Origin of the sequence: Streptosporangium sp. NPDC048047, from assembly GCF_040653115.1 — a bacterium.
Classification (GTDB): Bacteria; Actinomycetota; Actinomycetes; order Streptosporangiales; family Streptosporangiaceae; genus Streptosporangium.
On record NZ_JBEZNH010000002.1, the window covers coordinates 170,417 to 228,087 of the forward strand.

Here is a 57,671-nt window from a genome sequence, read left to right on the forward strand (position 1 = left end):
CGCCGAGATGGCGCCGCACCTGCCGCGGGGACTCCGCGAGAGCGGACACGTCGAGGGCGTCTCGAACCGGCTGCTGTTCTTCGGCCTGGTCCGGCCGTACAAGGGGCTCGACCTGCTGATCCGCGCGCTGCCCGAGGGCGTGTCGCTGCGGGTGGCCGGGGAGTTCTGGGGGGTCCGCGAGAAGATCGAGGCGCTCGTCAGCGAGCTGGGGCTGACCACCCGGGTGGAGCTGCGGCCCGGTTACGTCGCCGACGAGGACCTCCCGGCGCTGTTCGCCGACGTGGACGCGCTGGTCCTGCCCTACCGCGGCGGTACGGCCAGCCAGCAGGTGTGGCTCGGCCACGAGCTGGGGGTGCCGGTGATCGCCACCCGGGTCGGCACGCTCGCCGACCACGTCACCGACGGCGTGGACGGCCTGCTCGTCGAGCCGGGGTCGGTGGAGGCGCTGCGCGCGTCGCTGGAGAGGTTCTACCGGCCGGGCGAGCCCGAGCGGCTGCGCGCCGGGGTCAAGGCCGTCGACCCCGACCCCTACTGGGCGGCGTACGCCGACGCGCTGGTCTCCGCCGGGGCCTGAGCCCGCGCCCGGCGGCCGAGCAGCCAGCCGATCCCGGCCCAGGCCAGGTCGGTGAGGGTGAAGGCCAGCCGGGAGACGAGGGCGACGACGGCGACGACCGCGACCGTCCGCGCCGAGGTCAGGCCGCCCTCCTCCTGGCTCAGCCCCGACATGAGGGCCGCGGCCATCGCGGCCTCGCGCACGCCCACCCCCGCCGGGACGACCGCGATCAGCAGTCCGGTGGCCCAGGCGGCGGCGTAGGCCCCGGCGCCGAGCGCGTAGAGGGAGAAGTCGCCGGTCAGGTCGCCCAGGACGAGCCAGGCGTGCAGGCCGTACAGCAGCCAGCCGAGGAGGGTCCAGCCGAGGGCGGAGAGCAGGGCGCGGCCGGGCAGGACCCGCTCGACCGGCTCCCGGCGGGCGATCCGCAGCGCGAGGTTCAGCCCCCAGGTGAGGACCTTCGGGTGCAGGCAGACCGCGATCACCGGGATGATCAGGACGAGATACCACGTCCGCCCGGCCATCGACCGGGCGGTGAACGGCAGCGTGGCGGCGGCGAGGCCGACCGCGCAGCCCAGCGAGACCAGCAGGGCCATCGAGGTGGCGCTGAAGGTGCGCCGGGGCGGGCAGCCGTGGTCGCGGCCCAGCTCCATCATCGCCGCGTAGGCCCAGACGGACCCGGGGACGTACTTGCCGAGCTGCCCCACGAACAGCACGCGCGCGGCCACGCGCATCGGCAGCGGCGAGCCGAGCCCGGCGACCACCCGCTGCCAGGCGACGAGCATGCAGGCCGCCCCGGCCATCACCGACGCCCAGGCCCCGGCGACCGACCACCACGACAGCTCCGTCAGCGCGCGGCGGGTGTCGTCCCAGTTCCGGGCCAGGCCGTAGCCGAGGAAACCGACGGCGACGAGGGCGAGAAGGACCCGCAGCAGGCGGCTTGCCCGGATTCGGTGGAGCATGCGCACACAGTACGGCCGGGACCGTACCGGGCGGTAGGCAGCGGGCGCGCCGGTACGCTTGGGCGGCATGGCGGCGCGGACGAGAACGCGCCGCCGGGCGACCGACGACGGACGACGGGCCGGACGCGCCGGGTGACGGCGCGGGGCGAGTGGGAAGCGGTGGACGACTCTGTGAGCGGAGAGGCGAGCGGGAGGCCAGGAGGCGGGGCGAGCGGGGAGCGTCAGGCCCAGCTCGAGTACTCCGAGTTCCAGGCGGCGATGCTGGACGAGGAGAAGCGCCGCCGCAAGGCCGCGAAGATCGTGGCGGTGCTGGGCCACTTCCTCGGCCGCGACAAGGACGTCCTCGAAGGGCTGACCGTCGCCGACATCGGCTGCTCCGCCGGGTTCATCGCCGACGAGCTGGCCTCCGCGGGCGCGCGCCGCACCTTCGGCGTCGACATCGACGTGCCCGGCCTGCGCCGGGCGGCGCAGCGGTTCGGCGACCGGGTCCGGTTCGTGTGCGCCGACGGCACCGCGCTGCCGTTCCCCGACTCCTCGGTCGACGTGCTGGTGTTCAACCACATCTACGAGCACGTCGTCGACCCCGACGCGATCATGGCCGAGATGCACCGGGTGCTGGCCGACGGCGGCGTCCTGTACCTCGGGCTGGGCAACCGGCTCGGGGTGATGGAGCCGCACTACAAGCTGCCGTTCCTGTCCTACCTGCCGCCCGCGCTGGCCGACCGCTACGTGCGTCTCTCCGGCCGGGCCGACAGCTACTACGAGCGCTACCGCACCCGCCGCGGCCTGCGGAGGATGGTCCGGGGGTTCACGGTGTGGGACTACACCTTCCCGGTGCTCGCCACCCCCGCCGCCTTCGCCGGGTCGGAGCTGTTCCCGGGCGTCGCGGGCCGCGCGGCCACCGCCGTGCTGTCCCGGCTGCCCCGCCCCGTCCTGCGGGCGCTGCTGCCGGTGGTGCCGACCTACCTGTGGGTGGCGACCAAGGGCGGCCGCCGCCCGGCCGGGCCGCCGCTGCCCCAGCCGCCCGAACCGGTGGCCACCCGGTGAGCCCCATGGGAGATCCCGTGAGTCCCGTGGCCGGGCCGTGACGGCCGGGGGAGGCCGCATGCCGACGGAGAGGCCCGAGGGCCGCGGGGAAGAGGACGCCGTCAGGCCCGCCGGGCGGGCCAGGCCGCTGCGCAGGCTGGTCCGCGTCGCGTTCCTGCTCGTCGCCCTGGGGTTCGGGGCGTGGGCGGTGGCGAAGCAGTGGACGGAGATCAGCGCCGGCTTCGCCCGCCTGTCCTGGCCGTCGCTCGTGCTGTCGCTGGTCGCGGTGGTCGCGGCGCTGGGCGGCGGCATGATGACGTGGCGGGCGCTGCTGGCCGACCTCGGCTCGCCGCTGCCGGTGCGCGCCGGGGCGAAGGTCTTCTTCGTCGGTCAGCTCGGCAAGTACATCCCCGGCTCGCTGTGGCCGGTGCTCGCGCAGATGGAGATGGGCCGGGAGCTGGGCGTGCCCCGGCCGCGCAGCGCGGCGGCGTTCTTCCTGACGCTGCCGGTGCAGCTGGCCAGCGGGCTGGTCGTCTCGGCGGTGACGCTGCTGGTCGCCCTGCCGGGGGCGGCGATGCCGTACGCCTGGGTGTTCCTGCTGGTACCGGTGCTGGCGGTGGCGTTCGAGCCGCGCGTGGTCAACGCGGTCCTCGGGTTCGGGCTGCGCAAGCTGGGCCGCGGGCCGCTGGAGCGCCCGCTCACCCGCCGGGGCATGCTCACCGCGCTGGGCTGGGCGACGATCGGCTGGATCGCCTACGGCCTGCACCTGGCGGTGCTCGTGACGCAGCTCGGCCCCTCCGGGATGTCGGCGGTGCTGTTCTCCATCGGGGCGTTCGCGCTGTCGTGGTGCCTGGGCATCATGACGTTCGTGGTCCCGGCCGGCGCGGGGGTGCGCGAGGTGGCGATGGTGGCAGTCATGGCGCCGGTCCTGGACCGGGGGTCGGCCATCGCGGTGGCGCTCTGCTCCCGGGTCGTGATCATCATCGGCGACCTCGTCTGCGCGGGGGCGGCGGGGCTGGCGGCGCGGCGCGAGGTGCCCTCCCCGCACGACGCCGCCCGGGAAGAACCCGCCTGAGCCGTATGGGACCCGGGTGGCCGGCGGGCCGGGCCTGCGGGGCCGGGAGTAGCCGCGGACCCGCCTGAGCCGTATGGGACCCGGGTGGGCCGTGCAGGGAGGACCCGTCCGAGCCGGGTGAGCGCGGGTGGGCCGTACGGGAGGATCCGGGTGAGCCGCACGGGGAGGACTCGTGTGATTCGTCGCACGTTTCCTGAGGCTCTGGCAATAGAGTGAGGGACTGGAGAGGGGCGGCCCTTCCGCGCGCATCCCACCGAACCCTTTGGGGGGAGTGATCCTCGGTGACGTTCCGGGTGCTTGTGGACGCGGCCGCGGTCCCTGCGGATCGCGGCGCACTGATCAGATACGTCGACGGGCTGGTCGCGGCCCTCGACCGGGGCGGCGCGGACCTCGCGATAGTCTGCCAGCGCGCCGACGGCGAGCGGTACGCCGCGCTCGCCCCGTCGGCGCGGATCCTCACCGGCCCGCTGCGGATCGCCAACCGCGCGGCCAGGCTGGCGTGGGAGCAGACCGGGCTGCCGGTCCTGGCCCGGCAGGTCGGCGCCACGGTGATCCACGCTCCTTACTACTCGATGCCGCTGCGCTCGGGCCTGCCGACCGTGGTGACCGTCCACGACGTCACCTGCTTCACCGAGCCCGCCCAGCACGACCCGTTCAAGGCGTCCTTCTTCCGCTCGGCGACCCGCACGGCCGTACGGCACGCCGCGCGGGTGATCGTGCCCTCCAAGGCGACGAGGGACGAGCTGGTCCGGGTGCTGGCGGCCGACCCGACCCGGATCGACGTCGCCTACCACGGCGTGGACCCCGCCCTCTTCCACCCGCCGTCCGCGCGGGAGGTCAGGCACGCCGCCGACCGGCTCGGCCTGCACGGCACCCCCTACGTGGCCTTCCTCGGCCCGCTGGAGCCGCGCAAGAACGTCCCGAACCTCGTCCGCGGCTTCGTCCGCGCCGTCGGCGACCTGCCCTCGCCCCCCGCGCTGGTGCTGGCCGGGGGCGCGGCCGGCGCCCGCGACTCCGGCGTGGAGGACGCGGTGCGCGAGGCGCCGTCGCGCCTGCGGGTGCTGATGCCGGGGTATCTCGCCTTCACCGACCTGTGCGGCTTCTTCGGCGGGGCGGCGGTGGCGGCCTTCCCCTCCCGGGGCGAGGGCTTCGGCCTGCCGGTGCTGGAGGCGATGGCCTGCGGCGCCCCGGTGCTCACCACGCACCGCACCTCGCTGCCGGAGGTGGGAGGCGACGCGGTAGCCTACACGGAGCCGGACGACGTCAGCATCGGCGAGGCGCTGCGCGCGCTGCTGGCCTCCGGGGAGCGCCGCCGGGCGCTCTCGGCGGCCGGACCGGCCCGTGCCAGGGAGTTCACCTGGGAGGCCTCCGCCGAGGCGCACGTCGTGTCGTATCGGCGCGCGGCCGAATAGTGAGCTAACCTCGCGGGATGATGGAAACCCCTTTGCCGGATCTTGAGGCGATCCTCCTTGTCGGTGGACAGGGCACGCGCCTCCGTCCGCTGACCCTCGGCACGCCCAAGCCGCTGCTGCCCACGGCGGGGGTTCCCTTTCTCGCGCACCAGCTCTCGCGGGCCCGGTCGTTCGGCGTGCGGCGCATCGTGTTCGCCACCTCCTACCGGGCGGAGATGTTCTCCGAGGCGTTCGGGGACGGCTCGGCGTTCGGTCTCTCGCTGGAGTACATGACCGAGGAGACGCCGCTCGGCACCGGCGGCGCGATCCGCAACGCCGCCGAGGCGCTGACCTGCGGCCCCGACGCGCCGGTGCTGGTGCTCAACGGCGACATCCTGTCCGGTCACGACATCGGCGCGCAGGTCGCCCTGCACGTCGAGCGGCGGGCCGCCGTCACCCTGCACCTGACCGAGGTGGACGACCCGACGCGCTTCGGGTGCGTGCCGACCGACGACGAGGGCCGGGTGACCGCCTTCCTGGAGAAGACCCCCAATCCGGTCACCAACCGGATCAACGCCGGCTGCTACGTCTTCACCCGCTCGGTGATCGACACGATCCCGGCCGGCGAGGTCGTCTCGGTCGAGCGGGAGACCTTCCCCTCGATGATCGAGTCGGGCGCCCCGGTGCTCGGGTACGCCGACGCCTCCTACTGGCTCGACGTGGGCACGCCCGCCGCGTTCGTCAAGGGCTCACGCGACCTGGTCCTCGGCCGCCTCCACTCGCCGGCCCTGCCCGGTCCCACCGGTGAGTTCCTCGCCCTGCCCGGCGCGGTGATCTCGCCCGAGGCGAAGGTCGAGGGCGGCTCGACGGTGGGCGCCCGCGCGGTCGTGGAGTCCGGCGCGCAGGTCTCCGGCAGCGTGCTGAGCGACGAGTGCGTGGTCCACGAGGGGGCTACGGTGGTCGACTCGGTGATCGGGGTCGGCGCCGAGATCTTCCCGGGCGCGGTCCTGCGGGGAGCGGTGATCGGCGACGGCGCGGTGGTCGGCCCCGGCAACGAGCTTCTGGCGGGCAGCCGCCTCTGGCCGGGCGTGGTGCTGCCGGAGTGCGCCGTCCGCTTCTCCAGCGACGTCTGACCCGGGCCACGGGCAGCGGCGGGAAGCGGCATGGGAGGGCGTTTCCGCAGGGGTCCCGGCTCGGCCTGGCCGCCGCGCGGCGCGGGCGGCTCCGGGGCGGTCACGCGGCCGGTCGGGACGCCCGGCGAGGCGCTCGGACCAGCCGGTGACGCGCTCCGTCCGTCCGGGACCGGGACGGCTCCGGTCCGGACCGGCCCGGCGGCGGGCGGCGGGCCGAAGCGGCGTGAGTGGCCGCTGGACCGGCCGCTGGAGCTGGAGCTGACCCTGGCGCCGCACCGGCGGGGCGTCGGTGATCCCGCCTGGCGGATGACCCCCGACGGGGCGGTCTGGCGGACGTCCCGCACCCCCGACGGGCCCGGCACCCTCCGGGTCTCGCTGCGGCACGGCCGGGTCAGCGGCGCCGCGTGGGGAGCGGGGGCCGGATGGCTGCTGGAGACCCTGCCGGCGCTGCTCGGCGACGGCGACGACCCCGAGGGGCTCGTCCCGGCGCACGAGGTGGTCCGCGTCGCCGCCGGACGGCACGCGGGACTGCGGATCGGGCGCACGTTCCGGGTGCTGGAGGCGCTGGTGCCCGCCGTACTGGAGCAGAAGGTCGTGACGGCCGAGGCGTGGCGGGCGTGGCGGTGGCTGCTGCACCGGTACGGCGAGCCCGCCCCGGGCCCCGCACCCGAGGGGATGCGGGTCTTCCCCGCCCCCGAGGTGTGGCGGTCGATCCCCTCGTGGGACTGGCACCGGGCGGGGGCCGAGGCCGTACGGGCGCGGACGATCGCGAACGCCGCGTGGCACGCCGCCAAGCTGGAGGCGGTCTCGGACAGCGCCGGGGCCGACCGGCTGCTGCGGGCGCTGCCCGGGGTGGGGGTGTGGACGTCCGCGGAGGTGCGGCAGCGCTCGCACGGTGACGCGGACGCGGTGTCGGTGGGCGACTTCCACCTGCCGTCGCTGGTCGGCTGGTCGCTGGCGCGGGAGCGGACCGACGACGCGGGGATGCTGCGGCTGCTGGCCCCCTACCGGGGCCACCGGCACCGGGTCAGCCGGCTGCTGGCGCTGTGCGGTGAGCGGCCGCCCGCTCGCGGGCCGCGGCTCGCCGCGCGCGACTTCCGCTCGTTCTGAGCGTTCTGGCCGGGAGGCGGTCCGCGAAGGCCGGGGTGGGCTGCCAGTCACGGCCGTCGCGCGAGTCGGCTCCGGCCAGCGGGCCGAGGACGGCGACGAGGCCGAGGGCGAGAAGAAACCAGATCATCATCGACTCCTGTGAGGGATCTCCGGGGGGAACTCCTCCAATATATGTTTACGCATGCATTTACGTCTATCGAGATTTCCTTGGCTTGACGATTCAGCTTTGCTGAAGAGTCGAGGGGGTGATCCGGACCCGCGGCGGGCGGGCCGGGGGCCGGGCCGTAATGTGCCCCCATGAGCGTGAACCCCACCGACACCGCGATGCGGCGAGCCCTGGCCCGTGCCCGGGACGGCAAGACCCTCGACGTCACCGAGGCCACCGTCCTGCTGCACGCGACCGGAGAGCACCTCGACGCCCTGCTGGAGCACGCCGGGCGGGTCCGCGACGCGGGCCTCGCCGCCGCCGGACGGCCGGGGGTCGTCACCTACAGCCGCAAGGTCTTCATCCCGCTGACCCGGCTCTGCCGCGACCGGTGCGGCTACTGCACGTTCGCCGTCGCCCCGCACCGGCTGGAGAGCATGTACCTCGGCCCCGACGAGGTGCTGGACATCGCCCGGCGAGGCGCGGAGCTGGGCTGCAAGGAGGCGCTGTTCACCCTCGGCGACCGGCCCGAGGACCGCTGGCCCCAGGCCCGCGAGTGGCTGCACGCCCACGGCTACGACGACACCCTCTCCTACGTCCGCGCCATGGCGATCCGGGTCCTGGAGGAGACCGGGCTGCTGCCGCACCTGAACCCGGGCGTGCTGTCCTGGCGCGACCTGCAGCGGCTCAAGCCGGTCGCGCCGTCGATGGGCATGATGCTGGAGACCGTCTCGCGGCGGCTGTTCGAGGAGAAGGGCGGCCCCCACTACGGCTCGCCCGACAAGGACCCCGCGGTACGGCTGCGCGTCCTGGAGGACGCCGGGCGCACGAACGTGCCGTTCACCAGCGGCGTCCTCATCGGCATCGGCGAGACCGTCGCCGAGCGCGCCGAGTCGCTGTTCGCGCTGCGCGCCGTGGCCCGCGAGTACGGCGGGCTCCAGGAGGTCATCGTCCAGAACTTCCGCGCCAAGCCCGACACGGCGATGCGCGGCATGCCCGACGCCGACCTGCGGGAACTCGCCGCCACGATCGCGGTGGCCCGGCTGGTGCTCGGGCCGCGCGTGCGGCTGCAGGCCCCGCCCAACCTGGTGGACGGCGAGCACGCCCTGATGATCCGGGCCGGCATCGACGACTGGGGCGGCGTCTCCCCGCTGACGCCCGACCACGTCAACCCCGAACGCCCCTGGCCGCAGATCGACGACCTCGCCGCCCGCACCGCCGCCGCCGGGTTCGCCCTGCGCGAGCGGCTGACGATCTACCCCGAGTACGTGCTGGCCGGCGAGCCGTGGCTCGACCCCCGGCTGCGCGGGCACGTGGCCGCCCTCGCCGACCCGGAGACCGGCCTGGCCCGCGAGGGCGTGACGCCGGCGGGCCGCCCCTGGCAGGAGCCGGACGGCGGATTCGCCGCGGCGGGCCGTACCGACCTGCACACGGCCGTGGACACCGAGGGGCGCAGCCGCGACCGCCGCGACGACTTCGACCACGTCTACGGCGACTGGGACGCCCTGAGGGACCGCCTGCCCGCGGGCCCGCCGTCCGGGGACCGCGCCGGGCGGGCGCCCGCGGCGCTGCTGGGGGAGGTGTCGGAGGCGCTGCGGCGGGCCGCGTCCGACCCGGCCGGGCTGACCGAGGAGCAGGCGCTCGTCCTCCTCGACACCGCCGGCGACGCCGACGGCGCGGGCGCGGACGACGCCGCTCTCGACGAGCTGTGCCGGATCGCCGACGACCTGCGCCGCCAGGCCGCCGGGGACGACGTGACCTACGTCGTCAACCGGAACGTCAACTTCACCAACGTCTGCTACACCGGCTGCCGGTTCTGCGCCTTCGCGCAGCGCCGTACCGACGCCGACGCCTACACGCTCAGCCTGGAGCAGGTCGCCGACCGCGCCTGGGAGGGCTGGGAGGCCGGGGCGACCGAGGTGTGCATGCAGGGCGGCATCCACCCCGACCTGCCGGGCGACGCCTACTTCGACCTCGCCCGCGCGGTCAAGGCCCGGGTGCCCGGTATGCACCTGCACGCCTTCTCGCCGATGGAGGTCGTCAACGGCGCGAGCCGGCTCAACGTGTCCGTCGAGGAGTGGCTCGCCGGGGCCAGGGCGGCGGGCGTGGACTCCCTGCCGGGGACCGCCGCCGAGATCCTCGACGACGACGTGCGGTGGGTGCTGACCAAGGGCAAGTTGCCCGCCGCGGAGTGGGTCGAGGTGATCACCACCGCCCACCGGCTCGGGATCCCGACGACGGCCACGATGATGTACGGCCACGTGGACACCCACGCCCACTGGGTGCGGCACATCCGGCTGATCCGCCGCATCCAGGAGGAGACCGGCGGCTTCACCGAGTTCGTGCCGCTGCCGTTCGTCCACACCAGCGCCCCCATCTACCTCGCCGGGATCGCCAGGCCCGGCCCGACGGCGCGGGAGAACCGGGCCGTGCACGCGCTGGCCCGCGTCCTGCTGCACGGCGCGATCGCCAACGTCCAGTGCTCCTGGGTCAAGCTCCGCGACGACCTGTGCCGCCAGGTGCTCCAGGGCGGCGTCAACGACCTCGGCGGCACGCTGATGGAGGAGACGATCAGCCGCATGGCCGGCTCCGAGAACGGCTCCTTCAAGACGATCACCGAGATCGCGGCGATGGTCGCCCCCACCGGCCGCCCGGTCCGCCAGCGCACCACCTCCTACGGCGTGCCGGACGCGGAACGGCTGGCCGCCGCCGCGGCGAGCGACGGCGTCTGCCGCAGCGTACGGTCCCCGCTCCCGCTGGAGACGCGCTGATCCGGGCGGCCGGTTCGGTGCCGGACGCCCGGCTCGGCACCGGGCGTCCGGCCCGGCCGGCTCGGCCGGTTCAGTCCCCGCGGCGAAGATCGCGTAGGAACGGGTTGGAGTCCGGGCCGGCGTGCAGCTCCACGGTGTCGGAGCTGTACGGCGTGGCCATCGCGACGATGTAGTCGTCCTTGATCCGGTCCGGGCCGACGGGGGAGCTGACGCCGCTGCCGTCGGCGTTGTTCTCCATCAGGAAGTACCGGATCTTCAGTCCGCGCCGGGCCAGTTCGGCCCTGACCTCCGCGACCGTCCTGCCCCGCACCGGATAGCCGTCCACGGACGCGGTGTCGACGGCCTCGTTGACGGTGGACAGGCCCGCGTAGGGCTCGCCGGGCGCGGCCGGTCGGCCGATGCGCACGGAGATCTTCCCCGTGTAGTCGGCGGGGAAGGTCACCTTTCCGCACCACGCGGATCCGCAGGGCCCCTCCGGCTCGTAGGTCACCCCCGTGCCCGGCGGGAGGTCCCCGACCAGGTGGGGGCCGAACATCTTGCCCACCATCCGGGGCGGCACCGGGATCTTCTCCACGGTGGCGTCCAGCCCGACGGCCTTGAACGCCTCCGCGAAGGCCGCCGCGTCGGCGTCGGGGTCGGTGACGGAGACGGTGAGATACCTGTCGGTCCGCTTCAGTGAGACGGCCGCGTTGGCGTACTCCGTGGCGGGGCCGCCCCAGGGCAGCCCGACTCCGACGACCAGCGCGGCCGCCAGCCCGGCGGCGGCGCCCAGCGTCAGGCCGCGCCGGATCGGCGGGCTCCGGCGTGGCCGCCCGGCCGGCGCCCGCTCCTCCGACATGATCGATCCCATCAGCGCGCGTGCCCCGGCGCCCGTGGCCTGCCCGGCCGGATCCCGGGCCAGGTCGTCGTTCCGTACCCGTGCGAGGTCGGCGATGTTCACAGCGGTCTCCCTTCGACGGCGATGAGGCCCGGGTGGTCGATCCCGGCCTTGGCCAGGTCGCGTGCGAAGCGCCTGCGGGCGCGGTAGAGCCTGACGGCCGCGGCGTTGCGGGAGACGCCGAGGACGCGGGCGATCTCCCGCGTGTCGAGGTTCTCCCACGCGACGAGGGTCAGCAGCTCCCTGTCGCCGTCCGACAGGCCGCGCAGGACCTTCCCGACCCGCGAGTAGTCCTCGACGGACGGCTCATCGAGCACCGGTGAGGCGGCGAGCTGCCCGCGCAGCACCGCCGTCCGCTGCTCGTGCCGCCGTTCACCGCGCCGGTGGTTGGCCAGCACCCGCCGGGCCACGCCGAACAACCACAGCCTGGCCTCCTCCCCCTGGGGCACCTCGTCGATCCGCCGCCACGCGACCGTGAACGTCTCGGCCACCACGTCGGCGGCGTCGTCGGGGTCGGGGCAACGGCGCAGGGCGTATCCGAGGATGGAGGCGTAGGCGGACTCGTAGATCTCCACGAACCGGTGCTCGGGATCCCTTCCCATCCGGTCTCCTCACTTGAGTGGTCAACACCCACCCATGTCCGGATTTCCGGATCTATTACAGGGTTGGGAGTGATGAGGAGGAGATCCCCGGCCGATCAGGAGAACAGGGCGGTGAGCCAGTCCTGCCAGGCGCGTTCGGCATTGGCGGCGTCGGCGCCGGGGGCGAACAGGTGGTGGCCCAGGACCATCACGTCGCCCCGCTCCGGGCCGGAGTGGATGAACCGGTAGGAGCTCGGCACCGGATGATGGTACGGCGCCACGGGACCTTAGCGACCGCGAGTCATTCGCTGACATCCGAGAAGTAGCTGCCATATGATTTTCTGTGCAGGTTTTCTGCGTCAGAGGATAGATGACGGGACGGAATTCCCTGTTCTGGTAGGGAGGTTCAACGGTGCTGATCCGCTTCAGGCTGGCTAACCACCGGTCCGTCCGCGACGAGCACGAACTGTCCTTGATCGCCACGGAGTTCGATGAGGGCTCGGCTCGGAAGACCGGTCTCAAGCACCGGGGGCGGGACGTCTCGGTGCAGCCGGTGGTAGGCGTGTTCGGGGCCAACGCGTCGGGAAAGTCCAACCTGCTCAGCGGCTTCCAGCTCATGCGTGACGCTGTGCGCGACTCTTTCGCCGACTGGGCCAAGATCCCGGAGGCGGTTCCCCGCCAGCCTTTCAAGCTCGATCCCGCCTCCCGCAGGGAGACGACGCTGTTCGAGATCGATCTCGTGATGGGCCGGGACCCCGTCCGTTACACCTACGGCTTCGAACTGTCGGACGAGCGGGTGGAGGCGGAATGGTTGCACGCGTACCCGCACGGTCGCCGCAATGTCTGGTTCGACCGGGAGGCGGGCCGCCCGGAGGCGGAGGGCGGGGAGTTCGTCTTCCGGGGAGAGGGCTTCAGGGGAGAGCGGGACGCCTTGGTCCGGCTGACCCGTCCGAACGCCCTGTTCCTGTCGGTTGGCGCGACTCTCAACGATCCCCAGCTGTCGGCGGTGCACGGGTGGTTTCTGAGCCATCTGTGGCCGGTGTCTCCGGGCAGAGACATCGAGACCCGGCTGCGCTGGACCAGATGGCGCCTGGCTCACCCGAGCCAGGAGGGAGACCACCGTCAACGGATCGCGGAGCTGCTGCAAGCGGCAGATCTGGGAATCACCCGCCTCGATACGGACCCCGAGACCGGCGAGGTCAGGTTGTGGCACCGTACTCCGGACGGTGGGGAGACGCCGTTGGACTTCCACGCGGAGGAGTCCATGGGAACCCATGCCTGGTTCGCCTTCCTGGGGCCCATGCTCACCGCGCTCGACCAGGGATCGGTCCTGCTGGTGGACGAACTGGACTCCAGCCTTCACCCGGCGCTCGTGGCCGAGGTCGTGCGGGTCTTCCAGGATCCCGCATCCAACCCGCACGGAGCCCAGCTCATCTTCACGACGCATGACGCGACCCTGCTAGGCAGTGAGGTGCTCGACCGGCCGCTCAACCGTGACCAGGTGTGGATCACGGCGAAGCGGGGCTCGGGGGAGACGGAGATCTACCCGCTTACGGAGGTCAAGCCCCGCAAGGAGGAAAACCTGGAGCGAGGTTATCTGCGCGGTCGTTACGGCGGAGTACCCCGGGTCACCGCCGGGAAGATCGTCCGTGGGCTGTCCGGACGTGAGACGAAGGCCACGGCGTGAGCGGACCGATAGGCAAGGGCGAGAGTCGGACGGCACGGAGAAGGCGTGGACGCCTGGAGGACGAGCGGTCACTGGCTCCGAGATCCGGTTCGCGCTCGCGCGGGGTACGAGTGCTGTATGTGGCCTGCGAGGGTGCGTCCACGGAGCCGGACTACCTGGAGTACCTGAACGAGCGGTTCGGAGAGGGCGACGACCGGAAGAGGCGGTCTTTCAAGATCCAGCCGGTCTTCCGTAAGAACGGGATGACCCCTTCCGGGGTCGTCGAGGCCGCCCGGAAGGTCGCCCGTGAGGACGAGGCATGGGCGCTTTTCGACCGCGATCAGTGGGATGACATCCCACAGGCGATCAGAGTCGCGGCCGAGTCGAAAGTCGAGGTCGCGTTCTCGCATCCGTCGTTCGATCTGTGGCTTCTGCTTCACTTCCAGCCGTTCGCCGGGGCACAGAGCGGCAGCAGCGGACTCGTGGTCGAGAAGCTACGGCGGGCGAAGGGCGCCGACGCCTTCAAGGACTACGACAGGAGAGGCGACAAGAACGTCAGGGGAGCCCGGCGTGACGCTCTGAATTCGAAGGAGGGGAGAGCGGTGAAACACGCCCGGAGCCTGGTCGGCTCCTGTGCCCGGGGAGACTGTGATCCCGATGGCGCGCGGTTTGAGCCGGTCGGCCGCGATGCCGGGCCGTGGTCACCACGGACGTGGACGGCCCGTTCCGGGCACGCCCCGGACTGCCCGATCCTCCAGCGTGATCCGTCCACCGACGTGTGGCGTCTACTGGTCGCGCTGGGCATCGATGGGCGGGAAGCGGACGCGTCCAGGGACGAAAACGGGTGACTCCACGCCCGTCCAGATCGCGACACGGATAGGCGACCGTGGTACGCATCCGCCGCGAGCCCTCTCGCGGGAGAGGACCCAGCGGCGGATGGGCCGGCTTCCGGGTGGGACAGGCCGGTGATCAGGAGAACAGGGCGGTGAGCCAGTCCTGCCAGGCGCGTTCGGCCTTGGCGGCGTCGGCGCCGGGGGCGAACAGGTGGTGGCCCAGGACCATCACGTCGCCCCGCGTCGGGCCGGAGTGGATGAAGCGGTAGAGGCCGTCGGCGGTGCGCACGCCCAGCAGGGACGGTCCGGCGGCGTAGTCGACCACGCCCTCGACCGGGGCGAGCCCGTCCACCGTGACGCGGGCCGGGTCGCCGGCGGCGGGGTCGCCGGGCAGGCCGAGCGCGCCGGTGAGCAGCGACCAGGCGCGGTCCTGGTCGGCGGAGCCCGGGCGGAAGGCGGAGACGACGGCCGTGGCGGTGCGGCCGGGGAAGTGGAGCAGGTAGGCGGCCAGGGTGTGGAGGTACATGTCCCACCCCTCCTGCATGGCCTCGTACTCGGCCTCCCAGTCGTCGCCGAGGAAGCCGCTCTGCGCCAGGCGCAGCACGGTGCTGCCGCCGTCGCGTCCCTCGATGAGGTACTCGAAGGCCATGAACCTGCCGTCGGGGGCCTCCTCGCCGCGGTGGGCGAACCGCTTGCCCGGCTCCCAGGCGGTGATGGTCGAGCCCTCGGTCATGCCGCCGACGGTCAGCCGTGTACTGCCGCCCTCACCCCCGAGGACCTCGTTGCGTCCCATGAACCACGAGTCGATGCCGGGACCGGTCGCGATGGCCTCCCAGACCTCCTCGGGGGTGGCGGGAAGGGTGATCTCCTTGTGCAGATCGAACTCGTGCAGCATCAACTCTCCTCGGTGCCGTCGGACCCGGTGGTCCGAGTCTGCACCGATTCTGGGTCGACGCGCGGATGAATCGCGACGATGAGGCGGTGGGGCCGCCCGCCCTCGGCGGTCTCGTCGTGGTATTTGGCGACCAGCGCGGTGACCGCGCCGGACAGTTCCTCGGCGAAGGCGGCGCGGTCGGCCGCGGAGGCGAAGCGCACCTCGCCGTCGATGGCGAACGTCGCCACCCGCTTGTTCGCCCTGGTCGCGCCACTGATCAGCTCGCCCACGTCGCGCACCAGCCGGGAGGCGACGGCCAGCAGCCAGCGGGCCGACAGCCGGTCGGGCGCGCGCGACGGGTCGGGCGCCACCGAGGCCAGCGCGACCGGGGAGATGACGTAGGAGGAGGCGGTGGCGCGCATCACCCGTTCGGTGACGTTGCCCTTCCTGCGCTCCTCGACGAGCTCCACCAGGCCGTGCTGCTCCAGGGTCTTCAGGTGGTAGTTGACCTTCTGGCGGGGCAGGCCGACCTTGGCGGCCAGCATGGTGGCCGAGGCCGGCTCGGCCAGCTCGGCCAGCAGCCGGACCCGGATCGGGTCCAGGGAGACCTCGGCCGCGGCCGGGTCGTCGATCACCGCCACATCAAGCATGCCACCACTGTATCCGACAATCTTTCTTGTCGGAAGGGCGGGATTCCCGGCTCCGGGTTCCGGGTTCCGGGTTCCGGGTTCCGGGTCCGGGTCCGGAGTACGGGCTCCGCTGGCCGGTCCGTGTCCCGTGCCCCGGCTCCGGGCTCCCGGCCCGGGCTCCCGGCCCGGGGCCCCGTGCCACGGGCCCTGCCGCGGCGCGTCGTCAGCGCTGGTGGCCGCGTTCCTCGGCGAGGCGGTGCGGCACCCGCGCCAGCCGCAGGAAGGTCACCAGCCCGACGCCGCCGACGAGGTTGCCCAGGATGGCCCAGCCCAACGCCGCCAGCCAGTCCAGGTAGCCGAACGGAGCCCGGCCGGTGATCAGGGCGGCGAACATCAGGATCGAGTCCAGCACGCTGTGGAACAGCTGACCGCCGGCCAGCAGGGCGCCGAACAGCACGGCGGGCACCAGCCGGACCCCGATGTCGTCGGTGGCGTGCTGCATCCGGGTCATCAGCGTGATCACCATGCCGGCCAGCACCGCGAGCGAGAACGAACGCAGGTTCACCCCAAGCTCCGCGAAGTGGGTGCCGGCCTTCACGGCGGTCGGATGCAGCCGGGGAAAGGCCTGCATGATCAACCAGGCGATTCCCCACCCACCGGCCAGGTTGGCCACCAGCGACACCGCCCACAATCTGGCCAGTCCGCCCAGAGATCCGTGCCGGGCCGCGACCGCGGCCACCGGTACCAGGAAGTTCTCGGTGAACAACTCGCTACGGGCCAGCACCAGCGCGACGAACCCGATGCTGAACGCCAGCCCGGCCAGAATCGTGGACCCGGTCGCCTCCTCGACCAGCAGGTACGCCAATACCCCGGTGCCGATGTCGATCCCGCCGAGCAGGCCGGTCACCACCAGCGTCGACCACGGCCGCGCCAGCCGCCCCGAACCCTCGTCGACCAGGCGGTCGAAGGCATCCTCAAGCTCGGGCTCCGGCTCCACCGGGGGCTGCGTCAGCCCGTCACCATGGCGGTAGCCGGACTCCGGGGACTCACTCACCGAGACGTCATGCCCCCTGCGGCGGCCGCTACTCCTCGTGTGCGACGAGTGGCGCACGGTGCGCCGTCCAGGCGGGTGGATCCGAGTCCGTGCAGGCCGCGGGCGCGACGAGGGGCGCCGGGCCTGCTCGTCCAGGTTCTGTTCCGCGGACCTTCTCGCCGTGGCGAGATTCACGGAACCTAGCGGACCGCGATGAAGTCGTCCGCCTTCCTCGGGGCCCGCTCGCGCGGCGGCGCGGCCGGGCGGCCGATCGCCACGGCGCCCATCGGGTCCCACGTCGCGGGCAGGTCCAGCACCTCGCGGACCACGTCGCGGCAGAACATGGTGGACGACACCCAGGCCGACCCGAGGCCCTCCACCGCGAGCTGGACCAGGAAGTTCTGCACCCCCGCGCCCGCCGCGACCACGAACATCTCCCGCTCGGCCGCCGCGCGGCGCGGGTCGGGGTAGGTGTGCGAGCCGTCCATGACCAAGCAGGGCACCGCGAGGTACGGCGCGGCCCGCAGGACGTCCCCGCGCCTGATCCGCCGCTCGATCGACGCCTCGGAGAAGCCGTCGCCCCGCAGGTCGGAGATCCACGCCTCCCGCATGGCGTCGAGCAGCCGCAGGCGGGTCCCGGCCGACTCCAGCAGCACGAACCGCCAGGGCGTCGTGTGGTGCGGCGCCGGGGCGGCGATCGCCGCCTCCACCGCCCGGCGGACCTTGGCGCCGTCCACCGGCTCGGCCGCGAACCCGCGGACGGTACGGCGGGCGAAGACCACGTCGCGTGAGCCGTACCGGAACATGTCGTCCTCGGACTGGCGGACCAGCTCCCGCACGCCCGGCCCGTCCTCCTCGGTGGTGTACTCCGCCATGCCGCGGATCACCGCCACCGGGGTCTGCGCGATCTTGCCCTTGACCAGGTCGCCGGCGGCGGCGAACTCGTCGGCGATCGCGGTCAGGGTCACCTCCAGCGGGTTGCCGTAGTCGTCGGACAGGCCCCGGTAGTCGAGTACGGCGGGCATCCCGGCCACGCCCACGGCCATGTCGGTCTGGCCGTTGCGCCAGGGGCGGCCGAAGGTGTCGGAGACGATCACCGCGACCGACACGCCGAGCCGCTCCCGGACGCTCCTGCGGACGGCCACGGCGGAGGCGTCGGGGTCGACCGGGAGGAGCACGACGGTGCCGGGCTCGGAGTTGGAGGCGTCCACCCCGGCGGCGGCCATCACGAACCCGTGCGAGGTCTCGGCGATCACCGTCTCGCCCCGCCGGGCGACGACCCGCCGGGTCTCGTCGGCGATGGCCTCCGACCGGCCGACACCGCGGCGGACCCGGCCCTCGGCCTTGCTGGAGATCTTGGAGGTGACCACGAGGATGTCGCCGTCACGGAGGTCGGGCATGGCCGCGGCGATCAGTGCGCCGACGTCGTCTCCCTCCCGCACCTCGGGCAGCCCGGGGACGGGGAAGACCTCCAACCTGGTCTCGACGGGCTGTTCGTCCTGCTTGCGGCGGGTCCTGCTCATCTTTCCTCTTCGTCTCGCGTCCCGGCGGCCTCACTCCGTGCCCCGGCGTCGTCCGGTGCTCCGGCGACTTCGTCTCGTGTCCCGGCGTCGTCCGGTGCTCCGGCGGCCCGGCCGCGGGAGGCCGCGAGGCCGGTGGCCATGTCGAGCGCGGCGCGGGCGATCGCGGCCGCCGCCTCGACGTCGTGCATGATCAGGGGACGGGCCTCGACGCGGACGCCGTCGAGCCGGACCCCGGCGTCCTCCTCGGCGACCAGCCAGCCGTCCAGCAGCGGCGAGCCGTACAGTTCCAGGACGGCCTGGGCGGTGGTCTCCACGCCGATCGCGGTGAGGCAGGCGTCGGCCATGCCGCGGACCGGGGCGCCGCCGACGATGGGGGAGACCCCGACCACCGTCTTGCCCTCAAGAGCCTCCCGGATGCCCTTGATCTGCAGGATCGTGCCGATGCTGACCACCGGGTTGGACGGCGGCAGGATCACCGCGTCGGCCTCGGCGACGGCCTCCAGCACGCCGGGGGCGGGCCGGGCCTCGTCGGCGCCGACCAGGACGATCCGCTCGGCCGGGACGGACGCGCGCATCCGCACCCACCACTCCTGGAAGTGGATCGCCCGGCGGCCCTGCTCGTCGGAGACGACCACGTGGGTCTCGACGCGGTCGTCGGTCATCGGGATCAGCCGCACGCCCGGCTCCCAGCGGGCGCACAGGGCCTCGGTGACCGCGGACAGCGGATACCCGGTCCGCAGCATCTGGGTGCGCACGATGTGGGTGGCGAAGTCGCGGTCGCCCAGACCGAACCACTGGGGCTCGACGCCGTAGGCGGCCAGCTCCTCCTTGACGGCGTGCGACTCGTCACGCCGGCCCCAGCCCTGCTCCTCGTCGATGCCGTCGCCGAGGGTGTACATCACGGTGTCCAGGTCGGGGCAGACCTGGAGGCCGTACAGGACGATGTCGTCACCGGTGTTGCCGATGACCGTTATCTCCGAGTCGGGGGCCGCGGCGCGCAGGCCGCGCAGGAAGCGGGCGCCGCCGATACCGCCGGCGAGGGACACGATGCGCATGACGTCCAGTCTTCCACTGCCTCGTGGCCGCCGGTCCGGCAGAATCTGCGCGGGGCGGCGGCCGCCTTGTCGTGATCGTTGCGGAGGGCCGTCCGCGCAGGCGGGAGCGCCGATACGGCTGTCCGAAATATATGGCAGCGTCCTTAATGGTTGGCTTGTGGGGCTGGCGAGGTTGCGGAGAGTTCCGACACGTAAGTCGGCCATGTGCAAAACTGGCTCGGATTTACCTGACGACCCGGTGGGGGTAGTTGTGAACAACGTCGAGGCTGACCGGCTCCGCGGACCGGCCGCGTGGCTCATGGTCGCCACGGCGGCCCTGAGCGTCCTTTTCGGCGTCACGCGGCTGTTGTTCGGATTCTCCGGCTACAGCGAGGCGACCTTCGCCGTCCGTGCGCAGGCGGTCCTGAGCGGCCTCACCTCCCCGGTGCTCGTCGCGCTCCTCGTCGGCGGCGTCCTGCTCGGAAGCCACTTCGGCCCGCCGGCCGCGCGGCTGAAGCTCATGACCCAGGTGGCCGTGGCCGCCCTGGGCCTGATGACGCTGTTCGGCGCGATCGGCCTGATCGGCGGGCTGTTCGCCGGTGACAGCGTGATGGGCCTGCTGGAGTTCCTCCTCCTCAACGTTCCGGCGCTGGCGCTCGCCGCCGTCGGGCTGCTCCACCTGCTGCCCCGGATGGCCGCCGCCGCTCCCAGGGCCCGGCCCGCGGCCGGGTTCACCGAGGGGAACGGCCTCGGCGCCGTCGGCGGCCTGGGCGGCATGCAGGAGCAGCGCCCGCAGGAGCAGTCCTTCCCGGCGCCTCCGCAGGCCGGGCACGCGGGGGTCCAGCAGGACCAGCCGTTCCCGCAGGGCTTCCCGCAGAACCCGGCCCCCCAGCAGCCCGGCTTCCCGCAGGCCCCCCAGCAGGGTTTCCAGCCGCAGGAGGCCGCCTTCCACCAGGGCCAGCAGGGGCACCAGGGTCAGCAGGGCTTCCCCCAGGGCCGGCAGGGCTTCCAGGGGCCGGGGGTTCCGCAGGGGCCCGCCGAGCAGATGTCCGCCGCCCAGCACGGCCTCCCGGACCAGGGCTTCCCGGACCAGGGCGCGCAGCAGGGCTTCCGGCCGCAGGAGGCCCAGCCCGGCCCCCACGTCCAGCCCCAGCATCCCCGGGGCCTGCCGGCGCTCCCGCCCGCGCAGAGCACCCAGGGCTCCCAGGACGCCCAGAACCCGATGGCCCCCGAGGGGCACGGCGGCGGTAACGGGTCCGAGGAGCACCTCCGGTCCGCCTCGACCACCGCCTACCCGGCGCAGCCGGGCGAGGGACACGCGCCGGCCTATCCGCAGGCCGGTGAGGGACACGCTCCCTCCTACGCGTCGCCGTCCGGCGACGGGCACGCCCCGGCCTACGCGCCGCAGGGCGGTGAGGGTTACGTCTCCTCCTACGGGGCCCCGTCCGGCGACGGCCACGCCCCGGCCGCCTACGCGCCGCCGTCCGGCGACCAGGGGTACGGCGCGCAGCCTCCGGTCTACAACCCGGCCCCGACGCAGCCCTCCCTGCCCCCGCAGGCGCCCGCGGCCCCGGCCGAGCAGCCGTACGCGCCCGGCCCGTACGTGGCGGCCGACGTCCAGCACGCGGCCACGCCGTACGAGCAGCCCGCCCCCTACGCCGTCCAGGCCGACCACGGCCGGCTCCCGGCCCACGGCGAGCAGCGGTTCCCCGGCTACGACCGTCCGGCCGACGGCGGGCTGCCCGGCTACGACCGCCCGGCCGACGGCGGGCTGCCCGGCTACGACCGGCAGCAGGCCGAGGGCGGGACGGGCGGCGGTCACGCTCCGCAGGCCGAGCAGCAGACGCCGTTCTACACGCCCCCGCAGGAGACCTACTCCCCGCAGGAGGGTTACTCCCCGCCGGCCGAGACCGGGGCGCACACCGCCTTCGACGGCCGGCCGCAGCAGTCCTTCCCGCAGCCGCCGGAGAACTACGGCCAGCCGCTCACCGGATACTCCGGCGGCGAGTTCGCCCGGCAGGCCGAGCAGCAGGGCGCGCCCTACCAGGCGCCCGCCCCGGTGGACCCCCGTTCCCAGCAGATCGCCCAGGCATACCAGCAGGCGGAGAGCTACGCCCAGCAGGCGCAGGGGACCGAGCCGCAGCTGCGCGTCCCGGAGTACACCTCCTCCCCGGGCCCGCAGACCGGCGGCTACGACGACCCCTTCGGGCACCCGCAGACCCACCAGACGCCGCCCGCGGCGCAGCCGTACCAGCAGCAGGGGCAGCAGCCGTACCAGCAGCAGGGCGGCGAGCAATGGGACGCGCAGGAGGAGTCGACGATGCGCCTCGGCTCCGGTGCCTACCGGGGGGACCCGCTGAACGATCCCGACCCCGGGATCAGGCCGTGGGACTCCCGCCCGACCATCGACCCGACCGCGATCTACAAGCCGGAGCGCTCGGGGCAGGTCACGGGGGAGGAAAGCACGGATAGAGAAAGGGTGGGCCCCGGTCAGGAGCAGAACATGTCCTGGTACGGTTCCGACCGCCGGGAGCACTGAACGACCAGGCGATCGTCATGATCGCCTGCCGCTCGCCCTCGTGGCGAGGAGCCGTGACACACCGACCGGGGAGAGCGGGTCTTTCCCCGGACTTCGGCATGCCGCTTGACGTCACACAGGCCACGCGCGTGTAATTACACACGTGTTGTTACGCCTTCCGCCTGCTGGGTAGGAGGGAGGCGTTCATAGGGGGGCTCGGATTCGCGGGCGGGCGGCAGGGAGGTGTGCAGTGGCCGACCTGGTCATCGCACAAGACGGCATCGCCGAGGAGCAGCTCGGCTGGCAGGAACGCGCGCTGTGCGCGCAGACCGACCCGGAGGCGTTCTTCCCGGAGAAGGGGGGCTCCACCCGGGAGGCCAAGAAGGTCTGCCGCTCATGTGAGGTGCGTGCCGAGTGCCTGGAGTACGCGCTGGAGCATGACGAGCGGTTCGGCATCTGGGGAGGGCTCTCGGAGCGCGAGCGCCGCCGGATCAAGCGTGAGGCGGTCTGAGCGCGAGGCGGTCTGAGGGTTCCGGCAGACGACGAGGGCGTCCGGAAAGGGCGTCCGGTGACATGACGAGGGGTCACGTGACCGTGGGGGGCGCGTGGCCCTTTTTCGCGCCCGCGTCCTGCCCGCCCATGCGGCGCTCCGCCGTCCGCGGGCCCCCTGACCGTCCGCCGTACGGCCCGCCGTCGTGTGCGGGAGGCCGGTGTTCCTTTCCGGGCACATGATCCTTCCCCGGCGGACATGACCTTTTCTCCGCCCCTGACATGCCTGACGGCCGTGTCGTATCGTTGTCGCCGATCATCACCCCCTCATGGACGCGAGACGCATGTCCGTCACCGACGCACCCTCGCCCCCCGACACCGTGACCGCGATCATCGTCTGCCACGACGGCGCCCGATGGCTGGGGGAGACCCTCGACGCGCTGCTCGGGCAGACCCGCGCGGTGGACCGCGTCGTCGGGGTGGACACCGGCAGCCGCGACGGCGCCGCCGAGCTGATGAGGGGCGTCCTCGGCCCGAACGCCGTGCTTCCCCTGCCCCGCCGGACCGGTTTCGGCGAGGCCGTCGCCGCGGTGCTCGACCGGCTCGGCCCGGCGGACGGGCGGGAGTGGCTCTGGCTGCTGCACGACGACTGCGCACCCGACCCCGGCGCGCTGCGGGCCCTGCTGCGGGCGGCTGGCGACGACCCGGAGATCGCGGTGCTCGGCCCCAAGCTCCTCGACTGGGCGGACCGGAGGGTCCTGCTGGAGATCGGCGTCACCGTGGACCTGACGGGACGCAGGGACACCGGGCTGGACCCCCGCGAGTACGACCAGGGCCAGCACGACGCCGACCGCGACGTGCTGTCGGTCTCCACCGCCGGGATGCTCGTCCGCCGCGACGTCTGGGAGGAGGTGGGCGGGCTCGACCCCTTCCTGCCGTTGTTCCGCGACGACCTCGACCTGTGCTGGCGGGTATGGTCCGCCGGGTACCGGGTCCGGAACGTCGCCGGCGCCGTCGCCTGGCACGCCGAGGCGGCCACCCGGCGCCTTCGCCGCGTCAGCGTCGGTTCCGGTTCCGGCTCCGGTTCCGGCTCCGGTTCCGGTTCCGGCGTCGGTTCCGGGTTCGGGTTCGGCGGAGACACCGGAGGAGGCATCGGCTTCGGTTCCGTCTTCACCAGAGGCTCCGGCACCGGTCCGGGCCGGGGCGGCCGACTCCGCCGCCTGGACCGGCGCAACGCCGTGTTCGTGGTCATGGCGAACCTGCCGTCCCGGTCGCTGCCGTGGGCGCTGGCCCGCAACCTCGCCGGCTCCGTCTGCCGCGCCCTGCTGCTCCTGCTGGGCAAGCGGCCCGCCGCCGCGCTGGACGAGATCGCCGCGCTCGGCTCGGTGCTCGCCCGCCCCGCCCGGCTGGCGGAGGCCCGGCGGGCCCGCGCCGCGGGGCGGCGGCGGTCCCACCGGGCCGTCGCCCGGCTGCTCACCCCGCCGGGGGCGGGCTACCGGCGGATGGCCGAGAGGCTGGAGAGCCGCCTGTCGGGAGCCGGGATCCCGGAGTCCGCGGGCCGCCACCACGCGGTGTCCACACCCGAGGAGGGCGACGAGCTGCTCGCCGACGCCGGGGGGATGCAGCGGTTCCTCGGCAACCCCGGCGTTCTGCTCTTCCTGGCGCTGACCGCGGTCACGCTGGCCGCCGAGCGCTCCCTGCTCGGCGGCGCCCGGCTGGGCGGGGGCGCGCTCGTCCCGGTGATCGGCGGGGCGTCCGACCTGTGGGACCTCTACACCGGCGGGCCCCGTCCGGCGGCACTGGGCGGCGACGCGTGGGCCCCGCCGTACGTCGCGGTGCTGGCCGCGGTCTCCACGGTGCTGCTGGGCAAGACCTGGCTCGCGGTCTGGCTGCTGCTCCTCGGCTGCGTGCCGCTCGCCGGGGTGTGCGCCTACGCGGCGGCCCGCCCGTTCGTCCCCGGCCGGTGGGCCCGGGCCCTGCCGGCCGCCTGCTACGCGCTCCTGCCGGTGGCCACCGGCGCGATCGCCGCGGGACGGTTCGGCACCGCCGTGGTCTTCGTGCTGCTGCCCGCCTGCGCGGCGCTGGCCGTCACCGTGCTCGCGGGCGAGCACGGCCGCGCCCGCCGGGCCGCGTGGGCGCTCGGCCTCCTGCTGGCCATCGGCACGGCCTTCGCCCCGCTGCTCTACCCCCTCGTGCTGGTCCTCGGCGCGCTGGCCGCGCTGGCCTTCCCTCGCCGGGGCATCGCGGCCTCGGTCGCGATCGTGTCCGGCGTCCCCGTGGCGCTGCTGCTTCCCTGGCTGGCCGGGATCGCCGCGAATCCGGGGCGGCTGCTGCTGGAAGCCGGTCTGTACCGGTCCGACCTCGCCGATCCCGCGCTGCCCGCCGGGACGCTGCTGGCGCTCGGCCCCGGCGGGCCGGGCGTGCCGCCGGCCTGGGTGACCTGCGGCCTCGTCGCCGCCTGCGTCGTCGTGACGGCCACGACGGCCATGCGCCGTGACCGCCCGGTCGCCGCGATCGGCTGGGGGGTCGCGCTGTTCGGCCTGCTGGTCGCGGTCCTGGTCAGCCGTACCACCGTCGCCTCCCCGAACGGCGACGTCCAGGGCCCCGCCTGGCCCGGCGTGCCGCTCGCCTTCACCGCCGTCGGGATGCTGACGGTGGCGGTCCTCGCCGCGCGCCGGGCCGCGAGGTTCCTGACGGCGGGCACGGCGGGCCGGACGGGTACGGCGAGCGCGGCGGACCGGATGGGTACGGCGGGTACGGCGGGCCGGGCGCGCCGGGTCGCCGCGCTCGCCGTCGTGGCGGCCGCCTGCTCCGCGCCCCTGCTCGCCGCCGTCACCTGGGTCGCCCGGGGCGCGGACGGACCGATCAACGGGAACGTTCCGGACGCGATGCCGGCGCTGGCCGCGGTCAACTCCGGCGACCGCGACCTGACCCTGCTGCTGCGCGCCCGGGGCGGCGGCTTCACCTTCACCGTGCTGCACCGCCGTACCCCGCTGGTCGGCGAGGCCGACGTCCCCGTGCCCGCGGGGCCGCGCGACCGCGTCGCCGTCGCCGCGGCCGGGCTGGTCTCGGGCAGGGGCGGCGACGACGTCCGGGTGCTGGCCGCCCACGGGGTGCGGTTCGTCGCGGTGGCCTCGCCGGTGGACCCGCGGGTCAGCCGCGCGCTGGACTCCCAGCCCGAGCTGGCCAGGATGAGCCTGTCGCGCAGGGTGGGCGTGTGGCAGGTGACGATCCCGGTCACCCCCCTTCCGGCGGCCCCGGACGACCCGTGGCACGGTCCCTGGCTCTGGGTCCAGGCGGTGATGGCCGCGGCCGTCGCGATCATGGCCGCGCCCGGGGCGCGTGACGAGCCCGCCGCGGGCGAGCCTCCGGGGGATCCCGGGGGCGCCGCCCGGGGAGGCTCACGGGACGTCTCCCGGGGCGTCTCCCGGGCCGGCGGGGAGGCGGTGGCCCGTTGAGAACCTCAGCCGAACGCCGCTCCGGCCCGCCCCGGCTCGTGCTGATCGTCCTTTCGGGCCTGGCCGTCCTGTACGGCTTCGCCGCCGCGACCCGGCCAGGGACCGCCGCCGCGCCCGCCCCCGCACCGCGGAAGGTGCCGGTGGCCTCCGTGACGGTCGTCTGCCCCGACCCCGGCGGCTCCGACGTCGGCGTCGTCACCCCGCCGGGCGGCGGCGGACAGGGCGCCGCCGCGCTGGTCGCGGGGGAGAGGACGCTGGCCACCCTGACCGTTCCCGGCGGCCTGTGGCAGGAGAGACAGAAGGCGGGATCGCCGCCGATCGTCGCGACGGCCTCCGGGAACATGGCGGCCGGGCTGGAGGCGGCGCAGACCCGCCGGGAGACCTCGGGCGAGCAGCGGGGGCTGGCCGGGGTCCGGTGCGTGGAACCGGGCGCGAGCGCCTGGCTGGTCGGACCGGGCCCGGCCGCGGCCGACGTCACGCTCCACCTCGCCAACGCCGACCTCGCCCCGGCCGGCGTGGAGATCACGGTCTATTCCGGCGAGGGCCCGGTGGCCGGCGGCTCCGGCGACACGATCATGATCGAGCCGGGTGAGAGCCGCGCGATCAGGCTGCGTGACATCGCCCCCTCCCCGCTGGTCATGGCCGTCGAGGTGAGCACCGCCTTCGGCCGGGTCACCGCGGCGGCCCACGCGGTCATGAGCGGCGGGCGGGGCGTCGACTGGCTGCCGCTCTCCGCCGGTCCGGCCACCCGGGTCGTGGTGCCCGGCGTCCCCGGCGGCGGGGGCCGGCGCGACCTGCTGGTCGCCTCGCCCGCCGGGACCGACGTGATCGTCGAGGTCCGGGTCGTCACGCCCGACGGCACCTACGCCCTGGACGGTCACGACGCGATCGAGGTGCCCGCCGGGTCGGTCGCCGTCATGGACCTGTCCGCCGGCCTGGACGGCAGGCCCGCCGCGGTCCTGCTCACCTCCCCGGTGCCGGTCGTGGCCGCGGTGGCGGCCACCGGGACGGGCAGGCGGGTCGATGTGGGCTTCACCGCCGGGGCCGCCCCGATCGACCTGGGCAGCGTGGTCGCCGGCAACCGTACGGGCGGCAAGAAGAGCTCCCGGCTGGTGTTCAGCGCGCCGGAGGCGGCCGGGAGGGTGAGCGTCACGATGCTGCCGCGCAAGGGGAAGGCGCCGGAGCCGATCGAGGTGGAGATCCCCGCCGCGCGCACCAAGGAGGTCGAGCTGCCCGACGTGGACGGCGCCTTCGCGGTGGTCGCGGAGCCGCTGCCGGGGTCGGGGCCGGTGTACGGCGCGCGGGTGATGGACGAGCGCCTGTCGGACGGGCGGGCGCTGACCGTGCAGCCACTGGCCGCGGCCCGGGTCTGGGCGCTGGTGCCGCCGATGGCCGAGTCCGCGGCGGCCGTGCTGCCCTGAGGCGCTGAGGCCCTGAGACGCTGAAGCTGGGAGGCCCTGAGGCGCTGAGGCGCTGAGGCTGGGAGGCCCGCCCCGGGGCCCGCCGGCGGCGGGACCCCTCAGTCCTCGCCCTCGTAGCCCGGGTCCACCGTCTCCGGCGACAGCCCCAGCAGCCCGGCGACCTGCTCGACCACCGTGTCGTGCACCAGCGCGCCGAGCTGCTCGCGGTCGCGGGCCCGGGCCTCCAGGGGGCGCCGGTAGACGACGACGACGGCGGGCCGCTTCCCCGAGGCCGGCTCGGACCGGCCGAACGGGATGGGCTCGCCGTCGAGCAGCCCGGGGCCGTCGCTCAGATCGGCCGCCGGGGGCACCTCCTCGACCGCGAACTGCACGGCGGCCAGCTGCTTGCCCCAGCGGGGCTTGAGCCGGTCCACGGCGTCGAGGACGAGGTCGTCGAAGCGCTCGCCGCGGGACTTGGCGATCGGCACGTGAGAGGGCGCCAGCGGGCCGCGCATGCCGCGTCCGTGCCGGTCGCGGCGGCGGGGAGGGCGGGGTCTACCGGGTGCCGAGCTCACGGGCCAAGCTTAGGCCGTGTTCCTCCGGCGTTCCCCCGGTGTTCCCCCCGATGTCCGCTCCGGCCCCTGTCCCGCTCCCGCCGTGCCATCCCGCCTCCGGTGTTCCCCCTGATGTCCGCTCCGGCCCCTGTCCCGCTCCCGCCGTGCCATCCCGTCCCCGGTATCCCCCGAGGTCCGCTTCGCCCCCTGTCCCGCTCCCGCCGTGACGCCCCGGTCCCGCCGCGGCCGGGGGCAAGCCGTACAGGCGGGTGAAAGCCGGGACACGTGTCCGAATTGTGGCGACACGCTCGTTAAGAGCGCTCAGGTAGTGGCGCCCCGGACGCTTACCGGATACGGTCCCACCGTGAGCCCCGTCCGCCGCTGTTCCCGCACCGCGTGCAGTCAGCCTGCCGTATTCACGCTCACGTACGTCTACGCCGACTCGACCGCCGTCCTCGGGCCCTTGGCGACGTACGCCGAGCCGCACTGTTACGACCTGTGCGCCGAGCACGCCGAGCGGCTGACAGCGCCCCGCGGCTGGGAGGTCGTCCGCCTGCCCAGCGAGGGCGCTCCGCCGAGCACGGACGACCTGGAGGCCCTGGCCAACGCGGTGCGCGAGGCCGCCAGGCCCGCCCCGGGCGGCGGCACCGAGCCGGTCGGCCAGGGGGTCGAGGTCGGGCGGCGCGGTCATCTCAGGGTGCTCCGATCGGCTCAGCCCCAGCGTGACCGCTGACCCTACTAGGCTGGGGTCGGCAGACACGACATAAAGGGGCGGAGCTGGAGTGGGCGACCTCGCCAGGATCTTCAAGGCGTACGACGTTCGCGGCGTCGTGCCGGACGAGTTCGACGAGGAGACCGCCGAGGCGGTCGGCGCGGCGTTCGCGGAGGTGACCGGGGCCCGCACCGCCGTGGTCGGCCGCGACATGCGCGACTCCTCCGAGCCGCTGGCCGCGGCGTTCGCCCGCGGGGCCGCCTCGCGGGGGACCGACGTGGTCGACATCGGCCTCGCCTCCACCGACATGCTGTACTACGCCAGCGGCAGCCTCGGCCTGCCCGGTGTGATGTTCACCGCCAGCCACAACCCGGCCCGCTACAACGGCATGAAGATGTGCCGGGCCGGAGCCGTGCCGATCGGCGGCGACACCGGGCTCACCGTGATCCGCGACCGGGCGGCCGAGCTGCTGGCCGAAGGGATCGGCGGGCCCGGCGGCGGGAGCGTGTCCCGGCGCGACCTGCTGCGGGGGTACGCCGACCATCTGCGCACGCTGGTCGACCTGTCGGGCATCCGGCCGCTGCGGGTCGTGGTGGACGCCGGCAACGGCATGGGCGGCCACACCGTCCCCACGGTGTTCGACGGGCTGCCGCTGGAGCTGACCGCCCTCTACTTCGAGCTGGACGGCGCCTTCCCCAACCACGAGGCCAATCCCCTGGAGCCGGAGAACCTCCGCGACCTGCAGAAGGCCGTCCTCGACGCCGGCGCCGACATCGGCCTGGCCTTCGACGGCGACGCCGACCGCTGCTGGGTGGTCGACGAGCGCGGCGAGTCGGTCTCCCCCTCGGCGATCACCGCGCTGGTCGCGGTGCGCGAGCTGGCCAAGCGGCCCGGCGCCCGGATCATCCACAACCTGATCACCTCGCTGAGCGTGCCGGAGATCGTCGCCGAGTACGGCGGCGAGCCGGTCCGCACCCGGGTGGGCCACTCGTTCATCAAGGCCGAGATGGCCAGGACCGGCGCGGTCTTCGGCGGCGAGCACTCCGCGCACTACTACTTCGGGGACTTCTGGTCCGCCGACACCGGGATGCTCGCCGCGTTGCACGTGCTGGCCGCGCTGGGCGAGCAGGACCGTCCGCTGTCGGACCTGCTCGCCGCCTACACCCGTTACGCCGCCTCCGGCGAGATCAACAGCACGGTCGCCGACCAGGGAGCGGCCGTCGAGCGGGTCCGCGAGCGGTTCGCCGCCCGTGACGGCGTCACCTTCGACGAGCTGGACGGCCTGACCGTGTCCGGCCCCGGATGGTGGTTCAACCTCCGTCCGTCCAACACCGAGCCGCTGCTCAGGCTGAACGCCGAGGCGGCCGACGACATTCAGATGGCAGCGATCAGGGACGAAGTCCTCGCTGTCGTGAGGAGCTGAGCGAGTGAAGATCGACGACTGGCTGCTTGAGATCCTGGCCTGCCCCAACTGCAAGTCACCGCTGCGCGCCAAGCCGGAGGCCGACGAGCTCTCCTGCACCTCGCCGTCCTGCGGCCTGGTGTACCCGGTCCGCGACGACATCCCGGTGCTGCTCGTCGACGAGGCCCGGAAGTCGTGAGCTGGGAGCCGGACCGCCTCGACGACCAGGAGTGGCTGACCGCGGGCGACCCCGCGGGGATGCTGCCCGCGGTGGCCTCCTCCGCCGCGCAGGTCCGGACCTACCACCGGGCCGCCGCCGAGGCCGACCTGTCGTCGCTCGCCGACGACGGCAGGCCCCGGGCCGTCGTGGTCGTGGGCATGGGCGGATCCGGCATCGCCGGTGACATCCTGGGCGCGGTGTGCGGCCCCGGCGTCCCGCTTCCCATCGTGACCGTACGGTCCCTGCGGCTGCCCGGCTGGGTCGGCGCGACCGATCTGGTGATCGCGGTGTCCTGCTCTGGCCGTACCGAGGAGACGCTCGCGACGGCGATGGAGGCCGTTCGCCGCGGATGCCGCCTGCTCGCCGTGGGCGCGCCCGACTCGCCGCTCGCGTCGGTCGCCCGGCAGGCGGGCGCGCCGTTCGTGCCCGTCACCGTCGGCGGACAGCCGCGCGCCGCCGTCTGGGCGCTGTCGGTGCCGCTCGTCGTCGCCGCCGCCCGGATGCGGCTGATCGAGGCGCCGGACGAGCTGTTCGAGGGTGTGGCCGCACGGCTGGAGGACATCGCCCACCGGTGCCGTCCGGCCAGCGAGTCGTTCATCAACCCCGGCAAGTCGCTGGCCATGGAGCTGGCCGAGACGGTGCCGATGGTCTGGGGGTCGTCGCCGCTCGCCGCGGTCGCCGCCTACCGCTGGGCCTGCCAGCTCAACGAGAACGCCAAATATCCGGCGCTCTGGGGTGAGATCCCCGAGGCCGGCCACAACCAGGTGATGGCGCTCGACGGTCCTCTGGCAACCCGTGACATCTTCGCCGACGAGCAGTCGCGGTCGCTGCGGCTGGTCATGCTGCGCGACACCGAGGAGCACCCCCAGGCGGCGCGCCGCCGCGAGGTCTCGGTACGGCTGGCGGAGGACCGCGGGGTGCCCGTCACGCAGGTCTCCGCCGAGGGGACGCACCCCCTGGAGCGGCTCGCCTCCCTGATCGGGCTGGGAGACTACGCGAGTACGTACCTCGCTCTCGGGTACGGGATCGACCCGTCCCCGGTGGGGGCGATCACGGAGCTGAAGGCGAGAATCCCGCAGTAGGCGGGACGGACCGAATGGGATCGATTGTGGAAGCAGCAGGGAGGCCGGCGTGAGCGCGGGCGGCGGTAACAAGGCGATCATCGCGGCACTGGCCGCCAACCTGGCGATCGCGGTGGCGAAGTTCGTGGCCTTCCTGATCACGACGTCGTCGTCGATGCTCGCGGAGTCCATCCACTCCGTGGCCGACTCCGGCAACCAGGTGCTGCTGCTGGTGGGCGGAAAGAAGGCCGAGCGCAAGCGCACCCGTGAGCACCCGTTCGGCTACGGGCGCGAGCGTTACTTCTACGCCTTCGTCGTGGCGGTGGTGCTGTTCACGATCGGCGCGCTGTTCTCCCTCTACGAGGGCTGGCACAAGATCTCCGACCCGCACCCGGTGGAGACGCCGGCCGTGGCGTTCGGCGTGCTGATCTTCGCCATCATCGCGGAGGGCTTCTCCTTCCGCACCGCCATCAAGGAGTCGAACCCGATCCGGGGCAAGCAGTCCTGGATGCAGTTCATCCGCCGCTCCAAGTCGCCGGAGCTGCCGGTCATCGTGCTGGAGGACTTCGGCGCGCTGGTCGGACTTGTGCTGGCGCTGGCCGGTGTGACGATGGCCGTGATCACCGGCAACGGCGTGTGGGACGGCGTCGGCACGATGGCGATCGGCGTGCTGCTCGCCGTCATCGCGGCGATCCTCGCGGTCGAGACCAAGTCGCTGCTGATCGGTGAGAGCGCCGGCCCGGAGGTCGAGCGGAAGATCTGCGCGGCCCTGGAGGGCACACCGGAGGTCGCCCGGGTCATCCACATGCGGACCCTGCACCTGGGGCCCGAGGAGATCCTCGTCGCCGCCAAGATCGCGGTGGACCACGACGACACGGCCGCGATGGTGGCGCGCGGCATCGACGAGGCCGAGCAGCGCATCCGCGCCGCCGTGCCGACGGCCCGCGTCATCTACCTGGAGCCGGACCTCGACCGGGCGGCGGCCGGTGGCTCACCGGCCCCGGCTGACGGCTCGTCGGCTCCGGCCGGTGACTCGCCTGCTCCGGCCGACGACCCGTCGCTGAGCCGCCCGTAACGTCCGCGACGCTCGTCCCGGAAGGGGCCCGGCCGTCACGCCGGGCCCCTTCGGCGTCTCCGGGTGCTCTTTCCGGCGGATCCAGCCGCTCGTCCCACCGTAGGAAGCGCGAGGTCTTGGAGGTCACGCCGCCGGGTCGCCCCTCACCGGTTCCCTGTGCCGTGGGAACGCCCTGTTCCTTGCTCTCGGGTTCCTTGCTCTCGGGCGGATGTGATCAGCCGAGTTGCTGGCCCAGCTGATCGACGGCAGCGGTCAGCACCTGGTCGATCACCTCGGTGATCTCGGGCCAGCGCGCGTCAGGGGCGTCGCTGAAGACAAGCGTCACGCTGTCGTCCGGAGTCGGATCACAGGCCCAGACAGGGACCGGGAGGTCGTTGCTTTCGATCTCTCCCGGTGGTGACACGGCGGCCGAGACGGTGAAGACGAGTGCGCCTGTGTTCGGCGGACCCGCCTTGATGATGGCCGTGTGGAAGTGAAGCGCGTATCCCACGATCTCCATGTAGAGAGTGGCCCACCAGACGCCCTCGTTCAGGTTGGGACGGAATCCGGCGCTGTTGGCCATGGCCCGGAAGCGGTCCCTGTGAAGCAGGGACCGCTGGCTCGGCGGTTCGGCGTGGTGAACGTGGACGACCGTCTCCGGGGCGATGGTCGCGAAGGCGTCGCGCAGAGCGTCTCCCTGCTTGCGCAGGTAGTGGGCGACCTTGGTCTGCAGCGAGCCCGCCAGCCGGACGGCGGGACCCGAACGACCTGCGGAGTCCTTCGCCACGAGGTTCAGGCGTAGCCGGTCGGCGTGCGCACGAGCCACCTCGGCCGCTCCACCGGCGGTCTCCCGAAGGACGGAGGGGGCTTCCAGCTCGAACCGCAACGCACTGATCTCCAGGCGGGCGAAGAGCCGGATCAGAGGGGCCAGGTCACCGGCATTCGCCTGGTCGAGCGCGTCGATGTACCGGGCACGTTGCGAGCGGTCCACGACCAGCGGGGCGTAGTTGTCACGAAGGAGAACCAGCAGCGTCAACGCGCGCGCCACCCTGCCGTTGCCATCCTCAAAGGGATGGATGCGGATGAAACGGTGGTGCAGCCACGCCGCTCGCGTGATCGGATGCGCCGCCTCCGTTTTCTGGTAGATCGCGATCAGCTGGTCCATCTGAGCCTGCACGTGCTCGGGCGGGGTGTACTCCAAGAGTGTGCCGTCCGGACGGACGACGTGGTTGGGATGCCTATTCCACTCGCCGTGCCGCATCGGGGCTTCGAAGACGCGTCCCAGGGTGTCGGTGGCGCCGTAGGTGAGCTGGCGTCGGGTGATCGCCTGGTGGAGTTCACGCACGAAGTGCACGCTCAGGTCCCTGCCTCCTCTGGCCGCGTCGGCCAGGAACTCCAGGGCGTCGTACTGTGAGCGGATCACCGCCAGGGTGTCATCGCTGATGCCTCCCTCGCGGGCGGCCGCTTCCTGGGTGAGGCCTTCGGCGACCAACGCGAGCGTCACGCCCCAGTCGACGTCGTAGAGACGCTCGATGATGCCGGTCTCGATGGCGTGCCTGCGCAGGCTGCGCCGGCGTGTCCGGCGGAACTCCTGCTCGTCGATGTGTTCGAGCCAGTCCTCCCAGGCACCCTTCAGCGCGTCGGCCGAGGCGAGGATCGCCGAGATCCCACCATTGAGATCAGGGAGCGGTTCGACGTCTTGCCAGCGCATGAGGCAAGGATAGGACCCGGGATGATGCCTCACCGGAGGTTCGGCCCATCGGGGGAAGGCAGACCGATGCTTCGCCGCGCGGCCTGGTCAACCGTGTGGGCGCGCCGGTGGGACCCGCGTGCCGCGCCGCGCCGCTGAGGAGGTCGGCGGGGCTTCCGCCGTACGCGGGGGGCGGCTCCGGGGCGGGGCTTCCGTCGCGCCAGGGGGGCGGCCCTGCAGCAGGCGCAGCGCCTTCTCCTTCTCGAAGTCCAGTGCCCGGCGCGGGGCCTGCAGCCTGCCGATCCGCAGGCCGAGGTCGCGTACGGCCTGCGCCACCGCCGGGTCGCTCAGCACCCGCAGCCCGAAGGCCAGTTCGGCGGGGGAGACGTCGAACCGCCTCTCCAGCTCCACCCCCTGGGCCACCGCCGAGAGCTCCTCGGGGCCGAACCGCCGGTGCGAGCCGCGGCTCCTGACCGGGGGCAGCAACCCGAGGGCCTCGCGGTAGCGGAGCATCCGGGGGGACATCCCGAGCCGCCGGGCCGCTTCCGTGATCCGCATCCCGGCCTCCCGCCGATTCTTACATTCTTCTGTCAGGTTACCCGTTTGGAAGATGCGCCCGGCCGGATCGGCCGCCTAAACTCGGACCGACGGCTTTCCGACCGAGTGGCGAGCCGGGTCCCCGAGCGAAGCGGGGCCGCCGGGCGCGGCGGGGCCCGGGACGAACGCGACCACTGATCAAAGGGGTAACACATGGACTTCAAGGTCGCCGACCTTTCCCTTGCCGCCTTCGGGCGCAGGGAGATCCAGCTCGCCGAGCACGAGATGCCGGGCCTGATGGCGATCCGCAAGGAGTACGCCGAGGCCCAGCCCCTGGCGGGTGCGAAGATCATGGGCTCGCTGCACATGACGATCCAGACCGCCGTGCTCATCGAGACCCTGGTCGCGCTCGGCGCCGAGGTCCGCTGGGTCAGCTGCAACATCTTCTCCACCCAGGACCACGCCGCCGCGGCCGTCGTCGTGGGCCCCGAGGGCACCGTCGATGACCCCAAGGGCGTCCCGGTCTTCGCCTGGAAGGGCGAGACCCTGGAGGAGTACTGGTGGTGCACCGAGCAGGCGCTGGCCTGGCCCGGCGATGACGGCCCCAACATGATCCTCGACGACGGCGGCGACGCCACCCTGCTCGTCCACAAGGGCGCCGAGTACGAGAAGGCCGGCGCCGTTCCCAGCGCCGCCGAGGACGACCCGGAGGAGTGGCAGGTCATCCTCGACCTGCTCCGCCGTACGGTCTCCGGCGAGAAGCGGTGGACGAAGATCGCCTCGCAGATCAAGGGCGTCACCGAGGAGACCACGACCGGCGTCCACCGCCTGTACGAGATGTTCAAGGCCGGCACGCTGCTCTTCCCGGCGATCAACGTCAACGACTCGGTCACCAAGTCGAAGTTCGACAACAAGTACGGCTGCCGCCACTCCGTCATCGACGGACTCAACCGCGCCACCGACGTCCTCATCGGCGGCAAGGTCGCGGTCGTGTGCGGCTACGGCGACGTCGGAAAGGGCTGCGCCGACGCCCTCCGCGGCCAGGGCGCCCGCGTCATCGTCACCGAGATCGACCCGATCTGCGCCCTGCAGGCGGCCATGGACGGCTTCCAGGTCACCACGCTGGACGACGTCGTCGGGATCGCCGACATCTTCGTCACCACGACGGGCAACTTCAACATCATCACCGCCGCCCACATGGCGAAGATGAAGCACAACGCGATCGTGTCCAACATCGGCCACTTCGACAACGAGATCGACATGGCCGGGCTGGCGAAGACCCCCGGCATCGTCAAGACCGAGGTCAAGCCGCAGGTCCACACCTGGACCTTCCCCGACGGCCACGCCATCATCGTGCTCGCCGAGGGCCGCCTGATGAACCTCGGCTGCGCCACCGGCCACCCCTCGTTCGTGATGTCGAACTCCTTCACCAACCAGGTGATCGCCCAGATCGAGCTGTTCACCAAGACCGAGCAGTACCCGATCGGCGTCTACGTGCTGCCCAAGCACCTCGACGAGAAGGTCGCCCGCCTCCACCTCGACGCGCTCGGCGTCAAGCTGACCACGCTCACCAAGTCCCAGGCCGACTACATCGGCGTGAACGTCGAGGGCCCCTACAAGCCCGACCACTACCGCTACTAGGACTCCCGGGACTCCCGCCCGGCCCCACGGGGCCGGGCGGAGATGATCCGGTGACAGGTCCTCCGGCCCCCGCGGCGAACCGCGGGGGCCTTCGGGCACATGGGGCTCCGGGCGTACGGGGATCCGGACGTACAGGGCTCCGCGCGCGTGGGGCTTCGAGACACACGGGGCTTCAGGGCGCACGGGGTTTCGAGGCGCACGGGTTTCGGGCAGGTGGGGAGAGACGTGGACAGCGAGCTCGTGGCCGCCGGAGAACGGCGGATCGGCTGGGCGGCGCGGGCGATGCCGGTGCTCACCGCCCTCGGAGAGCGGTTCGCCGCCGAGCGGCCCTTCGACGGCCTGCGGATCGCCGCGTGCCTGCACGTGACCGCCGAGACCGCGGTGCTCATGGGCGCGCTGCGGGCGGGCGGGGCCGAGGTCGCGCTGGCCGCCTCCAACCCGCTGTCCACCCAGGACGACGTCGCCGCCGCCCTGGCCGGATACGACGTGGCCGTGCACGCGCTGGCCGGGGTGGACCGCGCGGCGTACTACCGGCACATCCACCGGGCGCTCGACATCGGCCCGGACATCGTCCTCGACGACGGCTGCGATCTGGTCAACATCCTGCACACCGAGCGGACGGAACTGCTCGACGGGGTCACCGCGGGCTGCGAGGAGACCACCACCGGGATCATCCGGCTGCGGCAGATGGCGGCCGAGGGGGCCCTGCGGTTCCCCGTCGTCGCGGTCAACGACACCCGGACCAAGCGGATGTTCGACAACCGCTACGGCACCGGCCAGTCCACGATCGACGGCATCATGCGCGCCACCAACACCCTGCTGGCAGGCAAGACCGTGGTGGTCGCCGGGTTCGGCTACTGCGGCCGGGGCGTGGCCGAACGGGCCAAGGGGCTGGGCGCCCGGGTGGTGGTCACCGAGATCGACCCGGTCAAGGCGCTGGACGCCTCGTTGCAGGGCTACGAGGTGCGGCCGATGCGCGAGGCGGCCCCGGCGGGAGACGTGTTCGTCACCGTCACCGGCAACCGCGACGTGATCAGGGGCGAGCACCTGGCGGCGATGAAGGACGGCGCGATCCTCGCCAACGCCGGGCACTTCGACGTGGAGATCGACGTGCGGGCCCTGGACGACATGGCCGTGGCCGTGCACCACGGCGTGCGGCCCAGCACCGACGAGTACGTCCTCGCCGACGGCCGGCGGCTCCTGCTGCTCGCGGAGGGCCGCCTGGTCAACCTGACCGCCGCCGAGGGGCACCCGGCCGCCGTCATGGACATGTCCTTCTCCGCGCAGGCGCTCGCGGTCGAGTGGCTGGCCCGGGAGGGCGCGGAGCTGGCACCCGGCGTCTACGACGTGCCGGAGGAGGTGGACGTGGAGGTGGCGCGGCTGCGGTTGGCCGCCGCCGGGATCGAGGTGGACGTCCTCACCGGCGAACAGGAGAAGTACCTCCACTCCTGGCGGCTCGGCTCCTGACGTTCCACGACGCCACGATCTCCTTTCGGGGGGAGGCTCGCGGCCGGACGGCCGCTTCGGCCGGAGGCGCCCGCCCGACGCGGTGACGGCGCACCATGCCGTCGCCGTCCACGCGTCGTCACCGATCGGCTCGTCCGTCGGCGGAATGCGCGGCATCTCGATTTCCAGCGCTTTTCGGAAAGCCTCGGCGGGCGTTCGGACCGTGAAATTTTCACATTCACCGTGGCCGGTCAACGCGGGATCGCCATTCGCCTGAGCTGCGAGATCACCGTTGACGGCGGTGATGGAATCCGGGCATCCGCCGACGGGTGGGTTGACGGGGTGCTTTTCCGTTCTTACGGTCTGAATCGTTTTACGGTAGCGATTCGGTAATCGCTGTGCGACGTTCGGAAAAGAGCGGCCGGTATGCGACCGGGGCCGATGGCACGGCCCCGGAGGACCACGCGGAACCGGCCACACCGCGGGGCCGCCGACGAGGCGGTCCGAGCATCCGGCGCGGAGCCGGGCAGTGCCCGGCGGCGCCGTACGCGGTGGTTCCCGGAGCGGTCGCCGTGCGGTCACCCCGCCGCAGGAGAAAAGGACCGCGATGAGACTCATGCGCCTCGCCGCCGTGGCCACCACCCTCGCGGCCGTGCTCGCGACGTCGCCCGGCGCCGGGGCCGCCACCGGAGACGGGACGCCGGCCGACCTGAACATCCGCTTCGTCGGCCGCTGGGACACCCGTGCCGCCGGCGCCTACGTCCCGGGCTGGGCCGGCGCCTACCTCACGACCGGCTTCACGGGCACCACCGTCAAGCTGAAGCAGCGCGACACCATCGACCTCTACTACAGCATCGACGCGGGCCCCGACGTGTACCTGCAGAACGTGCGCGGCACGGTCGACCTGACGCCGAAGCCGTTGCCCGTCGGCGACCACACCCTGCGGGTGTCCTACCGCGTGGTGGCCGGCTCCTACCACGGCGACGCGGTGTTCCAGGGGCTGGTGCTCGACCCGGGGGCGCACACCCTGCCGGCCCGGCCGGCCCGCGGCATGGTGGAGTTCGTCGGCGACTCCATCACCGTCGGGACCACCACCTCCAAGAACGCCCTCACCGCCTACGGATGGCTCGTCGGCGAGCGACTCGGGCTGGACCACACGCAGGTGGCCCAGGGAGGCGCCTGCCTGGTCACCACCGCCGACGGCTGCGTCGGCCTGGACCGCCGCTTCGTGAAGGTCAGCGCCGTCGACGGGGCCGCCGACCATGACTTCTCCCGATACCGGGCGGATGTCGTCGTGATCAACCTCGGCACCAACGACGTCGGGCACGGCGTGTCCTCGACGCAGTTCCAGACGTCCTACGCCGGGCTGCTGCGCACCGTCCGGAGCAGGTATCCGCGGGCCGCGATCCTGGCCCTGCGGACCTTCCGCGGGCGGTACGCCGCGCAGACCCAGGCCGCGGTCCAGACCGTCAACGACGCCGGTGACCGCAACGTCTTCTTCGTCGACACGGACGGATGGGTGCCGCCCGACGGACTGTCCGACGGCGTCCACCCCAATGACGCGGGACACCGCGCGATCGCGGCCGCGCTGGCGCCGATCGTGGCCGGGCACCTCGCTCCGAGCCCCACCCCGACCCCGACGCCCTCCGTACCGCCCGGTCCCACGCCCTCGGCGTCACCCACCCCCACGCCGAGCGGGGCGGCGCTCAGCTGCGAAGTGCGCTACACCGTGACCAACCAGTGGGCCGGCGGCTTCCAGGGTGATGTACGGGTCACCAACACCGGAGGCCGCACCCTCGACCCGTGGACGCTGCGCTGGACGTTCGCCGACGGCCAGCAGATCGGCCAGGGCTGGAACGGCGCGTTCACCCAGGCCGGGGCGTCCGTCGCCGTCAGCGGTCCGGACTGGGCCACGTCACTCGCCCCCGGCGCCTCCGCGACCGTGGGCTTCACCGCGACATGGAACGGCGTCAACGGAGTACCGGCCTCCTTCACCCTCGACGGCGCCGGGTGCCGGGTCACCTGACGGCGCTTCCGCGGGCCGCCCGCCGGCCCGGCGAACCGAACCACCCGAGTGCACGGTTCCGGCCACGCGGACCGGCCCGGAGCCGGCGGACCCCCGGAAAGTGAGACCGCGGATGAACATGTTCCGGCGACGGGCCACCGCCCTGATCGCTTCGGCTCTGGCGGCGTTGACCGGAGCGCTGACCTGGGCGGCCGGGGCGCCGGCCGCCGGCGCCGCCGTCGGATGCGCCGTCGGCTACCGCGTCACCGATCAGTGGGCCGGCGGGTTCGGCGCGGACGTGACCGTGACCAACCTCGGTGACGCCGTCAACGGGTGGACGCTGGCCTGGACCTTCACGGCGGGCCAGCGCGTCGAACAGGCGTGGAACGCCACGGTCGTCCAGAGCGGCGCCGGCGTCACCGCGAGGAACGTCGACTACAACCGGACCATCGCGACAGGCGGATCGGTCGGCTTCGGGTTCAACGGCGCCTGGAGCGCCGGCAACCCGGTGCCTGCCTCCTTCACGCTCAACGGCAGCCCCTGCACCGGGGCGGCCGGTACGGCCTCACCGTCCCCGAGCCCCTCCGGCCCCGGCTCCAGCCCGACGCCGAGCAGTACCCCGACACCGAGCCGGATCACGGTCTGGCTGGCCGGTGACTCCACCGTCGCCAACAGCTCCGGCGCCCCCATCGTCGGCTGGGGCAGGGAGCTCGGCCAGTACCTCACCGCGAACGCCACCGTGGTCAACGGCGCCGTGGGAGGGCGGAGCGTCCAGACCTGGCTGTACGAGTCGGCCGTCACCGACCGCATGAACTCCGCCGGCGAGTGCGTCCTCAGCTCGACCGCCTACGCCTCCCGCTGGCAGGCCATGCTCGACGCGTCGACCGGGATGAAGGCCGGCGACCATCTGTTCATCCAGTTCGGCATCAACGACGGCTCCGCCACCTGCCCCCGCCACGTCGGCGCCGCCAGGTACCGGGAGCTGCTCACCGCGATGGTCGGCGCGGCCCGGCAGCGCGGCGCCAATCCCGTGCTCGTGACCCCCGTAGCCGCCCTGACCTGCAGCGGAAGCACGGCCACACCCAACCGCGGGTTCGTCGCCGACACATTCGCCGTGGGCGCGGCCACCGGCGCGCCGGTCGTCGACCTGCACAGGCTGAGCTACACGCTCTACAACAGCCTGCGCTTCTGCCCGTTCAACGGCGACTACACCTCCGGCCCGGTCGGAGCCTTCTTCGCCGACGACCACACCCACTTCGAGGCCGCCGGGGCCCGGCAGATCGCCGGCCTCGTCGCCGGGGCGGTGCGCGACCAGCGGCTCGGCCTCGCGGCGTACCTGCGATAGCGGCGGCTCAGAGCCCGGCGAGGATCTCCCGCATCCTGTTGATCTCGGCGGTCTGGCCGACGGAGACCTCGTTGGCCAGCTCCTCGATCTTGATGTGCGAGCCGTCGACCAGGACCTGCTCCGACATCGTGAGGGCACCGCGGTGGTGGGCGGTCATGAGCTCCAGGAAGAGCCGGTCGAAGTCCTCTCCGGATGCGGCCCTGAGCGCCGCCATCTGCTCGGGGGTGGCCATCCCCGGCATGGAGGGCATGGCGGCGTGGTCGCCGTGCTGGTCGGGGACCCGCTGGCCCTGCTGCTGCAGCCAGGCGGCCATGTACTGGATCTCCGGGCCCTGGGCGTCCTTGATACGCGCGGCCAGCCCCTTGACCTTGGCGTTCCGGGCCCGCTCGGGGGCCAGGGACGCCATGTCGAGCGCCTGCCGGTGGTGGACGATCATGTCCTGCACGTACTCGACGTCGGCGGCGTTGGCGGTGGGGGAGGGCACGGCGGTGGCGGCCTCACCGGGGCTGAGCGTCCGGGCGGGCTCGCCGGGGCGGCCGGGCGCGATGATCGGCGCCGTCTGCTGCGCCGCCTGGACGGAGGGACGGTCGGCGCCCGCGCTGCACGCGCTCAGGCACAGGACGGCGGCCACGGCGACCAGCGCTCCGCGCACCCGACCTCCTCAAACGTATCCCGGTAGCGACGTCGGAACACCCTAATATGCCCATAAGGGGTAGGTAAATAGAGCAAAACGGAAAAACTTGCTGACACTGTGAAGGCTTGTCCGATCATCGGTCTGGGATGAACGATTCAGGCATTTATGCGACTTTTATGGCGCATATGGCAAGGAGGTTCATCAGTGTTCACCCCCCGTGGGAAGGGTCTGACCGGCCGCTTCCTCGTCGCGGTGGGTGCGGCGGCGGCGCTGTCGCTGTCCACCGTGCCCGCTCAGGCCGCTGACATCCCCGCCCCTGGCGAGATCGTCATGAGCTCGAACATCGAGCATGTCACCAACGTTCCGAAGCCTGCGGCGCTGACGGACATCAACACCGACATCGCCTTCCAGGGCGACTACGCCTACGTGGGCAACTACAGCGGCTTCTCCATCTACGACGTCAAGCACCCCAAGCGGACCTCGGTGGTCAGCTCGGTGGTCTGCCCCGGCGGCCAGATGGACATGGCCGTCTACGGGAACCTCCTCTTCGGCGCCGTCGACTCCTCCCGCAACAACGACTCCTGCAGCAGCACCGGCCAGAGCGCGGCGAACAAGGACTCGTGGGAGGGCATCCGGATCTTCGACGTCAGCGACAAGAAGAACCCCAGGTACGTCAAGGCGGTCGAGACCAACTGCGGCTCGCACACCCTGACCCTGGTGCCCGGCAAGGGACGTGACCGGCGCAACGTCTACGTCTACGTCTCCTCCTACGGCCCGAACGACAACTTCCCGGACTGCAAGACGCCGCATGACAAGATCTCCATCATCAAGGTGCCGCTGGAGAAGCCGGCGGACGCGGCGGTCGTCAACACCCCGGTGCTCTTCCCGGACGGCGGCAACCCCGGCGAGCCGGACAAGCAGTACCCCTACCGTACGTCGGCGACCACCGGCTGCCACGACATCACCTCCTACCCGGAGAAGAACATCGCGGCCGGCGCCTGCATGGGCGAGGGCATCCTGATGGACATCTCCGACCCGGTGAACCCGAAGGTCACCTCGACCGTCCGTGACGACGAGAACTTCGCGTTCTGGCACTCGGCGACCTTCAACAACGAGGGCACCAAGGTCATCTTCACCGACGAGCTCGGTGGCGGCGGCGCGGCCACCTGCAACGAGGCGATCGGCCCGAACCGCGGCGCCAACGCCTACTACGACATCTCCGGCACCACGATGACGTTCCGGAGCTACTTCAAGATCCCGCGTCACCAGGCCGACACCGAGAACTGCGTCGCGCACAACGGCTCGCTGATCCCGGTCAAGGGCAAGGACATCATGGTCCAGGCGTGGTACCAGGGCGGCATCTCGGTCGTCGACTTCACCGACTCGGCCAACCCGCACGAGATCGCGTTCTTCGAGCGCGGCCCCGACAACACCGCTCCCCCGCTGAGCGGCGGCTTCTGGTCGGCCTACTACTACAACGGCTACATCTACGGCAGTGACTTCAACCTCGGCTTCGACGTCCTGCGGCTCAACGACCCGCGGACGAACCAGGCCAGGAGCGTCAAGATGGACATCTTCAACGCCCAGACCCAGCCTTCCTACGGTCACGGTCACTGACCGCGTGCCTGACGGCTCTTCCTGAGCGAACGCCGAGGGGGCGGTGGGAGTGATCCCGCCGCCCCCTTCGCGCGCCGTACGGCGCGCCATGCCCGCGGGCCGTGCGCACCGCACCCGCAGGGCACGTGCCGTACGGCGCACCGCGTCCTCGGGCAGCGCGTGCCGGGCCCGCGGACCGCGCGTGCCGGGCTCTCGGGCCGTGCGTGCCGTACGGTCCTCGCGCGGGACGCCGGTGGTACGGCGTGCCGGCCCGGTCAGGCCGGAGGGACGAACCCGCCGGGGGTCGTCCCGGAAGCCGGACCCCCCTGGGGCGGCGCCGGGGGCCGGTCCCGCACCGCGGGCGGCCGGCCGTACGGCGCGGCGGTCGGAGGGCCGTACGGCGCGGCGGGCGGCCGGCCGGCCGGCGGATACGCGGCGGGCGGCTGGGCGGAGGGCGGCGGATAGGCGGCGGGCGGATAGGCGGCTGGGAAGGGCGCGGCGTACGGCGGGTGCCCGGGTGCGCCGCCACGCCCGGACAGTCGCGCCTGGTCGCGGCGGCGGCGCTCGGCCAGGACGGCGGTCAGGTAGGCGAACGGCGGGACGCCGGGCGGCGGGGGAGGGGAGACGAAGGCCGACATCTCGGCGGCGATGCGCGCGCCCATCTCGTGCTGGACGGCGGGTGACAGGTCGTTCCGGCGGGTGAGGTACCGGACGGCGGTCGACGCGACCTCCTCGGGCAGCCGGGACAGCTCCAGCGTCGCCGCCCACGAGGCCAGCGGCGGCGGCATCTCCAGCGGCGGGCCGTACCGGCGGGGGGCGCGCTCGGCGATCACGATGGTCCCGGCGAAGACGTCACCGAGGCGCTTGCCCTTCTCCGAGATCAGCGAGCTGATCAGGGCGGGGGCGCCGCTGAGCGTCCAGATCTCCAGCACCCCGGCCAGGCCGCGGAACAGGGCCTGGCGGAACCGCTCGGGGCCGCCGTCGTCGCTGACCACCCGCAGGCCCAGGGCCAGCTTGCCGAGGCTGCGCCCGCGCGAGAGCGTCTCGAAGACCACCGGGTAGCCGACCAGGACCAGCACGGACAGCGTGATGTACACCATCGCGGTCAGCGCGGGGTCGGAGACGAGGAGCAGGGCGCCGGCCGCGAAGGACGCCCCGGCCAGCGTCACGAGCTGGACCAGGATGTCGATGAGCAGCGCGGCGACCCGGCTCGGGAGCTGGGCGATCCGGACTTCGACGACGACCGCCTCGCCGGTTACGACCTCGGACACACAAGAACCCTACCGGCGGCCGGTCCCGCGGCGCCCGCCCCGGCCGGGTCCGGTTCCGCCCGTCCCGGCGGTCCCCGCCGGTCCTGCGGCGCCCGTCCCGGCCGTCCCCGCGACGCCCGGCCCGGGCGCTCCCCGTCCCTCTCCGCCAGATGTCCCGCGGCGCCCGCCCGGGGGCGGACGGAGAGCCCCCGGGCGGGCGCCGCGGATGCCCGCCGGGCGGGGGGCGGACGCCACCGGAATCCGGGGGTCGGGGAGCGGAAACGATCTGTGACGCAGGTCACTTCGATGCGAGTGGTGTTCATGTAATCGATTACATACCCTCATGTAATCGATTACACGGGAGGGCCGGTGGCACGTATCAAGGATGTGGCCGTTCGCGCGGGTGTGTCCGTCGCCACGGTCTCCCGGGTCCTCAACGCCAGCCCCTCGGTGTCCGAGGAGACCCGGAACCGGGTCTACACCGCGATGACCGAGCTGAACTACGTCCCCAACGCGGTGGCGCGCTCGCTGCGCACCGAGGCGACCCGGACGCTCGGCCTGATCATCGGCGACATCCTCAACCCGTTCTTCGCCGAGCTGGCCCGGTCGGTCGAGGACGCGGCGCGCGAGGCCGGCTACACCGTCGTCATCGGCAACGCCGACGAGCGGCCCGAGGAGCAGGACCACTACGTGCGCACCCTCATCGAGCAGCGGGTGGACGGGCTGCTGATCTGCCCCACCGCCGAGGTCACCCCGCTGGTGGAGCAGGCGGCCGCGACGGGCGGCCCGCTGGTGTTCATCGACCGCGTGCTCCCCGGCATGGACGTGCCGTCGGTCCGGGTCGACGGGACCGCCGCGATCGGCGAGCTCGTCGGCCACCTGAAGAGGCTGGGGCACCGGCGGGTGGCCCTCATCTCCGGCCCGCTCCGGCTCTCCACCGGCCGGGAGCGCACCGACGCCTTCGTGGAGGCGGCGGCCGGACACGGGATCGAGCTGCGCCCGGAGTACATCCGGTCGGGGGACTTCCAGCTGGGCAGCGGCCGGGAGCTCACCGCCAGGCTCCTGGACCTTCCGGAGCCGCCCGAGGTGATCTTCGGGGGCGACAACCTGATGACCCTGGGCGCGCTGGACGAGATCCGGGCGCGCGGTCTGCGCATCCCCGAGGACGTGGCACTGGTGTCCTTCGACGACGTGCCGTGGTTCCCCCACATGAACCCCCCGATAACAGCCATCAGCCAGCCCGTCGCCGAACTGGGCGTGCGCGCCGTGCGGGTCATCCTCGACCTGCTCCACGGGCGGCCCGCCGGATCGGTGGTCCTGCCGGCCGTACTGGTGCCCAGGCAGTCGTGCGGGGAAGGAAGGAACGTCTCGTGACGAACGACGACAGCCCGCGGGGCGGGGCGGCCGGGGGTGAGATCCTCCGCGTCGAGGGACTGCGCAAGGAGTTCCCCGGCGTGGTGGCGCTGGACGGGGTCGACTTCGACCTGCGGGCCGGCGAGGTCCATGTCCTGCTCGGCGAGAACGGCGCGGGCAAGAGCACGCTGATCAAGATGCTCTCCGGGGCCTACCGCCCCGACGCCGGACGGATCGTCGTCGACGGCGCGCCCGTCGAGATCCGCGGCGCCGGAGACGCCCAGCGGCTCGGCATCGCCACCATCTACCAGGAGTTCAACCTGGTCCCCGAGCTCTCCGTCGGCGAGAACCTCGCGCTGGGCCGCCCGCCCCGCCGCTTCGGGCTCGTCGACACCAGGAGGATGCACGAGCGGGCGCGCGAACTGCTGGCCCGGGTCGGCGTGGACGTCGACCCGCGCACCCCGGTCGGCCGCCTCGGCATCGCCCGCATGCAGATGGTCGAGATCGCCAAGGCGCTCGCCCTCGACGCCCGGGTGCTCATCATGGACGAGCCCACCGCCGTGCTGACGACCAGCGAGGTCGAGCGGCTGTTCGCCATCGTCCGCCAGCTCCGCGACCAGGGGGTGGCGATCGTGTTCATCACCCACCACCTGGAGGAGATCCCGCAGGTCGGCGACCGGGTCACCGTACTGCGGGACGGCCGCTCGGTCACCCGGGTGCCGGCGAGCACGCCGGAGAACGAGCTGGTCAGGCTCATGGTCGGCCGTCCGATCGACCAGCAGTACCCCCGGGAGCCCGCGGCGCCGGGCGAGCCCCTGCTGCGGGTCCGCGGCCTGGGCCGGCGCGGCGCGTTCGAGGACGTCTCCTTCGAGGTCCGCGCCGGCGAGGTCGTCGGCCTGGCCGGGCTGGTGGGCGCGGGCCGTACGGAGGTCGCCCGTGCGATCTTCGGCGCCGACTCCTACGACAGCGGCGAGGTCCTGGTGGACGGCCGCCCGCTGCCGCGCGGCGACGTCCACGCCGCCATGGAGGCCGGTCTCGGCCTGGTCCCGGAGGACCGCAAGGGCCAGGGGCTGGTCCTCGGCGCCGACGTCGCCGAGAACCTCGGCCTGGTCACGCTCCGCCGGGCCAGCCGCGGCGGGTTCGTCGACCGGGCCGGGCAGCGCCGGGCCGCCGCCGACGTCGCCGGACGGCTCGGCGTGCGGATGAGCGGCCTCGCCCAGGAGGTCCGCACGCTCTCCGGCGGCAACCAGCAGAAGATCGTCATCGGGAAATGGCTGCTCGCCGACGCGAGCGTTCTCATCCTCGACGAGCCCACCCGCGGCATCGACGTGGGGGCCAAGGTCGAGATCTACCAGTTGATCAACTCGCTCACCGCCTCCGGGCACGCGGTTCTCATGATCTCCAGTGATCTCCCCGAGATCCTCGGGATGAGCGACCGCGTGCTGGTGATGGCCCGCGGCAGGCTCGCCGGAGAGCTCGCCGCGCGTGAAGCGACACAGGACTCGGTGATGGCCCTGGCCGTCAGCGAGGTGGAGGATGCACGTGTCCACTGATGTGCTCAACGGGCCCGCCAAGGCGACGCGGCGCCGGCACCCGGCCGCCGCCTGGCTGGCCGAGAACGGCGCGCTGGTCGCCCTGGTCGTGCTCGTGGCCGGTCTGTCACTGCTGTCGGGAGACTTCCTGACGGTGACGAACCTGCTCAACGTGGGCGTCCAGGCGGCGGTCACCGCGATCCTCGCCTTCGGCGTCACCTTCGTCATCATCACCGGCGGCATCGACCTGTCGGTCGGCTCCGTCGCCGCCCTGTCGGCGATCGCGCTGGCCTGGCTGTCGACCGACTCGGGCCTGCCGTGGCCGCTGGCCGTCGTCGCCGCGCTGGTCGTCGGCCTGGTGTGCGGGCTCGCCAACGCCGCCCTGATCGCGTACGGCAAGCTGCCGCCGTTCATCGCCACCCTGGCCATGCTGGGCATCGCCCGCGGCCTGGCCCTGGTCATCTCCCAGGGCAGCCCGATCGCCCTGCCCGACGCCGTCACCCACCTGGGCGACACCATCGGCGACTACCTGCCGATCCCGGTCCTCGTCATGATCGCCATGGGGCTGATCACCGCCCTGATCCTGAGCCGGACCTACTCCGGGCGGGCGATCTACGCCATCGGCGGCAACGAGGAGGCGGCCCGGCTCTCCGGCATCAAGGTCGACCGGCAGAAGCTCATCACCTACGGCCTGTCCGGCCTCTTCGCCGCCATCGCCGGCATCGTCCTGGCCAGCCGGCTCGCCTCGGCGCAGCCCCAGGCGGCCTCCGGCTACGAGCTCGACGCCATCGCCGCCGTCGTCATCGGCGGGGCGAGCCTGTCGGGCGGCAAGGGCCGGGCCTTCGGCACCTTCGTCGGCGCGCTCATCCTCGCGGTGCTGCGCAACGGCCTCAACCTGCTCTCCGTCTCCGCCTTCTGGCAGCAGGTCGTCATCGGAGTGGTGATCGCGCTCGCGGTCCTCTTCGACACCCTGCGCCGCAAGGCCACAGCCTGAGAATCACCCCGAGGGGAACGAAATATCATGATCAAGCGCACCATCAGCCTCGCCGCGGCCGGAGCCGCGCTCACCCTGGGCCTCGCGGCCTGCGGCTCGGGCGGTTCGAGCGGTTCCTCCGACGGCGGCTCGGGGACGTCGGGTGGGGACATCAAGATCGGCATGTCGGTCTCCACCCTCAACAACCCCTACTTCGTCCAGCTCCGCAAGGGCGCCGAGGACGAGGCGAAGAAGGAGGGCGTCGCGCTGACCGTCACCGACGCCCAGAACGACGCCTCCCAGCAGGTCAACCAGATCCAGAACTTCGCCGGCCAGAGCATGAAGGCGATCATCATCAACCCGGTCGACTCCGACGCCGCCGGGCCCGCGGTCAAGGCCGCGGAACGCTCCAAGATCCCGGTGGTGGCCGCCGACCGCGTCGTCAACGGCGGCACCGTCGCGCAGACCGTCGCCTCCGACAACGTCGAGGGCGGCAAGCTCGCCGCGCAGGAACTGGCCAAGGAGATGGGCGAGAAGGGCAAGGTCGTCGTCCTCCAGGGCGTGCCCGGCACCTCCGCGGCCCGCGACCGTGGCCAGGGCTTCACCGAGGGGATCAAGGCGTTCCCGAACATCCAGGTGATCGCCCAGCAGCCGGCCGACTTCGACCGGACCAAGGGCCTGGACGTCATGACCAACCTGCTGCAGTCCAACCCCGGCATCACCGGCGTGTTCGCCCAGAACGACGAGATGGCCCTCGGCGCCGTCAAGGCACTGGGCGCCAAGGCGGGCAAGGAGGTCAAGGTCGTCGGCTTCGACGGCACCCCCGACGGGCTCAAGGCCGTCCAGGACGGCACGCTGAGCGCCAGCGTCGCCCAGCAGCCGGCCCTCCTCGGCCAGCAGGCCGTCCAGGGCGCGGTCAAGGCCGCCAAGGGCGAGAAGGTGGAGGCCACGGTCGCCGTGCCCGTCAAGATCGTGAACAAGGACAACGTCGCAGAGTTCGCGGGCTCGTGATGAGCGGCCACATCGACGGGTCCCCCCGGCCGGGGGCCGTCCCCGGCGGCCGGCCCGCGTCGCCGTACGACGTGGTGGTCGTGGGGTCGGTCAACGCCGACCTGGTGGTCCATGTCGCCCGGCGGCCCGCGCCGGGCGAGACCGTGATCGGCTCGGAGCTCGCCACCTACCCCGGCGGCAAGGGCGCCAACCAGGCCGTCGCCGCGGCGCGGCTCGGCGCCCGGGTCGCCATCCTCGGCCGGATCGGCTCCGACGGCCACGGCGAGTTCCTGCGCGAGGCGCTGCGCGCCGACGGCGTGGACCTCGGCCACCTCATCGAGACGCCCGGCCCGAGCGGGGTCGCGCTGATCTCCGTGGACGCCGGCGGCGACAACAGCATCATCGTCTCGCCGGGCGCCAACGGGCTGCTGACCGAGGACGACATCACCGCCGCCGAACGCCTGCTGTCCTCGGCGTCGGTCGTCTGCCTGCAGCTGGAGAGCCCGCTGGCCACGGTGGTGGCGGCGGCGCGGGTCGCGAGCCGGGTGGTCTTCAACCTCTCGCCGCCGGCGGTGGTGCCGGACGAGCTGCTGGAGGCGTGCGACCCCCTCGTCGTCAACCAGCACGAGGCCGCGCTGCTCCTCGGCAGCCACGCCGACCCCGTGCGGCAGGCACGGGAGCTGCTGTCGCTCGGCCCCCGCTCGGTGGTCCTCACCCTCGGCGCCGACGGCGTGGTCGTCGCCGACGCCGGGGAGGTCACCGCGGTGCCTAGCCCCAGGGTGGAGCCCGTGGACACCACCGGCGCCGGCGACGCGTTCACCGGTGCGCTGGCCTGGCGCCTGTCCCAGGGCGACCATCTGGCCGCCGCCACCTCGTTCGCGGTCCGGGTGGGCGCCGCGTCCGTCCGCCTGCACGGCGCGCAGAGCTCCTACCCTCGGGTCGGGGACCTGGAGACGCTGTGAACGTGAAGCCACACGTCGTCCTCTCCGTGGCTCCGGGGTCGCCGTGAGCCGGGATCCGCGGTGAAGCGCGCGGGAATCCTCAACGCGGCCCTGTCGGGCGCGCTCGCCCGCCTCGGCCACACCGACGAGGTGCTCGTCTGCGACGCCGGGATGCCGCTGCCGCCCGGGGTCCAGGTCGTCGACCTCGCCTTCCTGCCGGGCGTCCCGGCCTTCGCCGACGTGCTGGACGGCCTCCTCGCCGAACTGGTCGTGGAGGGCGCCGTCGCGGCGGAGGAGGTCAGGACGGCCAACCCCGCCTGCCACGCGCTGCTCGGCGAACGGCTGCCCTCCCTGGACCACGTCCCGCACGAGCGGCTCAAGGAGCGGTCCCGCTCCGCCCGGCTGGTGGTGCGGACCGGTGAGGCGCGGCCGTACGCCAACGTGATCCTGCGCTGCGGCGTCGCATTCTGAGCCGCTGAGCCGCTGAAGTCCCGGCCGCGCGGAAGGTGGATACGCTTTCCGGGTGGACATCGACGCGTTCGTCACCGCGCACCGCCCCTCCTGGGACCGCCTGGAACACCTGGTACGGCGGCGCAGGTCGCTGGACGGCGCCGAGATCGACGAACTCGTGGAGCTCTACCAGCGGACCGCCACCCACCTGTCCATCGTGCGTTCCGGCCCCACCGACCCGATCCTGGTGAGCCACCTGTCGTCGCTGGTCGCCCGCGCCCGCTCGGCGGTGACCGGCGCGCACGCCCCCGCCTGGCGGGAGCTCGTCCGCTTCTTCACCGTCTCGTTCCCGGTGGTCGCCTACCGCGCCCGGTGGTGGTGGCTCGGCACGACCGCCGCGTTCCTCCTGGTCTCGGCGGTCGTCGCGGTCTGGGTGGCGGGAGACCCGGCCGTGCAGGCCGCGATCGGCACCCCGGAGGAGATCACCCAGCTCGTCGACCACGACTTCGCCGACTACTACTCCGAGCACCCCGCGGCCTCCTTCGCCGGGCAGGTCTGGGTCAACAACGCCTGGGTGTCGATGCAGGTCATCATCATGGCCGTGCTGCTCGGCCTGCCGATCCCGTACGTGCTGCTGCAGAACGCGCTGAACGTCGCGGTCTCCGCCGGGCTGATGGCCTCGCGCGGCAAGCTCGACATCTTCTTCGGCCTGATCACCCCGCACGGCCTGCTGGAGCTGACCGCGGTGTTCCTCGCCTCGGCCGTCGGCATGCGCCTGGGCTGGACGGTCGTCGACCCCGGCCCCCGCAGACGCGGCGAGGCCCTCGCCGAGCAGGGCAGGGCCGTCATGAGCGTGGCCCTCGCGCTGGTCGTGGTGCTGCTGGTCTCCGGGCTCATCGAGGGGCTCGTCACCCCGTCGCCCCTGCCCACCTGGGCGCGGATCGGCATCGGGGTCGTCGCCGAGGCGGCCTTCCTCACCTACGTGATCTACTTCGGCCGCCGCGCCCTGCGCGCGGGCGAGACCGGCGACCTGGAACGCGCCCCCGACGTCACCCCCACCTCCGGCTGACCCCGGTCGGCAGTGCCGCGATCCGTCCCGAGTCCAGGAGGCTCCGTGCCGGAGAGGCTCTGCTGAGCCGAACACACGCCGGGGTGGTGGGACCGTGCCGGGAGCGCCCCGGCCAGGTGCCGGAGCAGGGCGGCCGTAGGGGCGGTTCCGCCTTCTTCGATGCGCTCGATCTCGTCCTCGGTCATGCTCGCGCGCCCGGCGAGTTCGGCGACGGTGAGCCCGAGTGCGTTGCGCCGGTCGTACACGGCCCTGCCGAAGGCCAGCGCCTCCCGGATCAGGACGCGCTCGGGATCGTCGGTCCGTGGCTGCGGGCGCACCCAACGGGTGTGACGAACGGCCACTGATTCATCACCGAGGGTCATGGTCAAAAGCTATCCGTGTGAACCCGGTGATGTCCGGTCTTTCGTGTCGTTGGTCAGAGGCGGCCGGCGGCTTTGAGGGCGAGGTAGGCGTCGGCGAGGGCGGGGGCGAGTTGCTCGGGGGCGGCGTCCACGACCTCGACGCCCTGGCGGCGCAGCCGGGCGGTGATGCGGCGCCGGTCGGCGCCCTGACGTTCCGCCGCCGCCGCGTCGTACACCAGCTCGGGGGTGCCGCGCCCGGCGGCCATCGCCGCGACCTGCGGGTCGGACGCGGCGGCCACCAGCACCAGGTGCCGGGAGGACAGCTGGGGGAGTACGGGCAGCAGCCCCTCCTCCAGTGACGCGGCGTTGAGGTCGGTCAGCAGGACGACCAGGCAGCGCCGCCTGGCGCGGGCCAGGACGGCCGCGACCATGCCGGCCGCGTCGGCCTCGACCAGCTCGGCCTCGATCGGCGCCATCGCGTTGACCAGCGACGACAGTAGCTCGGTACGGCCCGCCCCGGACACCCAGGCGCGCACCGAGCGGTCGTGGGCCATGAAGTCCACCCGGTCGCCGGCTCGGGATGCCAGTGCGGCCAGCAGCAGCGCCGCGTCCATCGACCAGTCGAGCCGGGGCCAGCCCGGCGCGGTCCGCACGCCGCCCCGCCCACCGGGAAGCCCGCCGGAAAGACCGCCCGGAAGCCCGGTCGAAAGCCCGCCGGGCCCGGCTCCGCGGCCCGCGGGGGACCGGTCCTCCTGACCGGCGAGCGGGATCGGGGCGGTGCCGACCCGGCCGGCCGAGGTGCGCCCGGTGTCCAGGACGATCAGCACCCGCCGGTCGCGCTCGGGCCGCCAGGTGCGCACCACGACGTCGGAGCGGCGGGCGGTGGCCCGCCAGTCGATCGACCGCACGTCGTCGCCGGGCACGTACTCGCGCAGCGAGTCGAACTCGGTGCCCTGGCCCCTGACCATCGACGGGTGCGCGCCTTCCAGCTCCCTGAGCCTGGTCAGCTTGGCGGGCAGGTGCTTGCGGCTGAGGAACGGCGGCAGCACCCGTACCGACCACGGCACCCGGTGCGAGCCCTGGCGGGCCGCGATGCCCAGCGGGCCCAGCGACCGCACCGTGACGGCGGCGGCCTCCCGGTCTCCCCGGCGGGCCGGGGTGAGCGTCAGCGTGAGGCGGCGGCGCTCCCCGGCCGGGACGTCCAGCGCGAAGTGCCGGGGGACGGCTCCGGCCGAGGGCGGCCAGGCGTCCCGGAGCAGGCCGCGGACCCGGCGGCGGCCGGGATTCTCCACGACCAGGTCGACCGTGGCGGTCTCGCCGAGCCGTACCAGGCGGTCGCCGGAGCGGGCGAACCGCAGCGGGCGCACGCCCCCGGCCAGCAGCAGGTCCACCGCGACCAGCGCGGCCAGCAGCAGCGCCACCCCGGCCACGGCCGGTCCCGGCCGCGGCGCGAACAGCACGACCAGCGTGCCCAGCAGGGCCAGCAGGGCGGCCCGTCCCGTCAGTGCCATCGTCGCTTCAGCGGGGGACGGGGACGGCGGCGAGGACGGCGTCGATCAGGCCGTCGGCGGACGCGCCCTCCAGCTCGGCCTCGGGGCGGAGCTGGACGCGGTGCCGCAGGGCCGGCCGGGCCAGGGCCTTGACGTCGTCCGGCGTCACGTAGGTGCGGCCGGACAGCCAGGCCCAGGCTCGGGCGCCCGCCAGCAGCGCGGTGGCGCCGCGCGGCGAGACGCCGAGCTGCAGCGACGGCGACTGCCGGGTGGCGCGGGCGATGTCCACGATGTAGCCGAGGACCTCGGGCCCGGTGTGCACCTGGCGGACCGCGGCGCGCCCGGCCTCCAGGTCGGCGGCGGTCGCCACCGGCTTGATGTGGGACAGGTCGCGCGGGTCGAAGCCGAGCGCGTGCCGCTCCAGCACCGCGACCTCCTGCTCGCGGGAGGGCAGCGGAACGGTCAGCTTGAGCATGAACCGGTCGAGCTGCGCCTCGGGGAGCTGGTAGGTGCCCTCGTACTCCACCGGGTTCTGGGTGGCGGCCACGATGAACGGATCGGGCAGGTGGCGCGGCACGCCGTCCACGCTGACCTGCCGCTCCTCCATCGCCTCCAGCAGCGCCGCCTGCGTCTTGGGCGGGGTGCGGTTGATCTCGTCGGCGAGCAGCAGGTTGGTGAAGACCGGTCCGGGGCGGAACTCGAACTCCGAGGTCTTCGCGTCGTAGACCAGGGAGCCGGTGACGTCGCCGGGCATCAGGTCGGGGGTGAACTGCACCCGCTTGAAATCCAGCGACAGCGCCGCGGAGAGGGTCCGCACGAGCAGGGTCTTGGCGACCCCGGGCACCCCTTCGAGCAGTACGTGTCCCCGGCAGAGCAGGGCGATGACCAGCCCGGTGACCACGGCGTCCTGGCCGACGACGCCCTTGGCGACCTCGGCGCGCAGCGCCCCCAGCGCCTCCCGGGCGGCGTCCGCGCCGCCGTTCGCGCCGCCGTTCGCATCAACGGCTCGCTCGTCACGCACGTTCACGAATCTCTGACCTGCCTCTCCAAAATGTCCAGATATGCGGCCAGGGCGACCAGCCCGGCGTCGTCGGCCGGCGGCGGGCCGTACAGGGCGGACGCCACCTGCGGCGCCGGCTGCCCGGTCCGTTCGGCGAGCGCGCTCACCCTGGCGTCCGGTCCGGCCGCCGACGGCAGCCCGAGCCGGGGGACGACGCGGTCGGCGAAGCCCTCGCGCAGCGCGGCGGCGGCGCGGTCGCGGGCCCGTCTGGCCCGGTACAGCCTGGCCCTGCCCTCCGCGGTCTCGGCGGCCCGCACCACCACGGGCAGGCGTTCGGCCACCACCGGGCCGAGCCGCCGGCCTCGCCAGAGCGCCAGCAGCACCACCGCCAGCGCGAGCTGCGCCGCGGCCCACCTGACGCCCGGCGGGACGAGATCGTAGAGGCCCTGCTCGCCTGACGCCGCGGGCGCCTCCCCCGGGGGCGGCGGGACCAGCCAGACGAGCGTGGGCCTGGCGCCGGCGAGGTTCATCGCCAGCGCGGCGTCGCCGTCCTCGGCCAGGCGCAGGTTGGTCATGAAGTCGCCGTCGCCCACCGCGGTGACCGTCCGGTCTCCGTCACGGTAGGCGACCAGCGTCGAGTCGTCCCCGGCGGGGTAGCAGCCGGTGCCGCCCCGGGGGACGGCGAAGGTCGTCCCGCCCAGGTGGGCGGTGCCCGCGGCGGCCGCGGCCGGCAGCGCGCAGCGTGGCTCTCGTGAGCGCGGCCGGGCCTCCCCGGTGGCGAGCAGGCCGGGGGCGAGCGTCCGCAGCCGTCGTCCGGCGCCGACCAGCAGGAGGTCGGCGGGTGCCCCGGCCAGCCGCGAGGCGTCCGCGGCGGTGAGCGGGAAGTCGTCGGTGACCAGCAGCGTGCTGCCGGCGGTCGCGGCGGCCCGCGCGTCGGCGGCCGAGGTGACCCGGGTGATCCGCACGCCGCGGCCCTCCAGCAGCCGGGCGAGGGCTCCCGCGCCGGACAGTGAGGTGTCGTCGGGGTCGAGCCGCCGGTCGGGTCCGCCGGCGCCGCCGAGGAGAACGCCGGCGACGGCGGCGGCCACCACGATGAGGGCGACCAGGATCACACCCCGGCCGCCGCGCCACAGGCTCGCGGTGGTGGGGGAGACGGACGTCGAGCCGGTCACGGGGGCGGCGGCGAGGCCGGCGTCCGCGGGGTTCGCCGCCCGTGCGCCGGAGGTGCCCGTGGTGTCGGCGGTGCCCGTGGTGCCTGTGGTGCCTGTGGGGTTGTTCATCGGGGCCCTCTCCACGCGCCCGCGCCGCCGGCCGCGTCCGCCGGGACGGGGGCCGCGTCCGCCGGGCGCGCCACGCGGAGCCGCTCGTCGAGGTCGCGCAGCATCTCGTACGCTCCGGCGGTGCCGGGGGTCTCGCCGTACGTCACGTCGTCGAAGGTCCGGGCCGCGGCGACCAGGGCGGCGGCCAGGCCGGGCAGCGCGCGGCCGGCCTCGGCGGCCAGCTCGGCGGCGGTGCGGCCCGGGACGGGGTCGACGATCGCGCGGTCCTCCAGGTCGCGGGCGACGGCCCGCAGCCGCTCGCGGACCGCCTCGGCCCAGCGGCCCTCGGCGGCCAGCCGCTCGGCGGCGGCGCGGTGCTCGGCCGCGGTGCGCCGGCCGTCGCCGAAGACCTCCTCGCGGCGGGCGGCGCGGCCCCCGGCCGTCCGCCGCGCGACCACGGCCAGCGCGACGACCGCGGTGACGACGAGGGCGACGAGCACCACCCGGACGGTCACGCTTCCCACGGTCCCGAGGGAGTCCTGGTCGGTGAGGTCGCCGATGAACTGGTTCACGGCCCGGACGGCGCGGTCGAACGCCGACTCCCTGGCGTACCCGGCCCGGAGCAGCTCGCGGGCCGCCTCGCGGCGGGCCTCGTCACGGCCGACGTCGACCGGCGCGCCGAGGTTCACGAGGGTCAGGAGTGGGGCCACGAAGCTCCCTGCCCGGCCTGCGGGTGCGGGCCGGGTGCGCCGGGCGTGGCGGAGGGCAGCCACAGGTCGTCGGCCGTGGCGTGCACCCAGCCCTGGCGCCGCTGCTCGATCGCGGCGGTCTGCAGGACGAGGTCGAACGCCTCGGACCGCATCCGCCGGTCGGCGTAGAGCAGGCCGTTGACCCCGGCCAGGAACGGATAGGTGATCATCGCGCCGACGGTGCCGCCGATCGCGATCAGGACCGCCGTGGCGACCTGCGCGCCGGTCGAGCCCTGGATGCCGATGCTGACGAGGGCGGCCCCGAAGGTGAAGGGGACGGCGACCACGAAGGTGATCAGGAACGTGATGATCCTGGTGAGGATCAGGATGCCGAGGGTGCGCCAGAAGCCGCCGTTCACCAGCCGCCACGACCTGCGCATGGAGTCGAGGACCCCGCGCCGCTCCAGCACCGCGGCGGGCGCGGCGAGCGCCAGGCGGGTGGAGACGAACGCGGCGTAGGCGATGTAGCCGAGCACCGACAGCGCCCCCACCGCGACCGCCGTCCCGGCTCCGGCCCCGGCGTTCGCCAGCGCCACGATCACCAGCGAGATCAGGACCACCGGCACGAGCATGAGGAGCGCTTCGAGGGCCACCAGCCCGAACAGCGCGGGCATGCGGCCGCGGGACAGCCGCCACGCCTCGCCCGCGGTGGTCCGGCCGCCGAAGACGGCCCGGCCCAGGATCCGGGTCAGCACGCCGGTGAGCAGCGTCACCACGACGAACTCCACGGCGTAGGAGACCAGCACGTCGCCGTACTGGCCGAGGAAGCCGCTCTCCCCGACGCCGTCCAGCGCGGAGGGGTCGTTCACGGCCGCGCCGATCTGGCCGAAGACGACCGCCTGGCCGACCGCGGTGGGGATCACGCCGAGCACCGCGGCGATCGCCGAGAGGCCCAGGACGGTCTTGGGGTTGGAGCGGATCAGCTTGATCGCGCCGTCGAGGATGTCGCCGAGGCCGAGCGGGCGCAGCGGGATGATCCCGGGCCGCAGCGCGGGCGGCTGCGGGTGCCGGCCGTACGGCGGCCGGGGTCCCGGGCCGTACGGCGGGGCCTCCGGGCCGGGACCGTACGGCCCGCCGGGGTGGGGCGGCCCGCCGTACGGCGGGTGGCCGTCCTGGGCGGGTCCGGCGGGGGAGGCGGGCGGCGGCCCGGGGGCGGTCCACGGCGATCCCGGGACTCCCTGGTAGGGCGGGGGCTGGTGGGCCGCCCAGCCGGAGGGCGTGTCGGGAGCGGGATCGTGACCGTCTGACATATCCCAATCCTGGCATGTCGTGGGTGCCGATTGTGATGAGCGGGATGAC

General features: G+C 73.4%; 49 protein-coding genes and 1 pseudogene (1 of these 50 cut by a window edge). 30 read left to right on the forward strand and 20 right to left on the reverse strand.

The features are described 5' to 3' along the window. On the forward strand, positions 1–574 hold the 3' portion of the coding sequence (locus tag AB0D67_RS02555; protein ID WP_362929067.1) for a glycosyltransferase family 4 protein. 500 nt of this gene lie to the left of the window's left edge; 574 of the gene's 1,074 nt are visible here — the last part of the coding sequence; its start codon lies off the left edge, out of view; it ends in the stop codon at positions 572–574. Here the strand turns inward: AB0D67_RS02555 and AB0D67_RS02560 are convergent. After that, entirely contained in the window at positions 529–1,512 is a 984-nt protein-coding gene (locus AB0D67_RS02560; RefSeq protein WP_362929069.1) for a lysylphosphatidylglycerol synthase domain-containing protein, read from the reverse strand. The two genes, AB0D67_RS02555 and AB0D67_RS02560, sit on opposite strands and share 46 nt — an antisense overlap. Before the next feature lie 159 nt (positions 1,513–1,671). Between AB0D67_RS02560 and AB0D67_RS02565 the strand changes: the two genes are divergently transcribed. From AB0D67_RS02565 to AB0D67_RS02590, 6 genes are all read left to right on the forward strand, one after another. Next, positions 1,672–2,559: a class I SAM-dependent methyltransferase gene (locus AB0D67_RS02565; protein WP_362929071.1), complete on the forward strand. Its 888-nt coding sequence runs from the start codon at positions 1,672–1,674 to the stop codon at positions 2,557–2,559. 58 nt (positions 2,560–2,617) lie between these two features. Then, on the forward strand, positions 2,618–3,613 hold the full coding sequence (locus AB0D67_RS02570; RefSeq protein WP_362929073.1) for a lysylphosphatidylglycerol synthase transmembrane domain-containing protein: 996 nt from the start codon (positions 2,618–2,620) through the stop codon (positions 3,611–3,613). Between the two features lie 281 nt (positions 3,614–3,894). Beyond that, the gene (locus tag AB0D67_RS02575) at positions 3,895–5,025 is read left to right on the forward strand and encodes a glycosyltransferase family 1 protein (RefSeq protein WP_362929075.1); all 1,131 of its coding nucleotides are present in this window, start codon (positions 3,895–3,897) and stop codon (positions 5,023–5,025) included. A 17-nt stretch (positions 5,026–5,042) separates the two neighbouring features. Next, complete coding sequence (locus AB0D67_RS02580) at positions 5,043–6,137, forward strand: NDP-sugar synthase (protein WP_362929077.1); 1,095 nt, start codon at positions 5,043–5,045, stop codon at positions 6,135–6,137. Between the two features lie 30 nt (positions 6,138–6,167). Then, positions 6,168–7,247: a DNA-3-methyladenine glycosylase 2 family protein gene (locus tag AB0D67_RS02585; RefSeq protein WP_362929079.1), complete on the forward strand. Its 1,080-nt coding sequence runs from the start codon at positions 6,168–6,170 to the stop codon at positions 7,245–7,247. Between the two features lie 297 nt (positions 7,248–7,544). Further along, entirely contained in the window at positions 7,545–10,163 is a 2,619-nt protein-coding gene (locus AB0D67_RS02590; protein ID WP_362929081.1) for a bifunctional FO biosynthesis protein CofGH, read from the forward strand. Between the two features lie 70 nt (positions 10,164–10,233). Here AB0D67_RS02590 and AB0D67_RS02595 read toward each other — a convergent pair whose 3' ends face one another. The 3 genes from AB0D67_RS02595 to AB0D67_RS02605 form a co-directional block, all read right to left on the reverse strand. Further along, positions 10,234–11,103 carry a hypothetical protein gene (locus tag AB0D67_RS02595; protein ID WP_362929084.1) on the reverse strand — a complete coding sequence of 290 codons (870 nt, stop codon included), beginning with the start codon at positions 11,101–11,103 and terminating at the stop codon, positions 10,234–10,236. Further along, on the reverse strand, positions 11,100–11,642 hold the full coding sequence (locus tag AB0D67_RS02600; protein WP_362929086.1) for a sigma-70 family RNA polymerase sigma factor: 543 nt from the start codon (positions 11,640–11,642) through the stop codon (positions 11,100–11,102). Before AB0D67_RS02600 ends, AB0D67_RS02595 begins: the two co-directional genes overlap by 4 nt. 95 nt (positions 11,643–11,737) lie before the next feature. Next, positions 11,738–11,881, reverse strand: coding sequence for a hypothetical protein (locus tag AB0D67_RS02605; protein WP_362929088.1), 144 nt, complete (start codon positions 11,879–11,881; stop codon positions 11,738–11,740). 152 nt (positions 11,882–12,033) lie between these two features. Between AB0D67_RS02605 and AB0D67_RS02610 the strand changes: the two genes are divergently transcribed. Both AB0D67_RS02610 and AB0D67_RS02615 read left to right on the forward strand, forming a co-directional pair. Beyond that, on the forward strand, positions 12,034–13,308 hold the full coding sequence (locus AB0D67_RS02610) for an ATP-binding protein (RefSeq protein ID WP_362929090.1): 1,275 nt from the start codon (positions 12,034–12,036) through the stop codon (positions 13,306–13,308). Positions 13,309–13,418: 110 nt separating this feature from the next. Continuing rightward, positions 13,419–14,135 carry an RloB family protein gene (locus AB0D67_RS02615; protein WP_362929092.1) on the forward strand — a complete coding sequence of 239 codons (717 nt, stop codon included), beginning with the start codon at positions 13,419–13,421 and terminating at the stop codon, positions 14,133–14,135. Between the two features lie 121 nt (positions 14,136–14,256). Here the strand turns inward: AB0D67_RS02615 and AB0D67_RS02620 are convergent, their stop codons facing one another. From AB0D67_RS02620 to cofD, 5 genes are all read right to left on the reverse strand, one after another. Continuing rightward, on the reverse strand, positions 14,257–15,015 hold the full coding sequence (locus tag AB0D67_RS02620; protein WP_362929094.1) for an SRPBCC domain-containing protein: 759 nt from the start codon (positions 15,013–15,015) through the stop codon (positions 14,257–14,259). Further along, entirely contained in the window at positions 15,015–15,644 is a 630-nt protein-coding gene (locus AB0D67_RS02625; RefSeq protein ID WP_362929096.1) for a helix-turn-helix domain-containing protein, read from the reverse strand. The genes AB0D67_RS02620 and AB0D67_RS02625 overlap by 1 nt, the downstream gene beginning before the upstream one ends. 202 nt (positions 15,645–15,846) lie before the next feature. Continuing rightward, a complete protein-coding gene (locus AB0D67_RS02630) occupies positions 15,847–16,677 on the reverse strand; it encodes a formate/nitrite transporter family protein (protein WP_362929098.1) in 831 nt (276 codons plus the stop codon). A gap of 179 nt (positions 16,678–16,856) precedes the next feature. After that, entirely contained in the window at positions 16,857–18,179 is a 1,323-nt protein-coding gene (locus tag AB0D67_RS02635; protein WP_362929100.1) for a coenzyme F420-0:L-glutamate ligase, read from the reverse strand. Beyond that, positions 18,176–19,234, reverse strand: coding sequence for a 2-phospho-L-lactate transferase (gene cofD / locus AB0D67_RS02640; protein WP_362929102.1), 1,059 nt, complete (start codon positions 19,232–19,234; stop codon positions 18,176–18,178). Before cofD ends, AB0D67_RS02635 begins: the two co-directional genes overlap by 4 nt. Positions 19,235–19,472: 238 nt before the next feature. Here cofD and AB0D67_RS02645 point away from each other — a divergent pair, with 238 nt between their 5' ends. The 4 genes from AB0D67_RS02645 to AB0D67_RS02660 all read left to right on the forward strand — a co-directional run bounded on the left by AB0D67_RS02645 (position 19,473) and on the right by AB0D67_RS02660 (position 27,099). Then, positions 19,473–21,752, forward strand: a complete 2,280-nt coding sequence (locus tag AB0D67_RS02645; RefSeq protein ID WP_362929104.1) for a hypothetical protein — start codon at positions 19,473–19,475, stop codon at positions 21,750–21,752. A 229-nt stretch (positions 21,753–21,981) separates the two neighbouring features. Beyond that, on the forward strand, positions 21,982–22,242 hold the full coding sequence (locus AB0D67_RS02650; RefSeq protein ID WP_179819442.1) for a WhiB family transcriptional regulator: 261 nt from the start codon (positions 21,982–21,984) through the stop codon (positions 22,240–22,242). 307 nt (positions 22,243–22,549) lie between these two features. After that, positions 22,550–25,678 (forward strand): glycosyltransferase family 2 protein, encoded by a 3,129-nt coding sequence (locus AB0D67_RS02655; RefSeq protein WP_362929106.1) that lies wholly within the window; start codon positions 22,550–22,552, stop codon positions 25,676–25,678. Beyond that, on the forward strand, positions 25,675–27,099 hold the full coding sequence (locus AB0D67_RS02660; protein ID WP_362929108.1) for a DUF5719 family protein: 1,425 nt from the start codon (positions 25,675–25,677) through the stop codon (positions 27,097–27,099). Before AB0D67_RS02655 ends, AB0D67_RS02660 begins: the two co-directional genes overlap by 4 nt. A 98-nt stretch (positions 27,100–27,197) precedes the next feature. Here the strand turns inward: AB0D67_RS02660 and AB0D67_RS02665 are convergent, their stop codons facing one another. Next, the gene (locus AB0D67_RS02665; RefSeq protein WP_362929110.1) at positions 27,198–27,593 is read right to left on the reverse strand and encodes a metallopeptidase family protein; all 396 of its coding nucleotides are present in this window, start codon (positions 27,591–27,593) and stop codon (positions 27,198–27,200) included. Positions 27,594–27,996: 403 nt separating this feature from the next. On the opposite strand from AB0D67_RS02665, the gene AB0D67_RS02670 reads away from it, so the two are divergent. From AB0D67_RS02670 to AB0D67_RS02690, 5 genes are read left to right on the forward strand one after another with little or no spacing between them, the layout of a single operon-like run. Next, positions 27,997–28,365 (forward strand): DUF3499 domain-containing protein, encoded by a 369-nt coding sequence (locus AB0D67_RS02670; protein ID WP_179819439.1) that lies wholly within the window; start codon positions 27,997–27,999, stop codon positions 28,363–28,365. Positions 28,366–28,414: 49 nt separating this feature from the next. Further along, positions 28,415–29,767: a phosphomannomutase/phosphoglucomutase gene (locus AB0D67_RS02675; RefSeq protein WP_362929112.1), complete on the forward strand. Its 1,353-nt coding sequence runs from the start codon at positions 28,415–28,417 to the stop codon at positions 29,765–29,767. 4 nt (positions 29,768–29,771) lie between these two features. Beyond that, on the forward strand, positions 29,772–29,945 hold the full coding sequence (locus tag AB0D67_RS02680; protein ID WP_362929114.1) for a Trm112 family protein: 174 nt from the start codon (positions 29,772–29,774) through the stop codon (positions 29,943–29,945). After that, positions 29,942–31,048 carry an SIS domain-containing protein gene (locus AB0D67_RS02685; protein ID WP_362929116.1) on the forward strand — a complete coding sequence of 369 codons (1,107 nt, stop codon included), beginning with the start codon at positions 29,942–29,944 and terminating at the stop codon, positions 31,046–31,048. Before AB0D67_RS02680 ends, AB0D67_RS02685 begins: the two co-directional genes overlap by 4 nt. A 49-nt stretch (positions 31,049–31,097) precedes the next feature. Beyond that, a complete protein-coding gene (locus AB0D67_RS02690; RefSeq protein WP_362929118.1) occupies positions 31,098–32,102 on the forward strand; it encodes a cation diffusion facilitator family transporter in 1,005 nt (334 codons plus the stop codon). Between the two features lie 214 nt (positions 32,103–32,316). Here the strand turns inward: AB0D67_RS02690 and AB0D67_RS02695 are convergent, their stop codons facing one another. Continuing rightward, positions 32,317–33,792, reverse strand: a complete 1,476-nt coding sequence (locus tag AB0D67_RS02695; protein ID WP_362929120.1) for a Fic family protein — start codon at positions 33,790–33,792, stop codon at positions 32,317–32,319. A gap of 207 nt (positions 33,793–33,999) precedes the next feature. After that, positions 34,000–34,329, reverse strand: a pseudogene (locus AB0D67_RS02700) (MerR family DNA-binding transcriptional regulator); the annotation flags it as partial. Positions 34,330–34,521: 192 nt separating this feature from the next. On the opposite strand from AB0D67_RS02700, the gene ahcY reads away from it, so the two are divergent. The 4 genes from ahcY to AB0D67_RS02720 all read left to right on the forward strand — a co-directional run bounded on the left by ahcY (position 34,522) and on the right by AB0D67_RS02720 (position 40,745). After that, positions 34,522–35,949: an adenosylhomocysteinase gene (gene ahcY, locus AB0D67_RS02705; RefSeq protein ID WP_362929122.1), complete on the forward strand. Its 1,428-nt coding sequence runs from the start codon at positions 34,522–34,524 to the stop codon at positions 35,947–35,949. A gap of 225 nt (positions 35,950–36,174) precedes the next feature. Beyond that, positions 36,175–37,416, forward strand: coding sequence for an adenosylhomocysteinase (locus AB0D67_RS02710; RefSeq protein WP_362929124.1), 1,242 nt, complete (start codon positions 36,175–36,177; stop codon positions 37,414–37,416). Between the two features lie 586 nt (positions 37,417–38,002). Further along, positions 38,003–39,421: a cellulose binding domain-containing protein gene (locus AB0D67_RS02715; protein ID WP_362929126.1), complete on the forward strand. Its 1,419-nt coding sequence runs from the start codon at positions 38,003–38,005 to the stop codon at positions 39,419–39,421. 112 nt (positions 39,422–39,533) lie between these two features. Then, the gene (locus AB0D67_RS02720; protein ID WP_362929129.1) at positions 39,534–40,745 is read left to right on the forward strand and encodes a cellulose binding domain-containing protein; all 1,212 of its coding nucleotides are present in this window, start codon (positions 39,534–39,536) and stop codon (positions 40,743–40,745) included. Positions 40,746–40,752: 7 nt separating this feature from the next. Here the strand turns inward: AB0D67_RS02720 and AB0D67_RS02725 are convergent, their stop codons facing one another. After that, positions 40,753–41,397, reverse strand: a complete 645-nt coding sequence (locus AB0D67_RS02725) for a DUF305 domain-containing protein (protein WP_362929131.1) — start codon at positions 41,395–41,397, stop codon at positions 40,753–40,755. A 186-nt stretch (positions 41,398–41,583) separates the two neighbouring features. Here AB0D67_RS02725 and AB0D67_RS02730 point away from each other — a divergent pair, with 186 nt between their 5' ends. Beyond that, the gene (locus AB0D67_RS02730) at positions 41,584–42,996 is read left to right on the forward strand and encodes a hypothetical protein (protein WP_362929133.1); all 1,413 of its coding nucleotides are present in this window, start codon (positions 41,584–41,586) and stop codon (positions 42,994–42,996) included. A 254-nt stretch (positions 42,997–43,250) separates the two neighbouring features. On the opposite strand, the gene AB0D67_RS02735 is transcribed toward AB0D67_RS02730, so the two are convergent. Continuing rightward, positions 43,251–44,246, reverse strand: coding sequence for an RDD family protein (locus AB0D67_RS02735; protein WP_362929135.1), 996 nt, complete (start codon positions 44,244–44,246; stop codon positions 43,251–43,253). Between the two features lie 348 nt (positions 44,247–44,594). Here AB0D67_RS02735 and AB0D67_RS02740 point away from each other — a divergent pair, with 348 nt between their 5' ends. Genes AB0D67_RS02740 through AB0D67_RS02770 form a run of 7 tightly spaced genes read left to right on the forward strand, consistent with a single transcriptional unit; the run spans position 44,595 to position 51,533 of the window. Further along, on the forward strand, positions 44,595–45,599 hold the full coding sequence (locus tag AB0D67_RS02740; protein ID WP_362929137.1) for a LacI family DNA-binding transcriptional regulator: 1,005 nt from the start codon (positions 44,595–44,597) through the stop codon (positions 45,597–45,599). Then, positions 45,596–47,131 carry a sugar ABC transporter ATP-binding protein gene (locus AB0D67_RS02745; RefSeq protein WP_362929139.1) on the forward strand — a complete coding sequence of 512 codons (1,536 nt, stop codon included), beginning with the start codon at positions 45,596–45,598 and terminating at the stop codon, positions 47,129–47,131. The genes AB0D67_RS02740 and AB0D67_RS02745 overlap by 4 nt, the downstream gene beginning before the upstream one ends. Beyond that, on the forward strand, positions 47,115–48,104 hold the full coding sequence (locus AB0D67_RS02750) for an ABC transporter permease (protein WP_362929141.1): 990 nt from the start codon (positions 47,115–47,117) through the stop codon (positions 48,102–48,104). The genes AB0D67_RS02745 and AB0D67_RS02750 overlap by 17 nt, the downstream gene beginning before the upstream one ends. A gap of 27 nt (positions 48,105–48,131) precedes the next feature. Then, entirely contained in the window at positions 48,132–49,094 is a 963-nt protein-coding gene (locus AB0D67_RS02755) for a D-ribose ABC transporter substrate-binding protein (RefSeq protein ID WP_362929143.1), read from the forward strand. After that, positions 49,094–50,035 carry a ribokinase gene (locus AB0D67_RS02760; RefSeq protein WP_362929145.1) on the forward strand — a complete coding sequence of 314 codons (942 nt, stop codon included), beginning with the start codon at positions 49,094–49,096 and terminating at the stop codon, positions 50,033–50,035. The genes AB0D67_RS02755 and AB0D67_RS02760 overlap by 1 nt, the downstream gene beginning before the upstream one ends. Before the next feature lie 60 nt (positions 50,036–50,095). Then, positions 50,096–50,485, forward strand: coding sequence for a D-ribose pyranase (gene rbsD / locus AB0D67_RS02765; protein ID WP_362929147.1), 390 nt, complete (start codon positions 50,096–50,098; stop codon positions 50,483–50,485). 52 nt (positions 50,486–50,537) lie between these two features. Continuing rightward, positions 50,538–51,533 carry a stage II sporulation protein M gene (locus AB0D67_RS02770; RefSeq protein ID WP_362929149.1) on the forward strand — a complete coding sequence of 332 codons (996 nt, stop codon included), beginning with the start codon at positions 50,538–50,540 and terminating at the stop codon, positions 51,531–51,533. Here AB0D67_RS02770 and AB0D67_RS02775 read toward each other — a convergent pair. Genes AB0D67_RS02775 through AB0D67_RS02800 form a run of 6 tightly spaced genes read right to left on the reverse strand, consistent with a single transcriptional unit; the run spans position 51,452 to position 57,622 of the window. Then, positions 51,452–51,895 (reverse strand): helix-turn-helix domain-containing protein, encoded by a 444-nt coding sequence (locus AB0D67_RS02775; protein WP_362929151.1) that lies wholly within the window; start codon positions 51,893–51,895, stop codon positions 51,452–51,454. The two genes, AB0D67_RS02770 and AB0D67_RS02775, sit on opposite strands and share 82 nt — an antisense overlap. A gap of 53 nt (positions 51,896–51,948) precedes the next feature. Further along, positions 51,949–53,385: a DUF58 domain-containing protein gene (locus tag AB0D67_RS02780; RefSeq protein ID WP_362929153.1), complete on the reverse strand. Its 1,437-nt coding sequence runs from the start codon at positions 53,383–53,385 to the stop codon at positions 51,949–51,951. A 7-nt stretch (positions 53,386–53,392) separates the two neighbouring features. Next, on the reverse strand, positions 53,393–54,385 hold the full coding sequence (locus tag AB0D67_RS02785; RefSeq protein ID WP_362929155.1) for a MoxR family ATPase: 993 nt from the start codon (positions 54,383–54,385) through the stop codon (positions 53,393–53,395). A gap of 2 nt (positions 54,386–54,387) precedes the next feature. Beyond that, complete coding sequence (locus tag AB0D67_RS02790) at positions 54,388–55,644, reverse strand: DUF4350 domain-containing protein (protein WP_362929157.1); 1,257 nt, start codon at positions 55,642–55,644, stop codon at positions 54,388–54,390. Continuing rightward, entirely contained in the window at positions 55,641–56,333 is a 693-nt protein-coding gene (locus AB0D67_RS02795; protein WP_362929159.1) for a DUF4129 domain-containing protein, read from the reverse strand. The genes AB0D67_RS02790 and AB0D67_RS02795 overlap by 4 nt, the downstream gene beginning before the upstream one ends. Continuing rightward, entirely contained in the window at positions 56,318–57,622 is a 1,305-nt protein-coding gene (locus AB0D67_RS02800) for a glycerophosphoryl diester phosphodiesterase membrane domain-containing protein (protein ID WP_362929161.1), read from the reverse strand. Before AB0D67_RS02800 ends, AB0D67_RS02795 begins: the two co-directional genes overlap by 16 nt. Positions 57,623–57,671 lie beyond the last annotated feature (49 nt).

What these genes read in the sequence shown, in the direction of transcription:
- AB0D67_RS02600 (WP_362929086.1), bottom strand. Translation starts at nt 11,642, where the DNA reads ATGGGAAGGGATCCCGAGCACCGGTTCGTGGAGATCTACGAGTCCGCC.
- AB0D67_RS02800 (WP_362929161.1), bottom strand. Translation starts at nt 57,622, where the DNA reads ATGTCAGACGGTCACGATCCCGCTCCCGACACGCCCTCCGGCTGGGCG.
- AB0D67_RS02570 (WP_362929073.1), top strand. Translation starts at nt 2,618, where the DNA reads ATGCCGACGGAGAGGCCCGAGGGCCGCGGGGAAGAGGACGCCGTCAGG.
- AB0D67_RS02620 (WP_362929094.1), bottom strand. Translation starts at nt 15,015, where the DNA reads ATGCTGCACGAGTTCGATCTGCACAAGGAGATCACCCTTCCCGCCACC.
- AB0D67_RS02560 (WP_362929069.1), bottom strand. Translation starts at nt 1,512, where the DNA reads ATGCTCCACCGAATCCGGGCAAGCCGCCTGCTGCGGGTCCTTCTCGCC.
- AB0D67_RS02580 (WP_362929077.1), top strand. Translation starts at nt 5,043, where the DNA reads ATGATGGAAACCCCTTTGCCGGATCTTGAGGCGATCCTCCTTGTCGGT.
- AB0D67_RS02775 (WP_362929151.1), bottom strand. Translation starts at nt 51,895, where the DNA reads ATGACCCTCGGTGATGAATCAGTGGCCGTTCGTCACACCCGTTGGGTG.
- AB0D67_RS02750 (WP_362929141.1), top strand. Translation starts at nt 47,115, where the DNA reads ATGCACGTGTCCACTGATGTGCTCAACGGGCCCGCCAAGGCGACGCGG.
- AB0D67_RS02780 (WP_362929153.1), bottom strand. Translation starts at nt 53,385, where the DNA reads ATGGCACTGACGGGACGGGCCGCCCTGCTGGCCCTGCTGGGCACGCTG.
- AB0D67_RS02625 (WP_362929096.1), bottom strand. Translation starts at nt 15,644, where the DNA reads ATGCTTGATGTGGCGGTGATCGACGACCCGGCCGCGGCCGAGGTCTCC.
- AB0D67_RS02760 (WP_362929145.1), top strand. Translation starts at nt 49,094, where the DNA reads ATGAGCGGCCACATCGACGGGTCCCCCCGGCCGGGGGCCGTCCCCGGC.
- AB0D67_RS02590 (WP_362929081.1), top strand. Translation starts at nt 7,545, where the DNA reads ATGAGCGTGAACCCCACCGACACCGCGATGCGGCGAGCCCTGGCCCGT.
- AB0D67_RS02720 (WP_362929129.1), top strand. Translation starts at nt 39,534, where the DNA reads ATGAACATGTTCCGGCGACGGGCCACCGCCCTGATCGCTTCGGCTCTG.
- AB0D67_RS02585 (WP_362929079.1), top strand. Translation starts at nt 6,168, where the DNA reads ATGGGAGGGCGTTTCCGCAGGGGTCCCGGCTCGGCCTGGCCGCCGCGC.
- cofD (WP_362929102.1), bottom strand. Translation starts at nt 19,234, where the DNA reads ATGCGCATCGTGTCCCTCGCCGGCGGTATCGGCGGCGCCCGCTTCCTG.
- AB0D67_RS02635 (WP_362929100.1), bottom strand. Translation starts at nt 18,179, where the DNA reads ATGAGCAGGACCCGCCGCAAGCAGGACGAACAGCCCGTCGAGACCAGG.
- AB0D67_RS02790 (WP_362929157.1), bottom strand. Translation starts at nt 55,644, where the DNA reads ATGAACAACCCCACAGGCACCACAGGCACCACGGGCACCGCCGACACC.
- AB0D67_RS02655 (WP_362929106.1), top strand. Translation starts at nt 22,550, where the DNA reads ATGGACGCGAGACGCATGTCCGTCACCGACGCACCCTCGCCCCCCGAC.
- ahcY (WP_362929122.1), top strand. Translation starts at nt 34,522, where the DNA reads ATGGACTTCAAGGTCGCCGACCTTTCCCTTGCCGCCTTCGGGCGCAGG.
- AB0D67_RS02715 (WP_362929126.1), top strand. Translation starts at nt 38,003, where the DNA reads ATGAGACTCATGCGCCTCGCCGCCGTGGCCACCACCCTCGCGGCCGTG.
- AB0D67_RS02695 (WP_362929120.1), bottom strand. Translation starts at nt 33,792, where the DNA reads ATGCGCTGGCAAGACGTCGAACCGCTCCCTGATCTCAATGGTGGGATC.
- AB0D67_RS02665 (WP_362929110.1), bottom strand. Translation starts at nt 27,593, where the DNA reads ATGCGCGGCCCGCTGGCGCCCTCTCACGTGCCGATCGCCAAGTCCCGC.
- AB0D67_RS02755 (WP_362929143.1), top strand. Translation starts at nt 48,132, where the DNA reads ATGATCAAGCGCACCATCAGCCTCGCCGCGGCCGGAGCCGCGCTCACC.